The following is a 54,546-nucleotide window of genomic DNA, read 5'->3' as shown; positions in this document are numbered from 1 at the left end:
GGTGCTGGCAGCGCATCCGGCCGTGGCGGAATGCGCGGTCGTCGGCATTCGCGACGCGCTCAAGGGCGAGCAGCCCTGTGGCTTCGTCGTGCTGAAGGCGGGCGCGACCGTGACGCCCGAGCAGGTCGAGAAGGAACTCGTCGCGTTGGTGCGTGAGCGGATCGGGCCGGTGGCGGCGTTCAAGCTGGCGCTGACGGTCGCCCGGCTGCCGAAGACGCGCTCCGGCAAGATCCTCAGGGCGACGATGAAGAAGATCGCCGATGGCGAGGATTATGCGGTGCCGGCGACGATCGAGGATCTCACGGTGCTCGGCGAGATCGGCGTAGCCCTGAAGGGCAGGGGGATCGGGTAGCGGCCGGTCGTCTCGGAGCTAGTAGGCGACCGTCGCGCCGTTCCAGCTCAGCAGGCGCTCCGGCACGTCGAGGCGCATGAGGTCTTCGCCGACCAGCAAGGCGCCGGCATAGCCCGCGGCGCGGACTTCGCGGGCGAGCGCGGTGGTGTCCGCGTTCGGCGGGACCAGATGAGTCAGTGCCAATGCCTTGGCACCGGCACGCGTCGCGAGCCCCGCCACGACAGCCGGCGTCATGTGATAGCTCTCGACCGCGGCGACGGTTTCAGGCGACCGAACGCCCGCGACGACCGGCATCTGGCTGGCAATGAACACCTCGCAGACCAGGAGGTCGCAGCCGTTGGCTTGCATCTCCAGCGAGGGCGTGAGGCGGGTGTCTCCTGAGAAGACGATCCGCGTGCCGCCATGCGACAGGGTCAGGCCGAAAGCAGGCTCGACCGGCCGGTGATCGACCAGGAAAGCCTCGATGGAGAGCTCGCCCAGGCCAGAGACAGGACCTTCGCGCAATTCCTCGAAGATAACCTCAAGCCCCGTTGCGTCGGGGCGCTTTTCGAAGGCGATGCGCAGGGTGCGCTCGCGTTCGAAGGCGGCATATTGGGCGCGGAGATTGGCGAGCGCGGGCGCAGGGGCGAGCACGCGCCAGGGCCTTGCGCGGCCCTGATGCCAGGAGGAGACCACGAGCTGGTAGAAGTCGACCAGGTGGTCGGAATGCTCGTGGGTGACGATTAGGGCGTCGATATCGGCGCCGCGCGTGCCGGCGGCGACCAGCCGTTGGCCGACGCCGGAGCCACAATCGATCAGCAGCTTGCGGCCAGCCGCCTCGACGAGATGCGAGGGGCCGGCGCGGCGCAGGCTGACGGGCGGTGCGCCAGTGCCGAGGAAGGTGAAGGCGAGACCGTCCATTCCCGACATGCGCAGCGTCCGTGGTTGGGAGCTCTTACTCGTCGTCTTCTTCGTCGGCCGGGCGCTTGAGCTGCTTCAGCTTGGCGAAGACGGAATCGACGTCGATCGCAGCTTCCTCCTCGCGCTTCGGCCGGCTCATGTCGGCGAAGGGCTGGCTCTCGCTGGGCTTCGGCTCCGGAGCGGTGGCCTCTTCCACGGTGAGCAGGGTCGAGCCGGCCTCGACCAGCGCGGCGGGACGGTCCTTGGCGGCGCGGCCGACTTCGAAATCGAGATCGATCTGCGAGCACAGGCCGAGGCTGACCGGGTCGATCGGGGTCAGCGTCTGGGCGTTCCAGTGGGTGCGGTCGCGGATCTGCGCGATGGTCGACTTGGTGGTGCCGATCAGGCGGATGACCTGCGCGTCCTTGAGCTCGGGGTGGTTGCGCAGCAGCCAGAGGATGGCGTTCGGCCGGTCCTGGCGCTTGGAAACCGGGGTGTAGCGCGGGCCCTTGGTGCGCTTGATCTCCGGCACCTTCACCTTGCGCTCGGCGAGCTTGAGATGGTGGCTCGGGTTCTTGGCGGCGCGCTCAAGCTCCTCGCGGGTGAGCTGGCCGGAGGTGATCGGGTCGAGGCCCTTGATGCCGGCGGCAACTTCGCCGTCCGCGATGCCGCGCACCTCGAGCGGGTGCAGCTTGCAGAACTCGGCGATCTGCTCGAACGTCAGCGAGGTGTTCTCGACCAGCCAGACCGCGGTGGCCTTGGGCATCAGCGGGGTTTGTGACACGGTACGGTCTCCTCTTCGCCTTCGCGCCGCCGCTCGCAGGGGCTCTTAAGGCAGGGTCGCGGACAATAGCTCTCATGCGCCGACCGGCCTCCCCGGCCGGCCATCCAAATCATCGACGATGAGCAGGATGGCGCGCCTTATAGGCGAGGGCGGGGCAAGTGTCCACGAAAAGCAGCGCTCACACCGTCAGCACGATCTTGCCGATATGGGTGCTGGATTCCATCAGGCGATGGGCCTCGGCCGCCTGCGCCAGCGGGAAGGTGGCGTGGATGAGCGGCTTGCAGCGCCCGGCCTCGAGCAGCGGCCAGACCTTGGCCTGCAATTCGGCGGCGATGGCGGCCTTCTCGACAACGGTGCGCGGCCGCAGCGTCGAACCGGTATGGGTCAGGCGCTTCAGCATCAAGCGGCTGAAATTGACCGTGGCCTTCGGCCCGTTGAGGAAGGCGATCTGGACGATGCGGCCCTGATCGGCGGCCAGTTCGTAGTTGCGGTCGATATAGTCGCCGCCGACCATGTCGAGGATCAGGTCGGTGCCGCGCCCGCCCGTCATGGCCTTCGCCACTGCGACGAAATCCTCCGTCCGGTAGTTGATGGCATGGTCGGCACCGAGCTTCAGGCAGGCGGCGCATTTGTCGTCGGAGCCGGCCGTCGCGATGACGGTCGCACCGAAGGCCTTGGCGAGCTGGATCGCCGTCGTCCCGATGCCCGACGAGCCGCCATGGACAAGGAAGCTCTCGCCGGCCTGCAAGCGACCGCGCTGGAAGACATTGGCCCAGACCGTGAAGAAGGTCTCGGGGATCGCCCCGGCCTCGGTGAGCGTCAGGCCCTTGGGGGCGGGCAGGGCGTTGCGCTCGTCGACCACGGCATATTCGGCATAACCGCCACCGGCGACGAGGGCGCAGACCGTCGAACCGATCGCGAAGCGGCCGGCGCCTTCGCCCTGCGCCACGACCGTGCCGGCGAATTCGAGGCCGGGGATGTCGGAGGCGCCGGGAGGCGGGTTGTAGCCGCCCTGGCGCTGCAGGACGTCCGGCCGATTGACGCCGGCGGCAGCGATGGCGACGAGGATCTGGCCCGGACCGGGCTTCGGGACCGGGCGCGTTTCCGGCCTGAGGACCTCGGGGCCGCCCGGAGCCGCCATGCCGATCGCCGTCATCGTTTCGGGAAGTGCCGTCATGGCGCAGTGTCCTCGTTTGGTGCGTCGCAGCGTGACTGCGTTGGAAACTTAGCTAGCGTGCCCCGCGCAGTTTGAGCAGATGCGAGGCCGCCATGTCGATATTCCCGGAGGATGACCGCCCCAAGCCGAAGAGCGTGCACGAAATCGGACAGGATCTGTCGACGCTGTCGCTTGGCGAGATCGACGAGCGGGTCGCCGCGCTCAAGGCCGAGATCGAGCGCCTGATCGAGACCCGGTCCCGCAAGGACGCCTCGCGCTCTGCTGCGGATGCGTTCTTCCGCAAGCCCGCCTGAAAAAGCGTCAAAAAGAAACGCCCGTTAACAGGGCGTTAATGATTCCAAAGTATGAATCGCATCATCCAGTTTGTCTGGATGTCGAGTGGCTCCTGCCCACTCTGTTTGACGCCTCCCTGTTGACCTTCGAGCCGCCCTTGGCGGCTCTTTTTTTGTCTGCGCGTTCCCCGGACCCGGCGAATCTGGGATGCTCCTGTGGAGCCGCCCGCCTTGTTGTCGCCACAGGGGTTTAGCCTCGTTAAGGTTAACGACACCTTACCGGCGCCGGCGACCGTGATCGGCGCTATCCTTGCGACATCGGTGTCCTGATCCGTGACGCGTTCCAGAGGCGCACGGGCTTGTGCCGATGGGAGACACCGCATGAACGACGCCCAGTTGCTCGACCCGCAGACGGAAGAGGGCGCGATTTCCTTTGCTCGGGGCTTCGTGCGCTCCGACGCCTTCATGCTGCTGTTTCGCGAGGGAATGGGACTGGTCGAGCAGACGGCGGGCTATCTCGACGGAGACGGGCGCAAGGATGCCGCCGCCCTGCCGCGCGAGGCCTCGCTGACCTACGCCACCGAGAGCATGCGCCTGACCACGCGATTGATGCAGGTCGCCTCCTGGCTCCTAGTGCAGCGGGCCGTGGCGGAAGGCGAGCTCACCGCGGAGCAGGCCCGGACCGAGCACAACAAGGTCAAGATCGGCGACCCGATGGCGCCGCCGTCGGAGTCTATCGTGGCGCAATTGCCGGAGCGGCTGCGCGAGCTGATGGCGCATTCGTTCAGGCTGCAGGAGCGTATCCGCCATCTGGAGGGCCAGATGTCGGGCCAGGCGCCTGTGCGCGCGGCCGTCAACCCGGTCCTGGACCAGCTCGCCAGCCTGCAGGCCCGGCTCGGGCTCGCCCACTGATCATTCGGGAGCGCGGCGCCGTCGAGGCGCTGCGCTTCGGATCATGCCAAAACGGAAAAACCCGGCCGCGAGGCCGGGTTTTCTTGTTCGAGATCAAGGACGGCGGCGCCGCAGCGCCGCAGCATCACTTCTTGCCGATCGCGCCCAGGCCGGCGAAGCGCGTGTTGAAGCGCGAGACGCGGCCGCCGCGGTCCAGCATATGCTGGGTGCCGCCGGTCCAGGCCGGGTGGGTCGTGGGGTCGATGTCAAGGTTGAGGGTGTCCCCTTCCTTGCCGTAGGTCGAGCGGGTGGCATATTCGGTGCCATCGGTCATGACGACCTTGATGGCGTGATAGTCGGGATGGATGCCAGCCTTGGCCATGACGAAATCCTCAGAAAGCTTACAAAAACGGGCGCATCGACAAGCAGGCGAGCCTGCCCGGCCCGTCGAAAGAATTCGGATGAGCCTGTCGTGAATTTGGGTGCACATATCGCAGCCGGCGCTCCAGCGCAAGCGCGACGCACTCCCGGGGAAGGGCCCTGCGGCGTTGCGTCGTTTGCCAAGCCCGCCATGATCGGCTTCACGGAGGCGAGATTGAGATTGGTCGAAAGAGCGCGCGCGACGCGTGCGCGAGATGCAGGAGGCCCGCTGCGTGGCCGAAGCTGAGAAGAACGACAGGAAGGCCCGGCCGGATTTCCGTTCGCTGGCGACCTTCTGGCCTTATGCCCGGGCGCAGAAGCGCCGGATCCTGCTCGCGCTCGTCGCGCTGGTCGTCGCCTCGCTGGCGACGCTGGCGCTGCCGCTGGCGGTGCGCCGCGTCATCGATGTCGGCTTCACCGGGGGCGAGCAGCAGCTCGCCAACAGCTATTTCATCCTGCTGATCGGCGTGGTCGGCGTGCTGGCGCTGGCGAGCTCGGCACGCTTCTACCTGGTGATGACGGTGGGCGAGCGCATCGTTGCGTCGCTCCGCGCCGATGTCTTCCGCCATCTGACGCAGCTGGAACCGGCCTTCTTCGATTCGAGCCGGGCCGGCGACCTCGTCTCGCGGCTCACCGCCGACACCACGCAGATCAAGTCGACCTTCGCCTCGACAGCCTCGATCGCGCTGCGCAACGCCATCATGACGCTTGGCGCGCTGGCGATGATGGTGGCGACGAGCCCGCGGCTTTCCGCGATCGTCATCGGAGTCATTCCGCTGATCGTGATCCCGCTGGTCCTGTCCGGCCGCTCGGTCAGGCGCCGCTCGCGGGCGGCGCAGGACCGGCTCGCCGATGCCTCCGCCTTCGCGGCTGAAGCCGTCGGCGCCATCCGCACGATGCAGTCCTTCGGTGCCGCCGGGCAGAGTTCGGCGCGGTTCGAGGCGGCGTCGGACGGGGCCTATGCAGCCTCGCGGGAGGCGACGGCCTCGCGCGCGCTCCTCTCGGGCGTCGCGATCTTCCTGGTCAGCGCCAGCGTGGTCTGCGTGCTCTGGGTCGGGGCGACCGAGGTGTTCGACGGGCGGATGACCGGTGGACGGCTGTCGCAGTTCATCCTCTATGCGGTGCTGGCCGCAAGCTCGCTCGGCCAGCTCTCCGAGGTCTATGGCGATATCAGTGCGGCTGCCGGTGCCTCCAGCCGGCTCGGCGAGATCCTGGCGCTGAAGCCGGCCATCGCCGCGCCGCCACATCCCAAGCCGATGCCGGCTCCCTCGCTCGGCGAGTTCGCCTTCGAGAACGTCTCCTTCAGCTATCCCGGCCGTGTCGGGCCGGCGCTGTCGGACCTGACCTTCTCGGTCCGGCCGGGCGAGCGGATCGCGCTGGTCGGGCCGTCCGGTGCCGGCAAGAGCACGGTGCTGCAACTGGCGCTGCGCTTCTACGATCCGCAGGACGGCCGCGTCGTCGTCGACGGCGTGGCGGGCCCCGAGGCCGATCCGGAGGCCTGGCGCGAGCGCTTCGCGCTGGTGCCGCAGGAGCCGACGGTGTTCGGCGTCTCGGTGCGCGACAACATCGCCTATGGCCGGCCGGGAGCCTCGCAGGAGGAGGTCGAGGCAGCGGCCAAGCTCGCGGCGGCGGACGAGTTCATCCGTGCCTTGCCTGAAGGTTACGAGACGGTCGTCGGCGAGCGCGGGGTGACGCTCTCGGGCGGGCAGCGGCAGCGCCTCGCCATCGCGCGGGCGATCCTGAAGGACGCGCCGATCCTGCTGCTCGACGAGGCGACCTCGGCGCTCGATTCCGAAAGCGAAAAGGCGGTGCAGGATGCGCTCGACCGCCTGATGCAGGGCCGCACCACGCTGGTGGTGGCGCATCGCCTCGCGACCATCCTTTCGGCCGACCGCATCCTCGTGATGGAAGATGGGCGCATCGTCGAGGAGGGCAGCCATGCCGAGCTCAAGGCGCGCGGCGGGCTCTATGCGCGGCTGGCGGCGCTGCAGTTCGGGCTGGAGGCGGCCTGAGCTGGTGGGCTGCTAGGGCCCCACCAGTGCGCGCTGCTGCTCTTCGCTGGGTTGGCCGAAGAAGCGGATGTTGCCGGGCTGGACGAGGACGCCGAGCGCTTCCCTGCCGTCGGACGAGAACAGCGCATAGAACTGGTTGTTGCCGCAGTCGTGCCGCTTGCAGGTGTCGACGCGCTCGAAGGCCTGGCCACCGACGGTGACGATCGTGCTGGGGCCGCCGGGGCCGGTGAGCTTGTCAGCCTTGAGCCAGGATTCGCGCGGGCCGAGCTTGCCGAGCATGCGCGTCCAGGCGTCGCGATAGGTCGGCTGCTTCATCAGGTCGTGGAGATAGCGCCCTCCGTCCTTGGGCGCCTGGGCCGAAGCCGGAGCTGCCAGCAGCAGGGCGACAGCACTCGCGATTGCGAAAGGCAGGCGCCTGACGGACATGTTCAGCGCTCCGTGATCTTGAACTCGATGCGGCGGTTGCGGCGGTGGGCGTCGTCGGTATTGGCGACGTCGAGCGGCTGGTATTCGCCGAAGCCGGTGGCGGCGACGCGGTCGGTCGGCAGGCCGCGCGAGATCAGGTATTCGACGACGGCGATGGCGCGGGCCGAGGAGAGATACCAGTTCGAGGGGAACTGCGCGGACTTGATCGGCCGGTTGTCGGTATGGCCGTCGACGCGCAGGATCCAGGGCAGGTCCGGCGGCATCTCGTTGCCGAGATCGAGCAGGATGGTGGCGAGCTTGTCGAGCTCGACCTTGCCTTCGGGCTTCAGCACGGCCTGGCCGCCGTCGAAGAAGACCTCGGACTGGAAGACGAAACGGTCGCCGACGACGCGAATATCCGGCCGTGTGCCGAGCACCTGCCGCAGCCGCCCGAAGAAGTCCGAGCGGTAGCGCGCCAGCTCCTGCACGCGCTGGGCCAGCGCGACGTTCAGCCGCGAGCCGAGCTCGGAGATGCGGGCCTGCGAATCCTTGTCCTTGGCCTCGGAGGCGGAGAGGGCTTCCTCCAGCGCTGCGAGTTGGCGGCGCATGGCCTGGATCTGCTGGTTGACGAGATCGACCGTCGCCTGGGCCCGGGCGGAGAGCTGCTTTTCCGCATCCAGCGCCTTCTGCGATTCGGCGAGCTGGGCGCCGGCATTGCTGCCGGCTTGCGTGTCGATCAGGCCTTGCAGCCGGCTGCGCTCACCTTGCGTCTGCGCCAGCGTCGACTGCATCAGCTGGAGGCTTTCCTGCGCCTGCCGGTTGGAGGAGCGCTCGAGGGCGAGCAGGTCCGTCAGTTCGGAAATCTGCCTGTTGAGCCGCTCCAGCGCGGTGTCCTTGCCGGTCAATTCCTGCGACAGGAAGAACTGGCCGAGCACGAAGACCGTCAGCAGGAAGACGATGCCGATCAGCATCGTCGAGAGCGCGTCGACGAAGCCGGGCCAGAAATTGACGTCCTCGCGGCGATGGGCGCGGGAGAGGGCCATCCGTCAGATTCCTGCTTTGGCGAGCAGCATCATGGCTCGGTCACCTGGTCGGCGGTGAGGCGGTCGATCAGGCGCTTCAGGTCCTTCTCGCGGGCGGCCTGCGCCTCGACCCAGTCGCGGATCATCTGCTGCTCGGAGCGCATGTGCTGGACGAGGCCCTGGATGCCCTCGGCCAGATTGGAGAGCGCCTGCGTCGCGGCGCGGTTGTTGGAGGCGCCGTCGGCCATGGCGGCGCTGAGCTGCTCGAAACGGTCGGCGAGCGGATTGCCGGCCGCAAGCAAGGCGGCAGGGGCATCGGGCGTGCCGGTGCGGCTGCCGAGCCAGCTCTCGACCTCGTTGCGGAAGCGCCGCTGCGCCTGTCCGACCTGAAGGTCCAGGAAGCCGAGGATCAGCGAGCCGGCGATGCCGAAGAGCGAGGAGGAGAAGGACAGGCCCATGCCCGCGAGCGGGGCGGAAAGCCCAGCCTTGAGCTCGTCGAAGAGCACGCCGGCCTCGGCGCCTGTGCGCAGTGACTTGATGACGGTTCCGACCGAGCCGACCGTGTCGAGCAGGCCCCAGAAGGTGCCGAGCAGGCCGAGGAAGACGAGCAGGCCGCTGAGATAGCGCAGGACCTCGCGCCCGTCGTCGAGCCTGACCGCGATCGATTCGAGGGCCGTGACGGCCTGGGCCGGGGCAAGGGTGCCATGCTCCAGCGCCGGCAGGACGGAGCCCAGCGGGGCGATGACCTGGCCGCGGCGGATATCGGCGGAGACAGGTGCGACGGCGAGATTGGTCGCGGCGCGCGCCTCGCTGTGGATGCGCCAGAGTTCGCGCAGTGCGATCAGGCAGCCGACGAGCAGGGCCCCGAGGATGAGCCCGTTCAGACCGGGATTGGTCATGAAGGCCTGGACCAGCCCGGCCTGCAGGATGAAACCGAGGAAGCCGATCAGGACGAGGAACAGGACCGCGCGGACGACGTAGCGGAGCGGCCTGGAGAAGCGGACCTGCGTCCGCACGGTTGCGGCCGTCGCCGGCTCGGCCGCGAAATCCTCAATCGCCATGCGTCGTCTTCCGTTCGCCTCGGAGTGCGGGGAGGACTGTCGCCTCCCACGCCGCCGGGATCAAGCACGAAAGAGCAACAGTTTCGAGGCTGTTGGCCTCAGGCCGCCGCGGTCTTGAGCGCCTGGCTGAGCGCGCGCTCGCCGGCCTCGTTGCCGCAGATGATGTCCTTGGCGCTCGTCACCGGCTTGCCGTCGAGCGTGCCGAAGGTGCCACCGGCCTCGCGGATCAGCACGGCACCGGCCGCGAAATCCCAGGTGTTGAGGCCGCGCTCCCAATAGGCGTCCATGCGGCCGGCGGCGACATAGGCGATGTCGAGGGCGGCCGAGCCCATGCGGCGGACATTGGCGAAGCGCGGCATCACGGCGGCAAGCTCGCGCAGGAACTGGCCATGGCCGCCCTTGCCGATATGCGGGATGCCGGTGCCGATCAGCATGTCGGCCGGCTCGTTGCGGCCGGAGACGCGCAGGCGACGGTTGTTGACATAGGCGCCCTTGCCCTTCTCGGCCATGAACATCTCGTCCTTGGCGGCATCGTAGATCACGCCGGCGATGAACTGGTTGTCGCGCTCCAGCGCGACCGAGATGTTCCAGTGCGGGATGCCGCGCAGGAAGTTATGGGTGCCGTCGAGCGGGTCGATATGCCAGCGGTTGCTCTCGTCCGTGCCGTGGACGACGCCGCTCTCCTCCATGACGAAACCATAGCCCGGGCGGGCCTTCTCCAGCGCGGCGCGGAGGATTTCCTCGGCCTTGGTGTCGGCCTTGGAGACGAAGTCGCCGGGGCCCTTGGCCAGGACCTGCAGGTTCTCGACCTCGCCGAAATCGCGCTTGAGCGAGCGGGACGCCTTCATCACGGCGTCGGTCATCACGGTCATCAGGGGAGAGCGGATCATCGGAAACCTCTTGCGCGCCGGGGCGCGCGATGAGCCAGCGGCGCAAGCCTTGCGCCCGGCAAGAATTTAGTGAGCCGTCACTTGCGCGGGTCTTACGGCGCCGTCAAGACGGCGGTGCTGATCCGGCCGGCGGCCATGCGGGCGGCGCGGGCCTGCTGCTCGGGCTTGAGGCGCTCGAACATGTCGTCGAGCGCGGGGTCCTTGAGGCCCTGCGAGCGGGCCGCGAGATGCCAGGCCGCCGCCTCGATCGTGTCCGGCGCGATGCCGAGACCGAACTGGTAGAGCTTGGCGAGGCGGTTCTGGGCGATGGGGTTGCCCTCCCAGGCGGCGCGCCGGAACAGGCTGGCGGCGGCGGCCTCGTCCTTCTCCACGCCGGTGCCGTTGAACAGCATGATGGCGTATTCGACCTCGCCGGGGACGTTGCCGGCCGCGGCCGCCTGCTTCATCCAGCGGGCGGCGACCTCCTCGCTCTCCGGCATGCCGCGTCCCTGCTTTGCCAGCACGCCGAGCGCATACATGGCGTCGCCGATCTGGGATTTCGCCGCGATTTCAAGACAGGCGACGGCACGTTTGTCCTCGGCCTCGCGGTTCGCCGCGAGAAGGGCGAGCGCGAGATTGTAGTTGGCGGCGGGGTGGCCGGCGGCAGCCGCCTTCTCGAGCAGCTTGCCGGCGCGGGCGGGGTCGCGCTTGCCGCTCTTCTCGTCGAGAAGCTGCGTCGCCAGCGCGAAAGCCGCGTTGATGTCGCCGCGCGCCTCGGCCCGCTCATACCATTCCGTCGCGACCTTCTGGTCCGGCGCGACCCCGAGGCCCTGGCGATAGAGCTCGCCGACCAGGGTCATCGCGGCGGCATCGCTGCTATCAGCCTCGATGCGCTTCAGCGCCTCCGCCTGGGCGCGACGATAATGTCCGGCCTGATAGGCGCCATAGGCCAGATCCGGCGTGGACGCAGCCTCGGCCGGGCCGGCAAGCAGGGCGCCGGCAAGCAGGGCACCGGCCAGCAAGGCTTGCCCGGCCAGCCGCGTCATCGGGCCGTCTTCCGCGCGGCGCAGGCGCTGATCGCCTGGTTGGCCTGCTCGACCAGGGCGCGGATATCCTGCCCTTCGTCGAAGGCCCAGGCGCCGAGCGCGACGAATTCCGCGCCGGTCTCGATCAGCGCGGGGATGGAGTCGGCATCGGGCGCATAGGCGACGCAGGGCGTCTCGAAGATCTCGGCCCACCAGCCGGCGCGCTCGACCACGGCCGCGAGCGGCGGCAGCGAGCCGTCGGGACGGGGCTCGCCGAACATCACGTAATCGACGCCGGCCTCGCCGGCATCCATCGCGTCATGGCGGGCACGCAAGGCGCCGATGCCGATGATGCGCTCGCTCTTCAGGCTGGAGCGGGCCTCGGAGACTGCGGCAGGGCCGCCGGTGAGATGGACGCCGTCGGCGCCACCGCGCGCCGCGACGAGCGCATTGTCCTCGACGACGAGGGCGACATTATTGGCCTGGACCGGGCCGGCGAGGCGCTTGACGCGCTCGATCCGGCTGCGGTCGTCGCCGGCGCTGAGGCGCAGCAGCACGGCGGCGACATCGCCTCCGGCCATGGCCTGCATCAGGCGAAAGGCCATGGCCTCCGCGTCTGCGACGGGAGGGGTGACGAGCATCAGGCGAGTGGAGGATGATTGTGTGGTCATGATCGGCTGCGCAAACGGCCCGCAGCGAAGTCCAATGTCAAGACCGCAAGGCCGGCAACGAGGCTCCAGAAGGCTGATCCGATGCCGAAAAGCGAAAGGCTGGAGGCGGCGACGGCGAAGGTGACGACGGCGGCGAAGCGCTCCTTGTCGGAAGACATGGCCTGTCCGAGCGCGCCCGTCAGCGAGCCGATCAGCCCGAGGCCGGCCACGGCGACGATCAGCGCCTTGGGCAGGGCCAGCAGCAGGGCGATCAGCAAGCCGGTCGAGGCGGCGACGACGAAATAGAACAGGCCATAGAGCACGCCGGCCTTCCAGCGCTGGGCCGGATCGGGATGGGTGTCGCCGCCGGTGCAGATCGAAGCCGATATCGCGGCCATGTTGGTCATATGCGCGCCGAAGGGCGCGGTCAGGAGCGAGGTCAGGCCGGTGACGAAGAGCGAAGGCGCGGTCGGCGGATTATAGCCGGCGGCGCGCAGCACGGCGAAGCCCGGCAGGTTCTGGGCGGCCATGGTGACGAGATAGAGCGGGACGCCGATTCCGAGCATGGCGGGAATATCGAAGCGCGGCGTGACGAATTCGAGGCCGCTCAGCGTCATGGCTCCGGCAGGCCAGTGGGCGAGGCCGCCAACGAAGCTGATCGCAATGCCGGCGACGAGCGCGGCGATGACGCCGAGGAAGGGATTGAGCAGGCGCGCCACGAGGAAGACGGCGAGCAGCGGCAGCACAACGCCGGGCGAGAGCCGCATCTCGTCGAAGACGGCGGCGACGAAGCGGAAGATGACGCCGGCGAGCATGGCCGCCGCGACCGGCATCGGGATGCGCTCGATCAGCCTGCCGAGCGGGCGGAAGGCGGCGGTCAGCATCATCAGCACGGCCGCGACTAGGAAGGCGCCAACGGCCGAAGCCATGTCGAAGCCGGTCACGGCGGCGATGAGGGCGGCGCCCGGCGTCGACCAGGCGCAGATCATCGGCATGCGGTAGCGCCAGGACAGGAAGAGGCTGGAGGCGCCGGTCGCGAGACAGAGCGCCGCAATCCAGGAGATGGTCTGGCCGGGCGTGGCGCCGAGCGCCTGCGCGGCCTGGAGAATGACGGCGACGGAGGCGGCGAAGCCGACGAAGACCGCGACCAGGGCAGAGAAGACGATCGACATGGTGCGGGAAGCCGGCTGGGACAGAAGCAAGCCAGCGTTGAACCAGAAATCACCTGAGACGGAAAGGGCGGCGGACGCAGGGCCGGGACCAGTCCGAGGGCGGGACTGGCTGGAAGATGGCCTGCCGGTGACGGGCGATGTCATTCGGCTGTCAATGGCCGGGCCTAGCTGCGCATTATTCCAATCCGCAGCGACCGAGGCCGACCATGCGCGACGACGACTACGAATCCACCTTCGGCGCCAGCATGCTGGAGCATGAGGATGCCGAGCCGCGGAATCTAACCGACAATCCGACCATGGGTGAACTGATCTCGCAGCGGTTCTCGCGGCGCGGTCTGCTCAAGGGCGCGCTCGCGGTCTCGGCGATCTCGGCGACGGTCGGCACGCTGGCTTTGGAGACCGCCGCCGAAGCGCAGGCGCAAGGCGCGAAGTCGGCTTTCGCCTTCAAGGAGGTCGAGGTCGGCGTCGATGCCGATCACCACGTCGCCGAGGGCTACGAGGCGCAGGTTCTGCTGCGCTGGGGTGACCCGCTGACGGCTGATGCGCCAGCCTTCGACCCGGCAAAGCAGAGCGCGGAGGCCCAGAGCAAGCAGTTCGGCTACAACAACGACTTCGTCGGCTATGTGCCGATGATGGGCGCGGCCGACCCGTCTGCGCATGGGCTGCTCTTCGTCAATCACGAATACACCAACCCGCATCTGATGTTCCCGGGCGTGGTCGAGATGAAGGACGGCAAGCCTGTCCTGAAGAACGCGACGCCGGAGCGTTTCGCGATCGAGGCGATGGCGCATGGCGCGACGGTCGCGGAAATCCGGAAGACCGGCAGCCAGTGGGCGCTGGTCAAGGATTCCAAGTACAATCGCCGCATCACCGTGGCGACCGAGATGCAGCTCTCGGGGCCGGTCGCCGGCAACGAGCGCGTGCAGACCAAGGCCGATGCCAGCGGCCGCAAGGTGCTGGGCACGCTCAACAACTGCTCGGGCGCGCTGACCCCCTGGGGCACCTTCGTCTCGGGCGAGGAGAACTTCCATGGCTATTTCTCCGGCAAGCTGCCGGAGGGCCATCGCGAGGAGGCGAACTACAAGCGCCTCGCCGTGCCGTCCTCTCCTTACGCCTGGGGCCGCTTCGAGGAGCGCTTCGACCTCGCCAAGGAGCCGAACGAGGCCAATCGCTTCGGCTGGGTGATCGAGGTCGATCCGTTCGATCCGAACTCGGTGCCGAAGAAGCGCACCGCACTCGGCCGCTTCAAGCATGAGGGCGCCGACATGATCGTCGCCAGGGACGGGCGCGTCGTCGCCTATCTCGGCGACGATGAGCGCTTTGATTATGTCTACAAGTTCGTCACGGCCGGCCGCTTCGACCCGAACAACCGCGCAGCCAATCTCGACCTGCTCGATGCCGGCACGCTGTACGTCGCCAAGTTCGCGGCGGATGGCACGCATGAATGGCTGCCGCTGGTCTTCGGGCAGGGCCCGCTCACGGCCGCGAACGGCTTCCAGAGCCAGGCCGACGTGCTGATCGAGGCCCGCCGCGCCGGCGACCTGCTCGGCGCCACCAAGATGGACCGGCCGGAAGACATCACGCCGAACCCGGTGACGGGGCGCGTCTATGTGATGCTGACCAACAATACGAGCCGTAAGGACGAGCAAGTCGACGCCGCCAATCCGCGTGCCAAGAACGCCTTCGGCCATATCATCGAGATCGCCGAGGCCGATGGCGATCACACGGCGACCAGGGGGCGCTGGGAGATCCTGCTGAAATGCGGCGATCCATCCGTCGCGGCGGTCGGCGCGAGCTTTTCGACCGATACGACCAAGAACGGCTGGTTCGGCATGCCCGACAATGCCGTGGTCGATTCCGCCGGGCGGCTCTGGGTCGCGACCGATGGCAACGGCATCGATGTGACCGGGCGTACCGACGGGCTCTGGGCGGTCGATACCGAGGGTGGCGCGCGCCGGACCTCGAAGTTGTTCTACCGCGTGCCGCATGGCGCGGAGATGTGCGGCCCCTGCTTCACGCCGGACGACACCACCGCCTTCGTCGCCGTACAGCATCCGGGTGACGATGGGCCGGACTGGCCCGAATTCGGCCGCCGCTCCTATTACGAAGACCTCTCGACCCGCTGGCCGGATTTCAAGCCGGACATGCCGGTGCGGCCCTCGGTGGTTGCGATCACCAGGAAGGGTGGCGGCAAGATCGGCGTGTGAGGCGGCCTGCCGTCATGGCCGGGCTCGACCCGGCCACCTCCTGACAGCAAAACGCCCGGTCTATGCGACCGGGCGTTTCCGTTTCAAAGCCTGCTCAAATGCAGTGAAGCTCACGCCGCCTTCTTGGCGCCGAAGGTCGGGTCGAGCTCGCCCTTGGCGTAGCGCTTGGCCATCTCGGCCAGCGTGATGACGCGCTTGATCTTCGAGGCCTGGCCGGCGGTGTTGAACTCCTCGAGGCGCTGCTTGCAGAGCTTGGTCATCGCCTCCATGGCGGGCTTCAGATACTTGCGCGGGTCGAACTCGCCGGGGTTCTCTGAGAGGATCTTGCGGATCTGGCCGGTCATCGCCATGCGGTTGTCGGTGTCGATGTTGATCTTGCGCACGCCGTGCTTGATGCCGCGCTGGATCTCCTCGACCGGCACGCCCCAGGTCTGGGGCATCTTGCCGCCATACTGGTTGATGACGTCCTGAAGGTCCTGCGGAACGCTGGACGAGCCATGCATGACGAGATGCGTGTTCGGCAGCAGCTTGTGGATCTCCTCGATGACATGCATCGCTAGGATCGCGCCGTCGGGTTTGCGGGTGAACTTGTAGGCGCCATGCGAGGTGCCCATGGCGATGGCGAGCGCGTCGACCTTGGTCTCGGCGACGAACTTCACGGCTTCGTCGGGATTGGTCAGGAGCTGGTCGTGGCTGAGCTTGCCCTCGAAGCCGTGGCCGTCCTCCTTCTCGCCCTCGCCGGATTCCAGCGAGCCGAGCACGCCGAGTTCGCCCTCGACCGAGATGCCGCCGAGATGGGACATGTCGGTGACGGTCTTGGTCACGCCGACATTGTAGTCCCAGTCGCCCGGCGTCTTGCCGTCGGCCTTGAGCGAGCCGTCCATCATCACCGAGGTGAAGCCGGCCTGGATCGCGGTCATGCAGGTCGCCGGCTCGTTGCCGTGGTCGAGATGCACGCAGACCGGGATATGCGGGTAGATCTCGGTGACGGCGTCCATCATGTGCTTGAGCATGATGTCGTTGGCGTAGCTGCGGGCGCCGCGCGAGGCCTGGATGATGACGGGCGCGTCGGTCGCGTCGGCCGCCGCCATGATCGCCAGCGCCTGCTCCATGTTGTTGATGTTGAAGGCGGGCACGCCGTAGTCGTTCTCGGCGGCATGATCGAGCAACTGGCGAAGCGTGATACGGGCCACGATGGCACTCCCCTTTTGAAAACGGATATGGCGAAAGATGTAGTGCGGACAGGCTCCCGGCGCAAAGCCGGGTGGGTGGAAAGCTTAAAACGCGAGCGGCCGCCCCGTTGTCGGAGCGGCCCGCACGGTCAATGCCCGGATCAGCGCTTCCGCAGGGCCTCGACGCCCGGCAGGGCCTTGCCTTCCATCCATTCGAGGAAGGCGCCACCCGCCGTCGAGACATAGGACAGGTCGTCGATGACGCCGGCATGGTTCATCGCCGCGACGGTGTCGCCGCCACCGGCGACCGCGACGAGATCGCCGGCCTTGACGTGCCTGGCCGCGGCCTTGGCGACGGCGACCGTCGCCGTGTCGAAGGGCGGCAGCTCGAAGGCGCCGAAGGGGCCGTTCCAGACCAGCGTCTTGACCTTCTCCAGCCGCAGCACGACTTCGGCGATCGAGAGCGGGCCGGCATCGAGAATCATCTCGTCGGCGCCGACTTCACCGACCGGCACGACGCGATGGCCGGGATGGGCCTTGAATTCGCGCGCCACCAGCGCGTCGACCGGCAGGAGGATCTCGCAGCCGGCAGCCTTGGCCTTCTCCTCGATCTCGCGGGCCGTGCCGACGAGATCATGCTCGCAGAGCGACTTGCCAACATCGACGCCGCGCGCCGCCAGGAAGGTGTTGGCCATGCCGCCGCCAATGGCGAGGACATCGACCTTTTTGACGAGGTTGCCGAGCAGGTCGAGCTTGGTCGAGACCTTGGCGCCGCCGACGATCGCCATCACCGGGCGGGTGGGGTTGTCGAGGCCGGCGGAGAGGGCTTCGAGCTCGGCTTGCATGGTGCGCCCGGCATAGGCCGGCAGGACATGGGCGAGGCCTTCGGTCGAGGCGTGCGCCCGGTGCGCGGCCGAGAAGGCGTCGTTGACATAGAGGTCGCCATTGGCGGCGAGTGCCCTCACGAAGTCGGGATCGTTCTTCTCGTCGCCGGCGTGGAAGCGGGTGTTCTCCAGCAGCAGGACGTCGCCGTTCTTCGCAGCCGTCAGGGCCTTGGCGACATCATCGCCAATGCAGTCGTCGACGAAGGTGACGGGGCGGCCGAGCGCCTGTGTCAGAGCCGGCACGACCTGCCGCAGGCTGTTCTTGTCGTCGCGGCCCTTCGGCCGGCCGAAATGCGCGAGCAGCACGACCTTGCCGCCCTTGTCGGCGATCTCGCGGATCGTCGGCAGGATGCGGTCGATGCGGGTGGTGTCGCTGACCTTGTCGCCGTCCATGGGAACGTTGAGGTCGACGCGGACAAGCACCCGCTTGCCCGCGAGATCGGCGTCGTCGAGGGTGCGGAAGGCGCTCATCGCGGCAGCAGGCCGCCGAACAGGCCGGGCACGCCGAATTTCAGGACGAGGATGGTGAGCAGCACGGTGAGCACCGCGGTCACGGCGGCGGTGACGAAGAGCGTGCCGGCCCGCGGCGTCGCATCGACGCGCTGGCGCAGGGCGGCGATCTCGTTGCGGATGCCGCCGATGTCGAGCGTGCCCACCGCATTGTCGACCTTGCCGGCCGAGCGCTCCAGCGAGGCTTCCGCACGGGTCAGAACGGCCTCGTAGCGGGCGAATTTCTCCTCGATGCGCGCTGCCTTCTCCTCGATGCGGGAGAGCTGGTCGAGCTTGCGCGGCTCGGTCGCGGCCGGCGCCGGCTCGGCGCGTATCGGAGCCGGGGCCGGAGCGGGAGCAGGGGCAGGGGTCGAAGCGGAGGGGAAGGCCGGGACCGGCGCCAGGTTGGCCGGTGCGGAGGCAGCCTCGGTCTGGGGGGCGGGCGGGGTCGCTACTGTCGGCTCGATCTTGGCCATGCTCGGTCCGTTTCTGCTGCTGTTCAGGGACAAGGCCACGCCCTGACGGAGGAACGTGGCCTTGGTAAGACGGTTCAGAGCAGGGCGCCCATGGCGACGGCGGTGTCGCTCATGCGGTTCGAGAAGCCCCATTCGTTATCGTACCAGGAGAGGACGCGGACGAACTTGTCGTCCATGACCTTGGTCTGGTCGAGGGCGAAGGTCGAGGACGCCGGATCGTGGTTGAAGTCGATCGAGACGTTCGGCTGGTCGGTGACGGCGAGGATGCCCTTGAGCGGGCCGCGCTTCGAGGCCTTGATGATGGCCTCGTTGACCTTCTCGACCGTGGTCTTGCGCTTCGAGATGAACTTGAAGTCGACGACCGAGACGTTCGGGGTGGGAACGCGGATCGAAGTGCCGTCGAGACGGCCCTTCAGATCGGGAATGACCAGGCCGATCGCCTTGGCGGCACCGGTCGAGGTCGGGATCATCGAGAGCGCGGCGGCGCGGCCGCGATAGAGATCCTTGTGCATCGTATCCAGCGTCGGCTGGTCGCCGGTATAGGCATGGATCGTGGTCATGAAGCCCTTGTCGATGCCCATGCTGTCATGCAGCACGCGCACGACCGGCGCGAGGCAGTTCGTGGTGCAGGAGGCGTTCGAGACGACGACGTGGTCCTTGGTCAACTCGTGATGGTTGACGCCGAAGACGACGGTCAGGTCGGCGCCGTCGCAGGGAGCCGAGACCAGCACGCGCTTGGCGCCGGCGGCGAGATGCGCGGCGGCCTTGTCGCGGGTGGTGAAGATGCCGGTGCACTCGAAGGCGATATCGACGCCGAGCGCCTTGTGCGGCAGGTCCTTGGGATCGCGGATCGCGGTGACCTTGATCGGGCCGCGGCCGACATCGATCGTGTCGCCGGAGACGGTCACAGTGCCGGGGAAGCGGCCATGGACGGAGTCGAAGCGGAAGAGATGGGCGTTGGTCTCGACCGGGCCGAGATCGTTGATCGCCACGACCTCGATGTCCTTGCGCTTCGACTCGATGATCGCGCGCAGAACGTTGCGCCCGATGCGGCCGAAACCGTTGATCGCCACCTTGACCGTCATGTCTTCCTCTCCTTCGCCGAGCGTCCGGCGTAAGCCGTCGCTATCCACGCGGGCAATTCGGCCAAAGAATGGCCGAACGCAAGATGTCTTTCGGGAAAATCAGCCCTGCCTGCGGCAAACAGGCGCTCAGGCGTTGTGCTTCTTCATCGCGGCGTCGGCGATCGCCTCCGCCGTGATGCCGAAATGCTTGTAGACCTCCTTGTAGGGGCCGCTGGCGCCGAAGGAGTTCATGCCGATGAAGGTGCCGTCATGGCCGATCACGGCATCCCAGCCGAAGCGGACGCCGGCCTCGACTGCGATCTTGACTGGGGCGGAGCCGATGATCGCGGCCTGCGTGGCCTCGTCCTGCTCAAGGAAGAGTTCGAGCGAGGGCACGGAGACGACGCGGGCGCGGATGCCCTTCTCGGCCAGCAGCTTGCGCGCGGCGACGGCGAGCTCGACCTCGGAGCCCGAGGCGAAGAGCGAGACCTGGGCCTTGCCGCCCTCGGCCGCCAGCAGTTCGTAGGCGCCGGTGGCCGAGCGGTTCTTGGCCGAAGCGTCGGTGCGCAGCTGCGGCAGGTTCTGGCGCGAGAGAGCCAGGACCGTCGGGCCGTCGGTGCGCTCCAGCGCGGCCTGCCAGGCTTCTGCCGTCTCGATCGTGTCGGCCGGGCGGAAGACGCGCATGTTCGGCATGGCGCGCAAGCTGGCGACCTGTTCGACCGGCTGGTGGGTCGGGCCGTCCTCGCCGAGGCCGATCGAGTCGTGGGTCATGACATAGACGACCGGCAGGCTCATCAGCGCGGCAAGCCGCATCGAGGGGCGGGCATAGTCGGCGAAGACCAGGAAGGTGCCGCCGCCGGTGCGGAAGCCGCCATGCAGCGTGATGCCGTTCATCGCGGCGGCCATGCCGTGCTCGCGGATGCCGTAGCGGACATAGCGGCCCCTGGGGGTCTTCGGGGTGAAGTCCTCGGCGGCCTTGGTGCGGGTGTTGTTCGAGGGGGTCAGGTCGGCCGAACCCATCACCAGCTCCGGCATGATCGGGGTGATGGCTTCCAGCGCCAGTTCCGAGGCCTTGCGGGTGGCGACAGCCTGCGGCGCGGCGATCAGCGCCTTCTTATGGGCGAGGATCGCCTTGTCGAGCTTGGCCGGGACGGCATGGGCCAGGCGGCGGTCGAACTCGCCGCGCTTGCGCTCGGAGAGGGTGGCGAAGCGCTCGCTCCAGTCCTTGTGGGCGGCGGCGCCGGCGGCACCGAAGCCGCGCCAGGCCTTGAGCACGTCGGCCGCGACCTCGAAGGCACCGCCGGTGATGCCGAGCGCCTTCTTGGCGGCGGCAAGTTCCTCGGCGCCGAGCGGCTCGCCATGGGCCTTGGAGGTGCCGGCCTTCTTCGGCGCGCCGAAGCCGATCACGGTCTTGCAGGCGATCATGGTCGGCTTGTTCGACTTCCGGGCGCGGTTGATCGCGGCCTCGATCGCCTCAGGATCATGGCCGTCGACGCGCTCGGAGCGCCAGCCGCAGGCCTTGAAGCGCGCCACCTGGTCGACATTGTCGGTGATCGAGAGCGGGCCGTCGATCGAGATGCCGTTATCGTCCCAGAGCACGATCAGCTTGTTGAGTTTCTGATGGCCGGCAAGCGCGATCGCCTCCTGGCTGATGCCCTCCATCAGATCGCCGTCGGACGCCAGCACATAGGTGTGGTGGTCGACGACCTTCTTGCCGAACTCGGCGGCGAGCATGCGCTCGGCCATCGCCATGCCGACGGCGGTGGCGAGACCCTGGCCGAGCGGGCCGGTGGTGGTCTCGACGCCCGAGGTCATGAAGTTCTCGGGATGGCCGGGGGTCTTCGATTCGAGCTGGCGGAAGGCCTTGAGATCGTCGAGCTGCATGCCCGGCGCGCCGGTGAGATAGAGCAGGGCGTAGAGCAGCATCGAGCCGTGGCCGGCGGAAAGCACGAAGCGGTCGCGGTCCGGCCAGCGCGGATCGGCGGCGTCATACTTCATCACGCGGGTAAACAGCACGGCGGCGATGTCGGCGGCGCCCATCGGCAGGCCGGGATGGCCGGACTTGGCCTTCTCGACGCCATCCATCGCCAGGCCGCGGATGGCATTGGCGAGCTTGTCGTGCTGGGCGCGGTCGATGGTGGTCATGATGATCTCACGAGCTTTAAGTCTGGCGGGCTTGAGGCCGATCCGAACCTGCGGGAAAGGCAGGAATGGGGCCGGCGGGCAGGCGATGTCGGCAGGCTTGGAAAAGGACCGGTGGATTAGGCCTTGCGCTCGCCACGAGTCAATTCGCGGAAGCCGGGTTTCAGGGTCGCAGGAGCTGGTTGCCGCAGGTTTTTCGCATGGTTCCGTCCGAACCGGCGCGTTCGCGCTCCCGGATGGGGCCGATTCCTGTTTTCCCGCGTTCTCATGTAAATTCGCTGGACGAATCGTGTGAGCCGGCTTCGATCTGAAAGGAGAACGACGGTGGCGAGCCTGATGCTGGACAATGCGCTGGCGCGCCTGGATACGGCGCTGGGGCAGCTGGAAGCGGCGGCGCGGCGGCGGGTCGAGGCTGAGCGTGGACATGGCAACCTCGAAACCGAACTCGCCCTGATGCAGGACGATCGCGCGCGCCTTGCGGCCGATCTCGACGGCGCCATGGCGCGGCTCGGGCAGGTCGAGACGGCCGCCGCCGATGTCGACCAGCGGCTGGAGCGGGCGATGAACGTCGTCGGCGCCGTGATCGCGCGGGTGGAGGCGCAGCAGCCGCCGGAGCCCGAGGCAAGCTAGAGCGAGGACTGGAGAGGGAATGCCGCAAGTCAACGTCATGATCGCCGGGAAAGCCTACCGCATGGCCTGCGGGGAAGGCGAGGAGGGCCATCTCGAGGGGCTCGCCCGGTTCTTTGACGAGAAGATCGGCGAAATGCGCGAGGCCTTCGGCGAGATCGGCGACATGCGCCTGCACGTCATGGCCGCGCTGATGGTGGCCGACGAGGTCCATGAGCTGAAGCGGCGACTGGCGAAGCTGGAAGCCGACCTCGCGGCGACGCAGGGCAATGCCGGGGCTGCCGACCAGCGGCTCGGCGAGGTCGAGGACCGGGCGGCGGAAGCGCTCGTCGCGGCAGCCGAACGGATCGAAGGCGTGGCGCGCAGCCTGATCCCGACCGCGGTGGGGTGACGGCTCCCGCCCGGAAACAGAAAAGGCCCCGGACGATGTCGTCCGGGGCCTTTTCTTTTCTAACTGCGCAGCAATCAGACGCCAGGCGCGCCGCCGGCGCCGTCCAGCACCGTGACGGAGCGGCGGTTCTGCGACCAGCAGGAGATGTCGTTGCAGACCGCGACCGGGCGCTCCTTGCCGTAGGAAATGGTGCGCATGCGGTTGGCCGCGATGCCGCGCGAGGCGAGGTAGTCGCGCACGGTCTGGCCGCGGCGGGCGCCGAGCGAATAGTTGTACTCGCGGGTGCCGCGCTCGTCGGCATGGCCTTCGACGGTGAAGGTGTAGCGCGGATAGCGCTGGAGCCAGCCGGCCTGCTTGTCGAGGGTGGCGGTCGCGGTCGGGGTCAGGTCGGTGGAGTCGGTCTCGAAGAAGACGCGGTCGCCGACATTGACGACGAAGTCCTGCGCGCTGCCCGGGGTCGCGGCGCCGCCGGCGCCGAAGCCCGAGGCGTCGGCATTCTGGTCCTTGGCGCAGGCGCCGAGCGCGAGCGTGGCGGCGATGGCGGCGGCGAAACGGACGGCACGGCCGCCGGGAAGGAGAGTGGTCAACATGGCTGAACTCCGGGGCAATCGAATTTTGTGGCGCGCACTTCGAGGAGGGCTTCGCGAAGCCTCATCAATGAAGCGTCAACCTAAACGAGACCTTGCCAAATCAGGGCGAAGTGGCGGCATTGCGGCTTATGGTTAACCAAATGTGGCGAAAGGCGTTTGCGAGCCGGGCTGTTGCGTCGGGAGCACAGGAATGCTCCGCAGGACGGCTTGCCTGCCTCATCGACCATGGGTTGGGCCGCAGCGTGACACCACCCGGCAAAAAAAGATCGGAGCTTTCCGGTTGACGAATTCATAGCTGTGTGGTTATGGATAATTCATAGCCATATGGTTATGGAATTCCGATGCCCGGCACGCATGACCTTCTCTTCAGGACGCTTTCCGACCCGACGCGGCGGGGCATTTTCGAGTGCCTGTGCAGCCAGGGCGAACAGACGGTCGCGGCGCTGACCGCACAGGCCGGCGTGTCGCAGCCGGCTGTCTCGAAGCACTTGGCCATGCTGAAGCAGGCCGGGCTGGTGCGGGACCGCCATCAGGGCCGGCAGACGCATTACAGCGCACAGCTCGCGGCGCTCGCGCCTCTCGCCGACTGGACGAACCGCATGGCCGGCTACTGGGAAAGCCGGTTCGACGATCTCGAAGACCTGCTCAAGAGGATGGACCAATGACCGAAACCCGCTCCGTCATCGTCGAGCGCGAGATGCCCCATCCGCCGGAGAAGCTCTGGCGTGCGCTGACGCAGCCGCACCTGATCGCCGAATGGCTGATGAAGAACGACTTCGTGCCCACCGTCGGCCATCGCTTCAATCTGAGTGGCGACTGGGGCGGAGTGCTGGATTGCGAGGTGCTGACCGTCGAGCCCAACCGGTCGCTCTCCTATAGCTGGGACTTCGCGCATGATGACCCGGCCTATGCCCTCAAGAGCGTCGTGACCTTCACGCTGACGCCGTCGTCCAAGGGCACGCATCTGCGCATGGAACAGGTCGGCTTCCGGCCGGAGCAGAAGCAGGCCCTCGGCGGCGCCAAGGCCGGTTGGCAGCAGTTCTTCGCCAAGCTGGAAGAGGTCGTGGCGCGCGCCGGCTGAGGCGGCGCCACTCCTCCTATCCCCTCATAAAAGGAGCTTTCCTTGACCTGGAGCACTGCAATCCGGCAGGGCCATCGCTGGCTGTCGATCATTTTCACGGCCACCGTCCTCGCGAATTTCGCCGCGATGGCGCGCGGCGAGCCGCCGGCCTGGATCGTCTATTCGCCCCTGCTGCCGCTCTTCCTGCTGCTGTTCAGCGGGCTCTACATGTTCATCCTGCCTTACGCCGCGAGATGGCGCGGCCGGCGTCAGGCCTGAGGGCAGGTCAAGTCTCGGGCTGATCGCGAAAAAATTGCGCAAACAGGGCGCAGAATTGCAGCGCATCTTTCGCGCCCTCCGGTCTATCGTGAGGAGATGCGGCCTTGCCTCGGCCCACCTTCCAGTCCTGACCGGAGATCGCGATGGCTCATTCCCTCAATTCCGCTGTTGCGAGCGTGGCGCCGATCCGCGGCCCTAACCAGCCCGACCTCGATTCCGATATCGTCTGGGAGGCGCGCCGCGATCTCGCCGCGACGTTCCGGATGGCGGCGCGCTACGGCTTCGAGGAAGGCATCTGCAACCATTTCTCCGCGCTGGTGCCGGGCTATGACGACCTCTTCATCGTCAATCCCTATGGCTGGGCCTTCCGGGAGCTGACTGCCTCGAAGCTGCTGATCTGCGACTTCCACGGTCAAGTCGTCTCAGGCGAGGGGCAGCCGGAGGCGACCGCCTTCTACATCCACGCCCGGGTCCACAAGAACGTCCCGCGCGCCAAGGTCGCCTTCCACACACATATGCCTTACGCGACGGCGCTTTCGATGACCGAGGGCGATCCGCTGATCTTCGCCGGCCAGACGGCGCTGAAGTTCTACGGCCGCACCGTCGTCGACCGCGACTATAACGGGTTGGCTTTGGACGAGCGCGAGGGCGACCGCATCGCGGCTGCGGTCGGTGATGCCGATATCGTCTTCATGAAGCATCACGGCGTCATGGTGCTCGGGCCGACCATCGCCGAGGCCTGGGACGATCTCTATTATCTGGAGCGGGCCTGCGAGGTGCAGGCGCTGGCGCTGGCGACGGGGCGCGAGGTCAAGCCGGTGAAGCCCGAGATCGCGGAGGCGGCCTATCGCCAGATGCGCGAGGGCGATCCGGAATCGGCGCGGCTGCATCTCGCCTCGATCCGCCGGCAGCTCGACACCGAGGAACCGGTCTATCGCGACTGAGCGGGCCGGTTGGGCTCTAAAAAGCAGAAGCCGCCCGAATTCGTCGGGCGGCTTCGCAGAATCCACAGGTGACGATCGCTTTTCGCCTCAGCGCCCGCCGCTGAGCAGCGGCGACCAGGTCGGGTCGGAGGCGAAGGCCGGGGTCGGCACGGGCACTTCGACGCGGCCGGTGATGTCGACCATATAGAGCTTGCCGCCGGACTGCCCGCCCGGATCGCGGAAGAACATCAGGTACTGGCCGTTCGGCGCCCAGTTCGGGGCCTCGTTGTGGAAGCCCTCGGTCAGGATGCGCTCGCCCGAGCCGTCCGGCCGCATCACGCCGATGGCGAAGCCGCCGCCGCCCTGGCGGGTGAAGGCGATGAGATCGCCGCGCGGCGACCAGGAGGGCTGCGAGTAGCGGCCCTGGCCAAAGGAGATGCGCTGGCCCTCGCCGCCGCCGGCCGGCATCACGTAAAGCTGCTGCTGGCCGCCGCGGTCGCTCTCGAAGACGATGCGCGAGCCGTCAGGCGCATAGGAGGGCGAGGTATCGATCGCTGCCGTCGAGGTCAGGCGCTGGGTCGTGCGCGAGCCGATGTCGATGGCGTAGAGATTGGCGTTGCCGCCCTGCTGCAGCGAGAGTACGACGCGCTGGCCGTTCGGCGCGAAGCGCGGGCTCGAGCTCATGTCGGGGAAGTTGCCGACGATCTGGCGCTGGCCGGTCTCGATGTTGAGCACCTGCACGCGCGGCTGCTCGCCCTGGCGCTGCGACATGAAGGCGACATCTTGCGAGACCGGCGAATAGCGCGGCGTCACCACCGAGACGTCGCCATTGGTCAGGTAGCGCACATTGGCGCCATCTTGGTCCATGATGGCGAGGCGCTTGCGGCGGGTCTCCTTCGGCCCGGATTCGTCGACGAAGACGACGCGGGTATCGAAGAAGCCGCCGAGCCCGGTGATCTTCGAGAAGATCGCGTCTGAGATGATGTGACCGACGCGGCGGTTGTTGCTCGGGTCGGTGAAATATTGCTGGCCGTCGGTCTGGGTGCCGGTGGCGACGTCCCAGAGCCGGAACTCGGCGCGGATGCGGCCGGCCTCGCGGGAGACGCGGCCGGTGACGAGGGCCTGCACGCCGGCGGCCTGCCAGGCCTGGAACTGCGGCGCCGCGTCGAAGGGCGGGTTCTTCTCGGGATGGCGGCTCTTGTCGATGGGGGTGAAGTAGCCGCAGCGCTTCAGGTTGTTGGTGATCACGCCGGAGACGAGCACGCCGCCTTCGCCGCCGAAATCGGCGATGGCGATCGGCATCGGCTGGAAGGCGCCGCCGGTCAGATTGATGATGAGCTCGGCCTTGGCCGCGGTGGGCAGCAGCAGCGCTGCGCCGGCGGTGGCGAGGAGACGGCGGCGGGTGGGCGCAGCCGCGAGACGGGGAAGGGGGGTGCGGTCGATCATCGGGGTCACATGACGTCCCTGGCGTCGAAATTGACGACGACATCACGCCAGTCGTCGTAATAGGAGGCGAATTGAGCCGGGATGCGCAACGGCGCGCAGCGGCGGGTGGCGGTCAGCGCCGAATCGGCGGCGACCCGGAAGAGCGGATCGGCGGACGAATTGATCACGCCGGGCTGGCCGATGAGCGAGCCGTCGGTGTTGAGCTTCATCCGCACGGAAGGCACGACATTGCTGCCGCCACGGGCGTTGGCGAGCGCGATCGGCACGTTCCAGCATTTCAGGAGCTGATCCTGGATGATGCCGATGAGCTGGGCCCTGAGCGAGGGGCTGAGCTTCTGCGAAGACCCGCGCTCGGTGCCGAGCGAGGCCGTGCGGTTGATCTGCGGCGCCGAAGAGCCGGAGGATTGCGCCTTCTCCTTGGACTGGAGCAGCTTGGCGATGTCGGTGGCGTTGAAGTTCTTGGCGATCTCCGCCTCCTTCTTCGCCTTGGCCTCCGCCTCCTGTTTCGCCTTCGCCGCGGCGGCGATCTTCGCCTTCTGCTCGGCCTCCGCCTTTGCCTTGGCGGCCGCCTCCGCCTTTTCCTTCGCAGCCTTGTCGGCTTCCGCCTTGGCGAGCGCCTCGGCCTTGGCCTTGGCATCGGCGGCGCGCTTGGCAGCCTGGGCGTCGGCTTCCGCCTTGGCCTTGGCGGTGGCCTTCGCCTCCTCCTCGGCCTGTTTCGCCTTCGAGGCGAGTTCGGCCTCCTCGGCGAGCTTGGCCTGTTCCTCGCGCTTCTGCTCGGCCTCGCGGGCGGCAGCCGCCTCGCTCTTCTGCGGCGGCTGCTTGGCGGGCTCGGGCGGCTTGGTCTCGGGCTTGGGCTGCTCGGCCGGGCGGGCCGGCGGCGGCGGCGTCGAGGCGTTGTTCTCGGCGGTCTTCAGTTCGACCGGGCGCGAGGGCGGGGCAGGCGTATCGGTCTTGGCCTCGCCGGCTTCCTTGCGCTCGACCATCTCGGACTGGCGCTCGGCACGCGGGGTGGGCTGGGCCTGGACCTTCTCGGCGCTGCGCTCGCCACGCGTCACCTGGTTGAGGGCACTGGGATCGATGACCTCGACGGCGATCGCCTCCTCGTTCTCCGGTAGCGGCGTCGGCGACGAGAACGCCAGCAGCCCCGCGACGAGGAACGTCACGTGGCCGAGCGCCGACACCAGCATGCCAGGTTCGGAGGTCGAAAGCTTCACGCCCTGAACACCCTTACTCTCTCAACCTTCAGCGGCTCGCCGGCTCGGTGACGAGCGCGACCCGCTTGAAGCCGGCGGCGGTGATGGTCGACATCACCGAGGCGACGCGGCCGTAATCGACCAGCTTGTCGCCACGAACATAGACGCGCTCGTCGAAGCCCTGCTTGGCCAGGCCCTGGAGCTTGGCGACGAGATCAGGCTCGAGCGTCGGCTCGTCCTGCAGGAAGATCTGGCCCTTGCTGTCGATGGCGATGGTCAAGGGCTTCTGGTCGACATTGATCGGCTTGGCGCCGGTCTGCGGCAGGTCGAGCGGGACGCCGGTCGCGATCAGCGGGGCTGCGACCATGAAGATGATGAGCAACACCAGCATGACGTCGATGAACGGCGTCATGTTGATCTCGGCGATGGCGCCGTGGCGGCGTCCGCGCCGGCCCCGGCGACCGGAACCCTTTGCGCCTGAAGCGGCTGACATACCCATCGATCAGGCCCTCACGCGGCCATGCGTTCGTCGATCTGCCGCGACAGGATCGCGGAGAACTCGTCGGCGAAGGCTTCGAGACGGCCTTGCGCCTTGGCGACCTCGGCCTGGAGCTTGTTGTAGGCCATCAGCGCGGGAATGGCGGCGAAGAGGCCGATCGCCGTGGCGAAGAGCGCCTCGGCGATGCCGGGCGCGACGACCGCGAGCGAGGAATTCTTGGAGACGGCGATGGCGGTGAACGAGGTCATGATGCCCCAGACCGTGCCGAACAGGCCGATGAAGGGCGCCGCCGAGGCGATGGTCGAGAGCACGAGCAGCTTGGATTCGAGCCGCTCGGTCTCGCGCTGGATGGTGACGTCGAGCACCTTGTCGATGCGCTGGGACAGGCTGGCGACCGAGCGCCCGCCATTCTCGAAGGAGCGCTTCCATTCGCGCATTGCCGCGACGAAGACCGCGGCCATGTCGTTGACCGGCTTGCCGGCGAGGTCGCGATAGAGTTCCTCGAGCGAGCGGCCGGACCAGAACACCTCCTCGAAGGCGTCCATGTCCTTGCGCGTCCTGCGGTAGAGCAGGGTCTTGTCGACGATGATCGACCAGCACCAGACCGAGGCGCCGATCAGGCCCATCATGACCAGCTTGACGACGATGTGGGCGTGCCAGAACAGCGTCCAGAACGACATGTCGATCTGCGGCGCGGCCTGCGCGACGTCGGCGGGGTTCATCCTGTCATCCTTCTCACCCAGGCGGTACGGCCGATGATGGTTGCCTTGCGGCTCCAACCCGGTCCAAGCCCCGCCGCTTGCGTCGCGGGAGCCCCACGCCGCCGCCCGATCCGCGATCCGGGGAAATGCCGTATCCCTCCAATCGCGCGTGAATCCGGCGAAAGATGGGCCGAAACAGGGTTTCCCACGGAACGCATGCTCCAGACCGAGTTAAGCATCCGGCAAGGTTAATGTCGGGTATACGCCCGACCGGGCGGGCATGAGGTTTCGGGAAGCCGGCGGTGTGCACCCAGGCCGCCAGTGCTTTCCGTTCAAAACGCTGCGAAGCGCCAGACGGCGCGCTGGAAGCCTCATGTGAAAACAGAGCGCTTGACAGAAAATTTCAATTTGCAGATCTGTGCATGCCTTCGAGAAGGGAAGGCCAGTCGAAAATCATGAGTTATTTTCCGTATGTGGGCTCCGGGCCCTATTGTTACGCCAACTCATTTTCGATGATGTTTGGGGAAGCGTCGCTATCACCCTCCGTCATTGAGTTCGCGACGGGAAGTCCTTTCGGCATGCAATTGCATGGCGGGGCGATGCCATTCTTCGATCCCTATGGCTGGACTCCGGAAGCGGGTTTCGAGGACGCGCTCGCCGCCATGGGCTGGACTTCCACGGTCATGCGGGGCGGCAGCGAAGATGAGGCGCTAGCCCGACTTGCGGATGGTCTCGCCGCGGGACCGGTCTGGGTCGGCCCGGTCGAAATGGGCCATCTGCGCCATCAGCCAGGGATGCGCGGGGCGATCGGCGCCGATCACTATGTCGTCGCGCTCGCGCTGCGCGACGGCTTGGTCGAGATGCACGACCCGCAGGGCTATCCGCATGCGACGCTACCGCTCGCCGATTTCATGGCGGCGTGGCGCGGCGAGACGGTGGATTACGGCGAAGCCTTCACGATGCGCACGGGATTCCGCCGCGTCGAGATCGTGCCGGAGGAGGAGGCGATCCGGCGGGCGCTTCCAGCGGGCATTCGCTGGCTCGCCATGGACCGCGACCTGCAGCCGCCGGCGGGGACGCTCGGGAACGAAACTGCGGTGCTCGCGCTGGCGGAACGGATCGCTGCCGGCTGCGACGACGACCTCAGGGGCCACCTCATCCACTTCGCGGTGCGGGTCGGCGCGCGCCGGGCTGCCGATGCCGCACGTTGCCTGACGCGGATCGGGCTCGACGCTGCTGCCGGGGTCATGGGGCGCCAGGCACGCTTGATCGGCGCCCTGCAATATCCGCTGGTCGCACGGGATGACGCGACGGCCGCCGCTCACCTGAGGGCGTTGGCGCCGACCTATCGCGAACTGCTTGCGATGCTGGAGCCGGCTGCCGCTTCATAGCTAGGCGATCGGAGAGCCGCGCCACGCTGCATCCAACAGACAATAAAAAAAACCCGCCCCGGTGAGGGGCAGGCCTGTGCTGGTCGAACCGACGGTATCAGGCCGCGTCGGGCTGTGCCGGGGTATTGGCCGGCGGGTTGTTGCGGCGCTCGGTCATGAACTGATCGAACTCGGCCTTGTCGCGGGCCATGCGCAGGCGGCCCAGGAAGTCATGGAACTCGCGCTGCTCGTCCTCGAGCCGACGGATCGTCTCGTCGCGGTATTCGTCGAAGGCGCGGTTGCCGCTGGTGGGGCCGCCGCGGCCGCCCCAACCACCGAAGCCGCCGCCGAAACGACCCTCGCGGCCGGTCATGCGCTCGCGCAGGCGGTCCATCTTGCCCTGAAGGCGGCTCATCCGGTGCTCGTACCGGTCTCCGGCATATCCACAACCCATGCGTCCACTCCAGAAAAGAAAGGCCAGGGTCGCCAGACCCAGGGGCCAGAAGAGGATGAAGCCGAGAACCGCGAAGGCGATCCAGGCTCCCTTTCCATATTCGTCCAGTTTCTCGACGATCGGCATTGCTCCCTCACCATCCATGAACGTGAATGTAAATCACATTTACATAGATGCGCCCGACCCTGCCGCTTGTCAAGAACGCGGCCCGCGAAAATGAATCAGTCCGGCTTCGGAGGGCTGTTGCGGCCGATGCCGAGGCCCTGGAGATAGATCAGCGTGCCGGCCTCCAGCAGGTCGGACGCCGACATCGGCAGCGGGCGGCGACCGCCATCGGCGCGGCCGAACAGGGCAGCGATGCCATGCGACATCGCCCAGACATGCAGCGCCATCATCAGGGCGGGGGGGCGCTTGCCCTGCGGGAGCTGCGCGATCAGGGCCTCCGATGCCTGACGCAGACAGGCAAAGGCGCTGTCGGCGGCGGCCCGCAGCTCGGCACTGGCGTCCAGCGGCACGCCGGCCTCGAACATTGCCGCGTAATAGGCCGGTTCGTCATGGGCGAAGGCGAGATAGGCGCGACCAAGCCGGTGGAAGGCGGTTTCCGGATCGGGCCGGCCCTGGTCCCAGGCGCGCGACAGCGCCGCCTCGAAGGCCTGGAAGCCGCGGGCCGCGACATCGGCCAGGAGTTCGTCGCGGTCGCGGAAATGGCGATAGGGGGCGGCGGGGCTGACGCCGGCCATGCGCGCGGCCTCGGCGAAGGTGAAGCCGTTCGGCCCTTTCTCCCGGATCAGCCCGAGCGCGGCCCGCACCAGCTCCTCCTTGAGGTTGCCATGGTGATAGCCGCGGGGTGTCTCGGGGCGTTCGCGCTTCCAGCTCATGTAAGGAGCGCTAACATGCGGGTGGGGCTGCGTCGACTGTTAGGCGTAACAACACAAGCCCTCATCCTGAGGAGCCGCGTCAGCGGCGTCTCGAAGGATGTTCCAGATGGCCCGGGAGCCTCTTGAAGCATCCTTCGAGACGCGCCTTCGGCGCTCCTCAGGATGAGGGCTCCGGGTGGTTGGCCTTCTCAGTCGTCGAGCATCAACCGTTTGCGCAAACCATCCGGGATGCGCCGGGCCCGGCCACCGCCGACGCAGGCGACCATGACCTGCGCGGAAATCAGCACCTCCTCGCCGCGCAGCACGCGCTGCTCGATGTCCATGGTGGCGCCGCGGGCCGCGATCGATCGGGTCTCGACCGTCAGCAGGTCGTCCATCACGGCGGGCCGCAGGAAATCGATCGTCATCTTGCGGACCGCGAAGCCGAGCGCCGTCTCGCCGTCGAAGAGCTCGCGCTGCTCGACGCCGAGCGCGCGGATCAACTCGGTGCGGCCGCGCTCCATGAAGCGCAGATAGGAGGCGTGATAGACGACGCCGGAAAAATCGGTGTCCTCATAATAAACGCGGATGTCGAGGCGGTGGACCCTGCTCATGCTGCTCCGGACGGATATTGCGCGATTGCTGCTGCCATAACCAACAGATGCGGCTTCGGAAAGGCTGGAACTGCGCCGCTGGAGAAGCGTTGCCCGTTGCGTGACCACAGCAACGGAGACCTATCATGGCGCAATCCAGCAAGGCGACCGCGCGGCTGCTCGACAAGGCCGAACGCGATCTCGTCGCCCATAGCCAGCGTGGTGCGATCGGGGCTCTCCCGGACGATGAATTGCGCGATCTCGCCGCCAAGCTGCGCGAGCGGCGCGACAAGGCGCGCGACGGCGCCCGCCGCCAGAAGCGCGAGATGCGCGGCAAGGCCGAGCCGAAGGGCGCCAAGGCAGCCAGCGACAATACCGGAACCAAGGCCAAGGCCGACGCGCTGACGGCAGCTTTGAAGCGCGTCGGCGCCGAGCGCACACGCCGGGCGGAGAAGGCAAAGGTGCCGAGCCAGCGCAGCCTCGCGCGCAAGGCCCTCGCGCTCAAGCAACGCCAGCGGGTGGCTGAGCGGCCCGCCAACCGCACCGCCGGCAAGGGGATGCGGTCGGTCGAAAATCCGAAGGCGGCGAAGTCCGGCGCGTTGAACGATGCAGGGGCTCGCCCGGCGATGATGCGCTCGAAGATCGCGCGTCAGCCATAGGCCGATACCCAGCCCTGCAGGCGTTCAGCGCTTGCAGGGCTTGTTCATGAAGGAGCCGCAGTCATAGGGCTTCGACAGCTCGTCGCGGACCGAATAGTCCTTGCCTTCGAAGCGGTTGACGATGTCGTCGATGCGCCAGCCGCCGCCTTCCTCGACCATGCGGAAGCGCACTGTGACCGGCTGCTTGAAGCTGCGGAAGGCGGCGCTGACCAGGGCCCGGCCGTTCGCGGGTTTCTCGGTGACCGTGACCTTGAGGTTCTTCACCTCGCCATCCTGGCCGTTGATGAAGGGATCGGCGCCGACATGGCCGATCTCGCCGGCCTCGTCCTGATAGAGATCGTCGCGGGCGAAGAGGGCGGCGAGGCCTTTGCTCATCAGCTTGTCGCGATGCGGCGGGCGCCAGGGCGGCTCGCCCGAGGCGGCCAACGTCTTGACGGTGGCGGCATAAGCGTCCTTCACCGGGCCATCAGGCGTGGTGTCGGCGGCGAATGCATTGCTGGTGGCCAGCAGGCCGAGAGCGAGTGCCGCCGACGAGGCGAGGCGAAGAGCGGGCATGCGCGAACTCCGAAAGCGACTGATCCGATGCGATCAAGCGCGAAGGATGCGATGCCCGCGTCCTTCATATGCGGGACGATGGCCCGGCCTTATTCACCGTCCTCATCGCTGCCGAACAGCCCGAACTGCGCCGTCTCGCGCGAGGGTTCCGGCATGCCGAGATGGCGGAAGGCGTGGGGCGTCAGCAGACGCCCGCGCGGCGTGCGCTGGATGAAGCCCTGCTGGAGCAGGAAGGGCTCGATGATCTCCTCGATGGCGTCGCGCGGCTCGGAGAGCGAGGCGGCGATGGTCTCGATTCCGACCGGGCCGCCGCCGAAATTGATCGCGACGGTGGTAAGATAGCGCCGGTCCATCTGGTCGAGGCCGATGGCGTCGACGTCGAGCAGCGAGAGCGCCTTGTCGGCGACCTTGCGGGTGACGATCGGGTCGCCGTCGACGATGGCGAAGTCGCGGACGCGGCGCAGCAGGCGCCCGGCGATGCGCGGCGTGCCGCGGGAGCGCTTGGCGATCTCGTTGGCGCCGTCGTCCGACATCGGGACGCCGAGCACACGGGCGCCGCGGGCGACGATGCCCTGCAACTCCTCGACCGTATAGAATTGCAGGCGGATCGGGATGCCGAAGCGGTCCCGCAAGGGCGTGGTCAAAAGGCCGGCGCGGGTGGTGGCGCCGACGAGGGTGAACTTGGGCAGGTCGATCTTGACCGAGCGCGCCGCCGGGCCTTCGCCGATGATCAGGTCGAGCTGGTAGTCCTCCATCGCCGGATAGAGAATTTCCTCGACGGCCGGGTTGAGGCGGTGGATCTCGTCGATGAAGAGCACGTCGCGCTCTTCGAGATTGGTGAGCTGGGCGGCGAGGTCGCCGGCCTTGGCGATCACGGGACCGGAGGTCGAGCGGAAATTGACGCCGAGCTCGCGCGCGACGATCTGCGCCAGCGTCGTCTTGCCGAGGCCGGGCGGGCCGACGAAGAGGACGTGGTCGAGCGCGTCGCCACGGCTCTTGGCCGCGTTGATGAAGACCTGGAGATTGGCGCGCGCCGCTGCCTGGCCGGTGAAATCGGACAGCGACAGCGGCCGCAGCGAGGTCTCGCTGTCGTCGTCGCGGCGTTCGGCCGTCATCAGGCCGGAGCGCTTGGGGTCGCTCACAGCGCGATCTCCAGCTCGATGGCGTCGTGGATCGGAATGTCCTTGTACCCTGTCTTGATGATGCCAGGCACGACCGAGCGATAGGCGTCGATCGCTTCCAGATAAAGCCCCGAGAGGCGGAAGCCGCGGCGCTGGTAGAAGGTCATGCCGGGCATGTTGTCATTGGTGAGCATGGCTTTCAGTTTTCCGGCGCCGGCCTTGCGTGCCGCGAAGATCACGGCGTCCAGCATGCGGATGGCGACGCCTTCGCCCGGCTTCAACGAATGGAGTGCGCAGAGATAGGCGCTGTCGCCCCGCACCGTCCAGCTCGCCAGCGCGGCGGTCTTGCCCGAGCTGTCGAACAGGCCGAGCGCATCGATCTCGGCGACGTCGTAGACATGCAGGCCGATCATCATGCTGTGCGAGCCCCAGCTCGCCAGCATGATGCGGCAGAGCTCGGTCTTGTCGGTCACGACGCGCAATTGAAGCTCGTCGGGCGCTTCGCTCACTTCGCCAGTTCCTTCAGGCCCAGCTTGATGAGCTGGGCCGTGCCGGCCCCATCGCCGGCGGCCTTGGCGGCAGCCGCCACGGCAGCCACCGCCTGCGCCTGAGGATAGCCGAGATTGGCGAGCGCCGACACCGCGTCGGCGATCGGCTGCGGCAGCTTCCTGTCCTCCAGCGCGCCCGCGAGCTGCGCCACGCCCGGATCGATATGGCCGAAGGCCGGGGCCTTGTCCTTGAGCTCGGCGCAGAGGCGTTGCGCGAGCTTGGGGCCGACGCCGGGGGCGCGCGCGATCGCGGCCTTGTCGTTGGTGGCGATGGCGGTGGCCAGCCCGCCCGGATCGAGCGTCGAGAGGATGGCGAGCGCGACCTTGGCGCCGACGCCCTGCACGACCTGCATCAGGCGGAACCAGTCGCGCTCATTGTCGGACATGAAGCCGTAGAGGCGGATCGCATCCTCGCGGACATGGGTCTCGATCGAGAGCGCGGCGGCCTCGCCCGGCTGGGGAAGGCGCTGGAGCGTGCGCGCCGAGCACTGCACGACATAGCCGACGCCCTGCACGTCGATGATGACGTGGTCCTCACCATAAGAATCGATCAGGCCCTTGAGCTTGCCGATCATCGATTTTCTCCACGAGTCATCCCGGGCGACCGTAGGGAGACCCGGGATCCATTCCGGAACATGTCTCGGTGAGGTTCCGGAATGGATCCCGGATCTTCGCTTCGCTCCGTCCGGGATGACCCACGCGAGGGAGTGTCGCGAAAAATGTCGCTCGGCAGCATGAGGCTCATGATGCCTTCATCTGCGCGACCAGCGCCTTCATGCCGCGATGCTGGGCGTGGCAGATCGCTACGGCGAGCGCGTCCGCCGCGTCGGCCGATGAGGTCTCGGCCTTCGGCAGGAGCACGCGAATCATCGCCTGGACCTGCTTCTTGTCGGCATGGCCGACGCCGACCACGGTCTTCTTGACGAGGTTGGCCGCGTATTCCGCGACATCGAGTCCGGCGAGCGCCGGCACGACCAGTGCGATGCCGCGGGCCTGGCCGAGCTTCAGCGCCGATTGCGGGTCGCGGTTGATGAAAGTCTCCTCGACGGCCGCCTCGTGCGGGCGATGCGCGGCGAGGACCTTGTTCAGGCCCTCGTGCAATTGCCGCAGGCGCTGGCCGAGCGGCAGCGCGCCGTCGCTCTCGACGCAGCCGCAGGCGACGAAGGAGAGCTTGCTGCCTTCAGAGACGACGATGCCCCAGCCGGTCTTCCGGAGGCCGGGGTCGATGCCGAGGATGCGAATCGGGGGTGCCATGTCGGGTTCAACCTAGCGGATGTTTCGGATTTGTCCCGCGCCGAGACAGGCCGCGCGATGGGGCTGGATGAATTCCCCTGATCGATGACATCAAAAAGGAAAGTTGTTCTTGCCGCCCGCCCGTGGGCATGGTTCGCCGCATCTTTCTTCCTCAGCCGGTGCCATGTCCTTCAACCTGTCTTCCTTCATGCCGGGCCTCACCGCCGATGGCATCGCCGTCCTGCTGGCTGCAACGCTGCTCGGCGGGCTGGTGCGTGGCTTCACCGGCTTCGGCTTCGCGATGGTGTTCATGCCGCTGGCCTCGATGATCCTCGGGCCGGTCGCGGCGCTCGGCCTGATCTGGTTCATCGATCTGCCCTTCGCGCTGCCGATCGCGGCGCGCAGCGCCAAGACGGCGGAATGGCGCGAAATCCTGCCGCTGCTGCTGACCGCGACGCTCGCTCTGCCGGCCGGAATCTGGCTGCTGATCTGGCTCGACCGCGAGACGATGCGCTGGGTGCTCGCTCTGCTCGTGCTCAGTGCGGTGGGCCTGATGGCCTCGGGCTGGCGCTATCACGGGCGGCCGACGATCCCGCTCTCGCTCGGGGTGGGCGCCCTGTCGGGGCTGTTCAACGGCATGGCCTCGATCGGCGGCATGCCGCTCGCGGTGTTCTGGCTCGGCGCGCAGCGCAACGACCGGCACAAGACGCGGGCCAACATGCAGGCCTTCTTCGGCGTCTCGACGCTGATCAGCGGCACGGTCCTGTGGTGGAAGGGCATCCTGACCGGTGGGGCCTTGATGATGGCGGTGCCGCTCTTCGCGATCTACGGCGTCGGGCTCTGGGCCGGCACGCATGGCTTCCGGCTGGCTTCGGAGCAAACGTTCCGGCGCGGCGCCTATCTGGTGATCTTCCTGAGCGCGCTGATCAGCCTGCCGCTCTGGGACGCGGTGATCGGGCGGTGATCAAGGCCGTCATGCTCGGGCTTGACCCGAGCATCTCGTCGCAGGGAGGCTCGGAAGCCTCATCCGGCCAGAGATTCTCGGGTCTGCGCTTCGCTACGCCCGAGAATGACGCGCTCTGAAATCACGCGCTGAGCTTGGCCATGATGTCGTCGGCGATCTCGAAATTGGCGAAGACGTTCTGGACGTCGTCGTCGTTGTCGAGCGCTTCCATCAAACGCATCATCGAGGCGGCTTTTTCCTCGTCGAGCGGGGCCGTCGTCGTCGGGCGCCAGACCGGCTTGGCCGAGGCGGGCGCGCCGAGTGCTGCCTCAAGCGCCTTGGAGACTTCGTTCAGGGCGTCGAAGGCGCAGAGGATGGTGTGGCCGTTCTCGTCCGAGATCACGTCGTCGGCCCCGGCCTCGATCGCGGCTTCCATCACCGTGTCGGCATCGCCGGCCTCCGGCGGATAGCTGATCTCGCCGACGCGGTTGAACATGAAGGAGACCGAGTTGCTCTCGCCCAGCGCGCCGCCCGACTTGGTGAAGTAGGAGCGCACGGCGGAAGCGGTGCGGTTGCGATTGTCGGTCAGCGCCTCGACGATGACGGCGGTGCCGCCGGGGCCGTAGCCCTCGTAACGGACCTCGTCGTAGTTGTCGCCCTCGCCGCCGGCGGCCTTGTTGATGGCGCGCTGGATGTTGTCCTTCGGCATGTTCTCGGCGCGCGCGGCAAGCACCGCCATGCGCAGGCGCGGGTTCATGTTGATGTCGGGCATGCCCATCTTGGCGGCGACGGTGATTTCGCGGGCCAGTTTCGAGAACAGTTTCGAGCGCACGGCATCCTGCTTGCCCTTGCGATGCATGATGTTCTTGAACTGTGAATGGCCGGCCATGGGAGCTCGTTACCTTCGAAGGTTGCGGCGGAAAGCGCTGGAAGCCGGCCTTATAGGCGCCGGCTCCGCCCGCGTGCAAGCGCTGCGCGCGCCGGAAAGCGTCAGGAAATCCAGGCGTCCGGCACGGCCTGGCTGAGATGCGGGCCGACGCGAACGGCCCAGACCGCTTTCGCCAGGCCGGTGGCATCGTCGATATCGACCGCGACGCCCGAGAGCGTGCCTTCGCCCGTCGCCGGCTCGAGGCGGGCGCCCGGCACCTTCTGCAGGAAGCGGCGGATCGGCTCGTCCTTCTGCATGCCGAGCACGGAATCATAGTCGCCGCACATGCCGGCATCGGACTGATAGGCGGTGCCGCCGGGCAGGATGCGGGTATCCGAGGTCGGTGCATGGGTATGGGTGCCGACAACGAGGCTGGCGCGGCCGTCGAGGAAATAGGCCATGGCCTGCTTCTCGCTGGTCGCCTCGGCATGGACGTCGACGATCACGGCATCGGCGATTTCGCCGAGCGGGCAGGCGGAGAGCTCGCGCTCCATCGCGGCGAAGGGGTCGTCGAGCGGGTCCATGAACAGCCGGCCCATGACGTTGACGACCAGGACGCGGGCGCCGTTGCGGGCCTCGATCACGGTGGCGCCGCGACCGGGCGTGCCGGGCGGATAATTCGCCGGGCGGATCAGCCGGTCCTGCCGGGTGATGAAGACGAGCGCCTCGCGCTGGTCCCAGGAATGATTGCCGAGCGTGACGACATCGGCGCCGGCGGCGAGGATCTCGTCGCAGATCGCCTCGGTGATGCCGAAGCCGCCGGCCGAGTTCTCGCCGTTGATGACGACGCAGTCGAGCTTCCAGGCTTCGCGCAGCGCGGGCAGCCGCTCCTGGACCGCAATCCGGCCGGGGCGGCCGACGATGTCACCGAGGAAGAGAAGACGCATGGAACCGACCTGAAAACTGCGAAGGCTTTCTCCCTCGCGCGAAGGCGCGAGGGAATCAACCGCAGCAGAAGAACTTCCACGCGAAGGCGGGCGGGAATCAGCCGCAGCGAAGGGTTTCGCGCTCCGTCACGATCCAGTCGAGGCGCCGGTCATGCGGCTCGTCGGGCACCGCGTCGATCTCCTGCGCGCCATATCCGATGCCGATGCTGACGGTTGGGCCGAGTTCGGAGAGCGCCCGATCGTAATAGCCCTTGCCGTAGCCGATGCGGTAGCCGCGCCGGTCGAAGGCGGCGAGCGGCACGAGCAGGATCGCGGGCTTCAGCTCCGGCTGGTCGGGGGCGGGGACGAGCGTGCCGAAGCCGCCGGGCACGATCGGCTCGTAGGGCGCCCAGCGCCGGAAGATCATGTGCCTGTCGACGATGGCGGGCAGGCAGAGCGGCAGGCCGCGCTCATGCAGGGCTTCGAGGATCGGACGGGGATCGGCTTCCGAGCGCATCGGCCAATAGGCCGAAACCGGGCCGGCACTTCCCCTCCAGACCGGAAGATTCAGAACCTGCGCGGCGATCTCGACGTCCCATTCGAGCCGATTGTCGAGGTCGAGCGCGTCGCGGCGCGCCAGCGCCTCCGTGCGGAGGGCGGCCTTGCGCGGGGAGGGCGGAGCGTGCGTGCCGGGCGTCATCGTCATGAAGGTTGCGGAGCCACCTTGGCCGTGGAGTTTTGAATCCCGGGACACCTACAGAGTAGGTGGGCGCCGTGTGTCCGGTTCCAAGGGATCCGGACAGGGACAGCTCCCTAGGGAGTCGTATGGGCCCGGGGAATGCTGTCTCGCACGCACCAGGCAGCCCCGCTCCGCTTATTTAGGGAAGCTGCCGGCAAAGCGCCAGTGGTACTTTATGCGTTTGCGCATGGCGCGCCCTCCGGCTGGGCCGAACGTGAAAAGCGTTCATATTTTGGCCGTGGTGAGCTGATGGTATAGAGACAGCGCGCGACATGTACGGAAACCGGTTTCAGCGATGCTTCGTTCTCTCCTAGCCCGCCATCTCTCCCGCCCGGGACTGGCCGCGTTGGCGTTGTCCGCCGTGCTTGCCGGTGGCGCCGTGCCGGCCTCGGCACAGGATGCCGCCGATCTGCTGGTCCGCACGACGCGCCTCGAGAACCAGTTGCGCCAGATGTCCGGCCAGATCGAGCAGCTCCAGTTCGAGAATCGGCGCTTGTCCGAGCAGCTCCGCAAATTCCAGGAAGACGTCGATTTCCGCCTGAACGAAAAGGGCGGTGGCGGGCGTCCGAATTCGGCTGCGCCCGGACCGACAGGGGCGCCTCCCGCAGGCGCCGCGCCGCAGCGGCATCGCCGCAGCGATGCCTTCGACCCGGCGACGCAGCAGGGCGCGGCCGGCGCGCCGCAGCAACTCGGCGGCGGCGGCGCGATCGCCGGCATCATCGAGGACGACTATGCCGGCGGCCCGGCGACCGGGCAGCCGCTCGATCTCCAGGGCGTCGGTCGCCCGGTGCCGCAAGGCGGGATGCCGCAGGACAGGCCGCGTGGCGCGAGCGTCGCTGCCGCGAGCGGCCCGCAAAGTGCCAAGGAAGCTTACGATCTCGCCTTCGCCTCGCTCCGGCGCAAGGAATACGAGCAGGCCGAAATGGGTTTCCGCCAGTTCCTGCAGAGCTACCCGCGTGACCGGCAGGCGGTCGACGCAACCTATTGGCTTGGCGAGAGCTATCTGCAGCGCCAGCGCTATCGCGAGGCGGCCGAGCAGTTCCTGAAGATCTCCCGGGAATCGCCGAAGGCCGCCAAGGCGCCGGACAGCCTGCTCAAGCTCGGGATGTCGCTCAACGGGCTCGGCGCCAAGGAACAGGCCTGCGCCACCTATGCGAAGGTCGGCGTCGATTACCCTTCGGCCTCCAACGCCGTGCGCCAGGGCGTCGCACGCGAGCGCCGTCGCTCCGGCTGCGCTTGAGCGCGGCTGCCGACGTAAGCGCATTCGCGCCGGTCTCGCTCGCCGAGGCCGGCGCTGCTTTTGAAGGGCTGTCGCGTGAGGCGGCCCTCCTCGTTGCCGTCTCCGGCGGCCCCGATTCGATCGCGCTGCTGGCGCTTCTCGCCGCCTGGGTACAGTCCTCGGGCCGGCCGCCGCTCCATGCTGCGACGGTCGATCACGGATTGCGCCCGGAATCGGCGGAAGAGGCGGCTACTGTCGCGGCATTCTGCGGGACGCTCGGCATCGGCCATGCCACCCTGCGCTGGGAGGGGCTGAAGCCAACCAGCGGCCTGCAGGCCGAGGCGCGGCGCGCCCGCTATGCCCTGCTGGCGAACGAGGCGAGGCGGCTCGGCGGCGCGACGCTGGTCACGGCCCATACGCTTGACGATCAGGCCGAGACGATGCTGATGCGCCTCGCCCATGGCTCCGGACCTTCGGGGCTCGCCGGGATGCGGGGGCGCAGCGCGGTCAACGGCGTTCCCCTTGTCCGGCCGCTGCTCGGCATCCCGAAGGCACGGCTCGTCGCGACGGCGGATGCGCGGGGGCTGCCTTTCGTGCGCGATCCCAGCAATGCCGACCGACGCTTCGAGCGGGTTCGCTGGCGGGAGACGATGCCGGTTCTGGCGGAACAGGGGCTGACGGCGGAGCGCCTGGGGCGACTGGCGGAACGGATGGCGCGGCTGGACGAAGCTGCCGCGCAGCGGGCTCGCGATGTGCTGGCAGAGGCGATGCTGCCGGACGAAGGCGCGGACAACGGGCTGCGCCTGCGCTTTTCCAGGTTGGCCGCCGAGCCGGAGGAAATCCTGCTGCGGGTCCTGGCGCTGGCGCTGGATGTGATTGCGCCGGGTGGCGACGGCCATGGCCGGCTGGAACGGCTGGAGGCCTGCGGGGCGGCTCTGATGGATGCGGCGCGCGCCGGCCTCGCATTGCGGCGGACCTTGTCCGGCTGCGTTCTCTCGCTTGGCCGCGACGGTGTGCTGACGCTGCAACTGGAGCCGCCGCGGCGACGCGGCGTTCACCCTTCGGCGTCATAGTGCCGCCACGTCATTGCTTTCCCTTGGCAAGGGCGTGTGCGACACCTAAATTGGTAGTCGGGAAACTCTAGGCCTCATCCGGTTCTTCCGGGAGGCCCGATCGGACTGGGAATGAATCCGAATTTTCGTAATTTCGCCCTCTGGGTGGTGATCTTTCTCCTGGTCCTGGCGCTGGTCACCCTGTTCCAGAGTCCGAGCCAGCGCGCCAGCACCAATGAAATCCCTTACAGCCAGCTGATCAACGAGGCCGAGGCCGGACGCGTGTCGAACGTCGTCGTCGCCGGCCAGGAGATTTCCGGCGCCTTCTCGGATGGCCGCAGCTTCGTGAGCTACGCGCCTTATCACGACCCGAACCTCCTGAGGACCATGGCCCAGAAGGGCGTTCAGGTCTCGGCCAAGGCGCCGTCGGAAGGCACGCCCTGGTTCATGGCGCTGCTGGTCAACTCGCTGCCCTTCGTCATCTTCATCGGCCTGTGGATCTTCATGTCCCGCCAGATGCAGAACGGCGCCGGCAGGGCGATGGGCTTCGGCAAGTCCAAGGCCAAGCTCCTGACCGAGGCCCATGGCCGCGTCACCTTCGAGGATGTCGCGGGCATCGACGAGGCCAAGGAAGACCTTCAGGAGATCGTCGAGTTCCTGCGCGATCCCCAGAAGTTCCAGCGGCTGGGCGGGCGCATCCCGCGCGGCGTGCTGCTCGTCGGCCCTCCCGGTACGGGCAAGACCCTGACGGCGCGTGCCGTCGCGGGTGAAGCCAATGTGCCGTTCTTCACCATCTCGGGTTCCGACTTCGTCGAGATGTTCGTCGGCGTCGGCGCGAGCCGTGTCCGCGACATGTTCGAGCAGGCCAAGAAGAACTCGCCTTGCATCATCTTCATCGACGAGATCGACGCGGTCGGCCGCCATCGCGGCGCCGGCCTCGGCGGCGGCAACGACGAGCGCGAGCAGACGCTGAACCAGCTCCTCGTCGAGATGGACGGCTTCGAGCCGAATGAGGGCGTCATCATCATCGCCGCGACGAACCGTCCGGACGTGCTCGACCCCGCGCTGCTGCGGCCGGGCCGTTTCGACAGGCAGATCGTCGTGCCGAACCCGGACGTCGCCGGCCGCGAGAAGATCCTGCGCGTGCATGTCCGGAAGGTGCCGATGGCGCCGGATGTCGACCTCAAGATCCTGGCCCGCGGCACGCCCGGCTTCTCGGGCGCCGACCTGATGAACCTCGTCAACGAGGCGGCGCTGCTGGCAGCGCGGCGCGGCAAGCGCATGGTCACGCATGGCGAGTTCGAGGACGCCAAGGACAAGGTCATGATGGGCGCCGAGCGCAAATCCATGGCGATGTCCGAGGAAGAGAAGAAGCTGACCGCCTATCACGAGGCCGGTCACGCCATCGTCGGCCTCTATGTCCCGGCCGGCATCCCCGTCCACAAGGCGACGATCATCCCGCGCGGCCGTGCGCTCGGCATGGTCAAGTTCCTGCCGGAGGGCGACCGCTACTCGATGAAGTTCAAGGAGTTCACCTCGCAGCTCGCGGTCGCCATGGGCGGGCGCGTGGCGGAGGAAATGACCTTCGGACGCGAGAACGTCACCTCGGGCGCCACCGGCGACATCCAGCAGGCGACCAAGATGGCCAAGGCCATGGTCACGCAGATGGGCTACTCGTCCGAGCTCGGCATGGTCGCCTATGGCGACAATCAGGAAGAGGTCTTCCTGGGTATGTCGATGGGGCGCAGCCAGTCGGTCTCCGAGTCGACGGCGCAGAAGATCGACGCCGAGGTCAAGCGCCTCGTCGACGAGGGCTATGCCGACGCCAAGACCATCCTCACCGATCATCACGAGGAGTTCGTCGCGGTGGCCGAGGCGCTGCTCGAATTCGAGACGCTGACCGGCGAGGAAATCCGCGACCTGATCGCCGGCAAGCGCCCCGTGCGCGATGCCGACGACACGCCGCATGCTCCGCGCGGCTCGGCCGTCCCGAGCGCGGGCAAGGGCCGCAAGCGCGGCGAACCGGATGCCGGCCTGGAGCCGCAGCCGCAGGCCTGAGGCGAATCGAGTGGACTACGAAAGGGCGGCCGAGAGGCCGCCCTTTTCGTTTGCCCGGGCGCGATGTCACGCTCCGTCATAATTTGTGAGAAGGCGGAAAGGTTTTTTGGCTATAGAACGCCGGAAACGAGCGCGATGCGCTCCATGGAACCGAATCACGATGACGCGCAAATATTTCGGAACGGACGGCATTCGCGGGCGGGCGAACGGCGTCATCACGCCGGACCTCGCTCTGAAGGTCGGCCAGGCGACGGGCCTCGCCTTCCGCCGCGGCGAACATCGCCACCGCGTCGTGATCGGCAAGGATACCCGCCTCTCCGGCTACATGATCGAATACGCCATGGTTGCAGGCTTCACCTCGGTCGGCATGGACGTGATGCTGCTCGGCCCGATACCGACGCCGGCGGTCGCCATGCTGGCACGGTCGATGCGCGCCGATCTCGGCGTGATGATCTCCGCCTCGCACAACGCCTATGAGGACAACGGCATCAAGCTGTTCGGCCCCGATGGCTACAAGCTCAACGACGAGGTCGAGCGCGAGATCGAGGCGCTGATCGATGGCGACCTGACGCCGCGCCTTTCCGCCTCGCCGAAGCTCGGCCGGGCCAAGCGCATCGACAGCGCCGATGCGCGCTATGTCGAGTTCGCCAAGCGCACCATGCCGCGCAACATGAGCCTCGAGGGGCTGCGCATCGTGCTCGATTGCGCCAATGGCGCCGGCTACAAGGTGGCGCCGGAAGCACTCTGGGAGCTGGGTGCCGAGGTCATCGTCATCGGCAACGAGCCCGACGGCTTCAACATCAACCATGATGTCGGTTCGACCCATCCCGCGACGCTGGTGGCGAAGGTCAGGGAATTGCGCGCCGATGTCGGCATCGCGCTCGACGGCGATGCCGACCGGGTGCTGGTGGTCGACGAGCAGGGGCACATCGTCGATGGCGACCAATTGATGGCCGTGATCGCGCGCTCCTGGCTGGAGGACGGCCGACTCTCGGCGCCGGGCATCGTCGCGACGATCATGTCCAATCTCGGACTGGAGCGGTATCTCGCGGGCCTGGGCCTGTCGCTGGCCCGGACCGCGGTCGGCGATCGCTATGTGCTGGAGCACATGCGCAACCACGGCTTCAATCTCGGCGGCGAGCAGTCGGGCCATATCATCCTCTCGGATTTCGGCACGACCGGCGACGGTCTCGTCGCGGCGCTGCAACTGCTCGCCGTGGTCAAGCGGATGGACAAGCCGGTCTCGGAAGTCTGCCACTGCTTCGAGCCGTTGCCGCAGATCCTCAAGAATGTCCGCTACAAGAAGGGCCGTCCGCTGGAGGAGAAGCAGGTGGTCAGCGCGATCGAGGCGGCGAAGCTGCTGCTCGGCGAGAGCGGCCGCCTGGTGATCCGCCCCTCCGGCACCGAGCCGGTGATCCGCGTCATGGCCGAGGGCGACGACCGCGACCTGGTCGAGCGTGCTGTCGACGATGTCGTCGAGGCGGTGACCAAGGCTGCGGCCTGATAAAGGGCACGTCATGCTCGGGCTTGAGCCCTGAGCATCTCCTGCCGGAGGAGGCTCCGGTGCTTTCTCGTCATGAGATTCCCGGGTCTGCGCTTCGCTTCGCCCGAGAATGACGGATAGGCCTCACACCACCGAGGTCAGCCCGCCATCGACCATCAGCAGGTGGCCGTTGACGTAGTCGCTCGCCGCCGAGGACAGGAAGATCGCGGCGCCGGCCAGCTCCTTCGTCTCGCCCCAGCGCCCGGCCGGCGTGCGGCTGCAGACCCAGTTCGAGAAGGCCTCGTCGGCGATCAGCGCGGCGTTGATCTCGGTGGCGAAATAGCCGGGGCCGATGGCGTTGGCCTGGATATTGTGCTTGCCGAGCTCGGCGGCGAGGCCCCGCGTCATCATCTTCACCGCGCCCTTGGACGCCGTGTAGGGGATGATGGTGGCGCGGCCGAGCTCGCTCATCACCGAGCCGATGCTGATGATCTTGCCGCGCTTGCGCGGCACCATGCGCTTCGTCACGGCCTGGGTGACGTAGAACACCGAATGCAGGTTGGTATTGATCACGTCGTGCCAGCCCTCGACCGGGAATTCGGTGATCGGCGCGCGCTTCTGCATGCCGGCGTTGTTGATGAGGATATCGATCGGGCCGATCTCGGCCTCGATCATGGCGACGCCGGCCTCGACCGCCTTCTGGTCGGTGACGTCGAAGGGCGCGATCGAGGCCTTGCGGCCAGCGGCGATCAGCGCCTGCTGCGCCCGTTCGAGCTTCGCCTTGTCGCGCCCGTTCAGCACGACATGGGCGCCGGCATCCGAGAGCCCCTCGGCCAGCGCGAGGCCGATGCCCTGGCCCGAGCCGGTGACGAGGGCGATCTTGCCGGCGAGACTGAACAGCGACAGCGACATGGCGTATCCTCGCAAAATGCCGGATGCGGCGATTTCGGTTTGCGCCCGGGGCGCCGCTTTGGGTAAGCAGGTTTCAATCGATTAGACAATGGTGCCGCGCGCCGTCGCGCGGTGAATTCGGGAGCGTGCCATGCGTGCCGTCGTCATTCATGCCGAGAAGGATCTGCGGGTCGAGCCGACGACCGCTCCGGAGCTCGGGCCGCGCGACGTGCGCGTGCGGATCGAGGCCGGCGGCATCTGCGGCTCGGACCTGCATTACTACCTGCATGGCGGCTTCGGCACGATCCGCGTGCGCGAGCCGATGATCCTCGGCCATGAGATCGCCGGCAGGGTCGAGGCGATCGGCGGCGAGGTCTCGCGGGTGAAGCCGGGTGATCGCGTCGCGGTCAATCCGAGCCGCGCCTGCGGCCATTGCCGCTATTGCCAGATGGGTCTGCAGCAGCACTGCACGGACATGCTGTTCTACGGCTCGGCGATGCGCTTCCCGCATGTGCAGGGCGGCTTCCGCGATGTGCTGGTGGTCGAGGAGCGGCAGGCGGTGAAGGTGGCGCCGCGCGTCACCGCTGCGGAAGCGGCGTTCGCCGAGCCGCTTTCGGTCTGCCTTCATGCCGCCAAGCGGGCCGGGCCGCTGCTCGGCAAGCGCGTGCTGGTGACGGGTGCCGGGCCCATCGGCGCGCTGACCATCCTGGCCGCCAAGGCGGCGGGCGCCTCCGAGATCGTCGCGACCGACGTTGTCGACGGGCCGCTGCCGGTGGCGCGCAAGATGGGGGCGACCGCGACGGTCAATGTCGCGGCCGAGCCCGAGCGGCTCAAGGCCGAGTACGGCGCGGAGAAGGGCGCCTTCGACGTGATGTTCGAGGCCTCCGGCAACCAGCATGCGCTGACGGGAGCCTTCGACGTGGTCAGGTCGGGCGGTGTCATCGTCCAGATCGGCGTCGGCGGTCAGTTCACGCTGCCGATGAACGTCGTCGTCGCCAAGGAATTCGACTTGCGCGGTTCCTTCCGCTTCCACGAGGAATTCGACTGGGCGGTGGCGATGATCGGCTCGGGCTCGATCGACCTGTCGCCGCTGCTGACCGCATCGATCCCGGTCGACCGGGCGGTCGAGGCGTTCGACCTCGCCGCCGACAAGTCGAAGGCGATCAAGGTTCAGCTCGACTTCGCCTGATGACCGGTTTCAACCGTTGCTGCGCCGGCGGAGCGAGACCTCTTTCGGCGGGCTGATGGCGAAGCCGTTGCGGCCGTTGCGCTTGGCGACATAGAGCGCTTCGTCGGCGTGGCGCGTGGCGTCGGTCAAGGTATCCTGTGGCTCCAGCAGGGTCGCGCCGATGCTGGTGCTGACCGTGACGGAGGCACCGTTGCCGAGGGTGACGGGGCGCTCCGCAGCCGCCGTGACGATCGCCGCGGCGATGGCTGACAAGGCGTCGCGATCGACATTGTCCAAGAGCAGGATGAATTCGTCGCCGCCCCAGCGCGCGCAGATGTCGCGGTCGCGCAGCAGCGCGGTCATCCGCTGGGCGAGCTCGGCGATCACCTCGTCCCCGCTCTGGTGGCCATGGCTATCGTTGAGCGGCTTGAGATTGTCGAGATCGACCAGCAGCAGCCCCGCCTGATGCCCGGTCCGCCCGGCGCGGCTACGGCTCTTTTCGAAGGCCTGCTCGAAGCCACGCCGGTTGAGGGCGCCGGTCAGCGGATCGGCATGGGCCAACCGTTCGAGCTGTTCGGTGCGCTCGCGCACGGCTTCCTCGAGCCGCGCGGTGTTCTCCTCGACGCTGCGGGCCATCGTGCCGAAGGCCTGCGACAGCCGGCCGATCTCGTCGCGACCGGCATCGATCGCGACGGCGCGGAACTCGCGAGCGCGGACATGACTGGCCGCATGTTCGACGCGCGCCAGCCGGTCGAGCACGGCGCGCTTGAACAGAAGGGTCATCAGGGCCGCCGCCGCCAGCAGGACCGCCCCGAACAGCAGGCCGAGCGGCAGGAACAGCCTGCGGTCGATGATGCGGTCGATATCCATCACCGTGACGTTGAACCAGCCGAGCCGGTCGAGATAGCCGACGCCGACCAGCACGCGCTTGCCGCCGACATGCATGAAGCGCGACTGCACGAGATCGTCGCCGGCTCCGACGCGGGCGATCATCTCGCCGAGCAGGCTGCGATCGGGATCGTTGTCGACGAGCTGGTAGATCGTCTTCTTGGACGCGATGTCCTTGGTCAGGCTGTGGAAGTCGACGAGGTTCGCGTCGCGATGCGCCTGCACGGCGCCGCTGCGATCGACGAACATGCTCTGGACGCCGGTCTGCGGGATGTCGACGACCTCGCGGATGAACTGCGTCAGGTCGAGCCCGGTGCCGATGATGCCCAGCACACGGCTGTCCTTGCGGATGACGCAGTTGATCCAGACCTTGGTGACGCGGAGATTGTCGTCGTTGTCGACATTGAGGTGGCAGCCGGATCCCAAAGCTGCGGTCTTGTAGTACCAGCCGTCGCGCGGATTGCCAGCCGAGAGCGTATAGCGCTTGCGATCGTGCTCGTAGCTGTTGTCCCTGTCGTTGAAGTAATAGTTGCCCGATCCGGCGATGACGGTGAAGTAGCTGCGGTCCCGGAAGGACTGGCGGTAATGCTCCAGTTCGGCCAGGCCGCGCTCGGCCTTCACCGGGTCTGCCTCGTTCTCGGCCCAGTCGACGATCGCGGGCGAGCGGGCGACGGTTTCGGCCAGCGAGACCTCGCGCATCAGCGCTTCCAGCCCGCGATAGCGATCGAACAGGATTTGCTTTTCGGCGACGAGCGTGCCGAGCTTCACCACGGTCGCGTCGACGAGCCACAGGAAGGCCACGCCGGCGGGAAGCGCGATCGCGACCAGGATGGCGAGCGTCCAGCCCATGACCCGGGTCTTCAGGCTGTACGTGCGGGGCAGACCGGCCTCGGCCTGGCTCATCGGATCGACTTCCTTGCGGGATTGCGCAGGGTAGGGGCCGATCCGTTGCGTAAGCTTTAAGAAGACAGCCTTCAGAACAACCCTTCGATCCGCCCCTGCGTATCGATATGGATGCGCTCGGCCGCCGGCTCGCGCGGCAGGCCGGGCATGGTCATGATGTCCCCGCAGATCGCGACGACGAAGCCGGCGCCAGCCGAAAGCCGGAGCTCGCGTAGCGGAACGGTGTGACCGGAGGGCGCGCCGCGCAAAGTCGGATCGGCCGAGAAGGAATACTGGGTCTTGGCGACGCAGACCGGCAGGTCGCCGAAGCCGGCCTCCTCCAGCTCGGCGAAGCGGGCCTGGAGCTTGGCATCGATGGCGACGCCGCCGGCGCCATAGATCTCGCGCGCGATCGTCTCCAGCTTCTGCCGCAGCGGCATGGCATCGGGATAGAGCGGGGCGAAATCGGCCTCGCCCTCGTCGGCGAGCGCGGCGACCTTGCGGGCGAGCTCCTCCGTGCCGGCGCCACCCTCGGCCCAGTGCCGGCAGATCACCGCCTCGACGCCGAGATGGTTGCGGCAATAGTTGCGGATCAATTCATGCTCGGCGGCGGTGTCGCTGGTGAAGTTGTTGATCGCCACGATCGGCGGCACGCCGAACTTCCTGAGATTGTTGACATGGCGCGTGAGGTTGGAAAGCCCTGCCTCCAGTGCCTTCAGGTCCTCGCGGCCGAGCGCGTCCTTGGCGAGGCCGCCATGCATCTTGAGGGCGCGGACGGTGGCGACGACAACGGCAGCGGCGGGCTTTAAGCCCGCCTTGCGGCATTTGATGTCGAAGAACTTCTCGGCGCCGAGATCGGCGCCGAAGCCGGCTTCCGTCACCACGTAATCGGCGAGCTTCAGTGCGGCCTTCGTCGCGATCACCGAGTTGCAGCCATGGGCGATATTGGCGAAGGGGCCGCCATGAACGAAGGCGGGCGTGCCCTCCAGCGTCTGCACGAGGTTCGGCATCAGCGCGTCCTTGAGCAGCACGCTCATCGCGCCGGTCGCCTTGATGTCGGCGGCGGTGACGAGGCGCTTGTCGCGCGTGCGGCCGATGACGATGCGGCCGAGGCGGGCTTCGAGGTCGGCCGCGTCGCGCGCGAGGCAGAAGATCGCCATCACCTCGGAGGCGACGGTGATGTCGAAGCCGTCCTCGCGCGGGAAGCCGTTGCTGGCGCCGCCGAGCGAGGAGACGATGGAGCGCAGCGCCCGGTCGTTCATGTCCATCACGCGCCGCCAGGCAATGTGGCGGGTGTCGAGGCCAAGCCCGTTGCCCCAGTAGACATGGTTGTCGATCATCGCCGCCAGCAGGTTATGCGCGCTGGTGATCGCGTGGAAATCCCCGGTGAAATGCAGGTTGATCTGCTCCATCGGAACGACCTGGGCATAGCCGCCGCCGGCGGCGCCGCCCTTCATGCCGAAGCTCGGGCCGAGCGAGGGCTCGCGCAGCGCGATCATCGCGCGCTTGCCGATGCGGGAGAGCCCGTCGCCGAGGCCGACCGTGGTCGTGGTCTTGCCTTCGCCGGCGGGCGTCGGGCTGATCGCGGTGACGAGGATCAGCTTGCCGTCGGGTTTCGCCTGGAAGCCGGGGATCGCTTGCGTGTCGATCTTGGCGATGTACTTGCCGTAGGGGTTCAGCGCCTCGGAGGGGATGCCCGCCTTTGCGGCGATCGTGGCGATGGGCTGCAGCGTGGCTACGCGCGCGATCTCGATATCGGTCGGCATTCGTCCTCTCGGAGGCTAGTCCTGCCCGCGTCTCCCGAGCGCGGACCGCGCGGACACTGGCGCGAAAACCTCGCCGCCGCCAGCGCTATTGCCGGCGGGGCGGCCATGATGCACAGGCGGCGCGGGGCTGGCTTAGCCAGCCAGATGGGCGTTCTGCGGGAACAGGAATTTCCGGGCCTCGGCATCGAAATCAGCCTTGAAGGCGAACTGGTCCTTGAGGGCGACGGCGCGCTGCGCGGCGGGGCGGGCCGAAATCTCGTCGAGATGGCGCTTCACATGCGGGAACAGCTCCGGCCATGTCTCGCCCACGGCGAAGGAGAGCCGCGTCGCCCAGCCCCAGATCGACATATCGACCAGCGTGTAGCGGTCGCCCAGCATGTAGCGGCGGCCAGCGAGCAGGTCGTTGACGATGCCCCAGTGCCGCTCGGCCTCGCGGGCGTAGCGGTTGATGGCATAGGGCAGCTTCTCCGGCGCGAAGCGGCTGAAATGCACCGCCTGGCCGCAATAGGGGCCGATGCCGGTCGCGACGAACATCAGCCAGGACAGCATCTCGCCGCGCGCCTTCGGCGTGTCCTCGGGCAGGAACTGGCCGGTCTTCTCGGCGAGGTAGAGCAGAATCGCGTTGGAATCGAAGACAGTGACGTCGCCATCGGTCAGGGCCGGGGTCTTGGCATTGGGGTTGATCGCGAGGAAGTCCGGCTTGAATTGCTCGCCCTTACGGGTATCGACCGGCACCATCTCGTAGGGCAGGCCGGCCTCCTCCAGGAACAGCGCGATCTTCGCCGGGTTCGGCGAGGGGTGGTAGTAGAGCTTGATCATCGGGGTCTCCACGCGCGGCGCGTCAGGCCTGTCTCAGTCCGGCGACATAGGAGACGAGATCGGTCAGCGCGGCAATGGTCGCATCGGCCTGGAAGCCGAGCTGCTCCGGCTGCATCCGGAGCGCCTTGAACATCAGCGTGGGGTCGATCGTCGCAGCGGCAGCAAGCTCGCCGCGCAGCCGGCCGGCCGGCACGCGCTCGATACGAGCGACATGGAAGCCATGCGCCTTGGCGCCGGCGATGTAGAAGCCGTTCGAGGAGACGAACAGGATCTCGTCGCGGGCGAGGCCAAGCCGCTTCTCGACATGGGTATAGCCGCGCGGATCGGGCTTGTAGACGCCGATCTCGTCGACGCTGATCACGGTTTCCAGGAGGTCGGTGATGCCGGCATGGGCGACGAGCCGCTTGAGCATGTCCGGGCTGCCGTTCGAGTAGATGGCGAGGCGGTAGGAGGCGAGGCCTTCGAGTGCGGTGCGGGCCTCGGGATAGAGGGACAGCGCATCATAGGCTGCCGCGATCCTGGCCACGAGCTCGGGCGACGCGGCGAGGCCGAGCGTTCTCAGCGTGAAATCGAGCGAGTCGCGGGTGACGGTCCAGAAATCCTCGTAGCGGTCCATCAGGGCGCGCAGCCAGGTGTATTCGAGCTGCTTCAATCGCCAGACCTGCGTGATCGTCGCGCCATGGCCGGGAAAGGCGGCGTCGGTGACGGCCGCGACCGACTGGACGTCGAAGAGCGTGCCATAGGCATCGAAAACCAGCGCCTTGATCGACATGCGTCTCCTCCGTTGCGGCTTCGTCGCGTTCCCAACCTTCATAACACTCGCATCGGCCGTGTGGCGCATGGTATCCGCACAAGCACCTTTCACCGTTCCAGACAGGTCAAGCCGATGCCGCCTCGCCCCGTGATGCTGATGATCCTCGATGGCTGGGGCTGGCGCGATGAGAGCCAGAACAACGCCGTCAGACTGGCGAACACGCCGAATTTCGACCGGCTCTGGGCGGCGGGACCGCATGCCTTCCTGCACACATCGGGGCTCGATGTCGGGCTGCCGCCCGGGCAGATGGGCAATTCCGAGGTCGGCCATCTCAATCTCGGCGCCGGCCGGGTGGTGATGCAGGACCTGCCGCGCATCAACCAGGCGATCGCCGATGGCTCGATCGCCGGGGCTCTCGAAGCGACTGGCCTCGTCGCCGGGTTGAAGGCGAGCGGCGGCGCCTGCCATCTTCTCGGCCTCGTCTCGCCGGGCGGTGTCCATGCCCACCAGGATCATGCGGTGGCGCTCGCCCGCATCCTGACCGCGCAGGGCGTCACCGTGCATGTCCATGTCTTCACCGACGGGCGCGATACGCCGCCGCAATCGGCGGCGGAGTACGTGAAAGCCTTCGCCGCCGCGCTACCGGCGGGCGCGGCCATCGCCAGTGTTTCCGGCCGCTATTACGCGATGGATCGCGACAACCGCTGGGAGCGGGTCGAGAAGGCCTGGCGGGCGATGGTGCTGGGGGAGGGCGAGCGCTTCGCCGATGCGCAGGCCGCGATCGCCGCGGCTTACGCCGAGAACGTCACCGACGAATTCATCTTGCCCGCTGCGATCGGCGCTTATGCCGGGATGAAGGACGGCGACGGGCTGCTCAGCTTCAATTTCCGCTCGGACCGCATCCGCGAGATCCTCGCCGCCGTGCTGGAACCGGATTTCGCCGGCTTCACCCGCTCGCGGCGGCCAGTGCTGGTCAAGGCGGTCAGCATGACCTCCTACAGCGCCGAACTCGACAAGATCATGCCGATGCTGTTCGCAGCCCAGACGCTGGCCAACGGCCTTGGCGAGACCGTCGCCAAGGCCGGGCGCAAGCAGGTCCGCATGGCCGAGACCGAGAAATATCCGCACGTCACCTATTTCTTCAACGGTGGCGAGGAGACGCCCTATGCCGGCGAGGACCGGGTGATGGTGCCCTCACCCAAGGTCGCGACCTATGACCTGCAGCCGGAGATGTCGGCGCCGGAACTGACGCGCAAAGCAGTCGAGGCGATCGATTCAGGCCGTTACGATCTCGTCGTGCTCAACTTCGCCAATCCCGACATGGTCGGTCATACCGGCGTGCTCGCCGCGGCGATCAAGGCGGTCGAGACGGTCGATGCGGGGCTCGGCGCCATTGCCGAGGCCATCGGGCGGCAGGGTGGCGCGATGCTCGTCACGGCCGACCATGGCAATGCCGAGCTGATGGTCGATCCGGTGACGGGCAAGCCACATACGGCCCATACCACCAACCCGGTGCCGCTGATGCTGGTCGGCGGGCAGGCCAAGGGGCTCGCCGACGGACGTCTC

Annotated in this window: 57 protein-coding genes and 1 other RNA gene (2 of these 58 cut by a window edge); 20 read left to right on the top strand and 38 right to left on the bottom strand. The window is 67.6% G+C overall.

Features of this window, described 5'->3' with window-relative positions; all coding sequences use genetic code 11:
* Positions 1-352 carry the final stretch of a propionyl-CoA synthetase gene (locus tag FHT98_RS06220; RefSeq protein WP_142113133.1) on the top strand. It extends 1,583 nt beyond the left edge of the window, so only the last 352 of its 1,935 coding nucleotides appear in the window; its start codon lies off the left edge, out of view; its stop codon occupies positions 350-352.
* 18 nt (positions 353-370) lie between these two features.
* Here the strand turns inward: FHT98_RS06220 and FHT98_RS06215 are convergent, their stop codons facing one another.
* From FHT98_RS06215 to FHT98_RS06205, 3 genes are all read right to left on the bottom strand, one after another.
* Positions 371-1,261, bottom strand: coding sequence for an MBL fold metallo-hydrolase (locus FHT98_RS06215; RefSeq protein ID WP_210244338.1), 891 nt, complete (start codon positions 1,259-1,261; stop codon positions 371-373).
* A 25-nt stretch (positions 1,262-1,286) separates the two neighbouring features.
* Positions 1,287-2,015, bottom strand: coding sequence for a DUF1013 domain-containing protein (locus tag FHT98_RS06210; protein ID WP_091857026.1), 729 nt, complete (start codon positions 2,013-2,015; stop codon positions 1,287-1,289).
* A 178-nt stretch (positions 2,016-2,193) separates the two neighbouring features.
* Positions 2,194-3,192 carry an NAD(P)H-quinone oxidoreductase gene (locus FHT98_RS06205; protein WP_142113131.1) on the bottom strand — a complete coding sequence of 333 codons (999 nt, stop codon included), beginning with the start codon at positions 3,190-3,192 and terminating at the stop codon, positions 2,194-2,196.
* 92 nt (positions 3,193-3,284) lie between these two features.
* Here FHT98_RS06205 and FHT98_RS06200 point away from each other — a divergent pair, with 92 nt between their 5' ends.
* Both FHT98_RS06200 and rcdA read left to right on the top strand, forming a co-directional pair.
* Positions 3,285-3,485: a DUF1192 domain-containing protein gene (locus FHT98_RS06200; RefSeq protein WP_061969879.1), complete on the top strand. Its 201-nt coding sequence runs from the start codon at positions 3,285-3,287 to the stop codon at positions 3,483-3,485.
* A 360-nt stretch (positions 3,486-3,845) separates the two neighbouring features.
* Positions 3,846-4,376 (top strand): protease adaptor protein RcdA, encoded by a 531-nt coding sequence (gene rcdA / locus FHT98_RS06195; RefSeq protein WP_091857028.1) that lies wholly within the window; start codon positions 3,846-3,848, stop codon positions 4,374-4,376.
* Positions 4,377-4,500: 124 nt separating this feature from the next.
* Here rcdA and rpmE read toward each other — a convergent pair whose 3' ends face one another.
* Positions 4,501-4,737 (bottom strand): 50S ribosomal protein L31, encoded by a 237-nt coding sequence (rpmE, locus tag FHT98_RS06190; RefSeq protein ID WP_061969875.1) that lies wholly within the window; start codon positions 4,735-4,737, stop codon positions 4,501-4,503.
* A 253-nt stretch (positions 4,738-4,990) separates the two neighbouring features.
* On the opposite strand from rpmE, the gene FHT98_RS06185 reads away from it, so the two are divergent.
* Positions 4,991-6,787, top strand: a complete 1,797-nt coding sequence (locus FHT98_RS06185) for an ABC transporter transmembrane domain-containing protein (RefSeq protein ID WP_091857029.1) — start codon at positions 4,991-4,993, stop codon at positions 6,785-6,787.
* A 12-nt stretch (positions 6,788-6,799) separates the two neighbouring features.
* Here FHT98_RS06185 and FHT98_RS06180 read toward each other — a convergent pair whose 3' ends face one another.
* The 7 genes from FHT98_RS06180 to FHT98_RS06150 all read right to left on the bottom strand — a co-directional run bounded on the left by FHT98_RS06180 (position 6,800) and on the right by FHT98_RS06150 (position 12,991).
* On the bottom strand, positions 6,800-7,213 hold the full coding sequence (locus tag FHT98_RS06180; RefSeq protein ID WP_142113129.1) for an Ivy family c-type lysozyme inhibitor: 414 nt from the start codon (positions 7,211-7,213) through the stop codon (positions 6,800-6,802).
* 2 nt (positions 7,214-7,215) lie between these two features.
* Positions 7,216-8,235, bottom strand: coding sequence for a peptidoglycan -binding protein (locus FHT98_RS06175; RefSeq protein WP_091857031.1), 1,020 nt, complete (start codon positions 8,233-8,235; stop codon positions 7,216-7,218).
* Between the two features lie 29 nt (positions 8,236-8,264).
* Complete coding sequence (locus FHT98_RS06170) at positions 8,265-9,275, bottom strand: flagellar motor protein MotA (RefSeq protein ID WP_248309155.1); 1,011 nt, start codon at positions 9,273-9,275, stop codon at positions 8,265-8,267.
* Positions 9,276-9,373: 98 nt separating this feature from the next.
* On the bottom strand, positions 9,374-10,165 hold the full coding sequence (locus FHT98_RS06165; RefSeq protein ID WP_061969866.1) for an inositol monophosphatase family protein: 792 nt from the start codon (positions 10,163-10,165) through the stop codon (positions 9,374-9,376).
* Positions 10,166-10,257: 92 nt separating this feature from the next.
* Positions 10,258-11,190 (bottom strand): tetratricopeptide repeat protein, encoded by a 933-nt coding sequence (locus FHT98_RS06160; RefSeq protein ID WP_142113127.1) that lies wholly within the window; start codon positions 11,188-11,190, stop codon positions 10,258-10,260.
* Positions 11,187-11,840 (bottom strand): thiamine phosphate synthase, encoded by a 654-nt coding sequence (locus tag FHT98_RS06155; protein WP_082617572.1) that lies wholly within the window; start codon positions 11,838-11,840, stop codon positions 11,187-11,189. The genes FHT98_RS06160 and FHT98_RS06155 overlap by 4 nt, the downstream gene beginning before the upstream one ends.
* Positions 11,837-12,991 (bottom strand): benzoate/H(+) symporter BenE family transporter, encoded by a 1,155-nt coding sequence (locus FHT98_RS06150; RefSeq protein WP_142113125.1) that lies wholly within the window; start codon positions 12,989-12,991, stop codon positions 11,837-11,839. Before FHT98_RS06150 ends, FHT98_RS06155 begins: the two co-directional genes overlap by 4 nt.
* Before the next feature lie 206 nt (positions 12,992-13,197).
* Between FHT98_RS06150 and FHT98_RS06145 the strand changes: the two genes are divergently transcribed.
* A complete protein-coding gene (locus tag FHT98_RS06145) occupies positions 13,198-15,198 on the top strand; it encodes a PhoX family protein (protein WP_142113123.1) in 2,001 nt (666 codons plus the stop codon).
* Positions 15,199-15,308: 110 nt separating this feature from the next.
* Here FHT98_RS06145 and fba read toward each other — a convergent pair whose 3' ends face one another.
* The 5 genes from fba to tkt form a co-directional block, all read right to left on the bottom strand.
* On the bottom strand, positions 15,309-16,391 hold the full coding sequence (gene fba / locus FHT98_RS06140) for a class II fructose-bisphosphate aldolase (protein WP_061969859.1): 1,083 nt from the start codon (positions 16,389-16,391) through the stop codon (positions 15,309-15,311).
* Between the two features lie 140 nt (positions 16,392-16,531).
* Positions 16,532-17,725 (bottom strand): phosphoglycerate kinase, encoded by a 1,194-nt coding sequence (locus FHT98_RS06135; RefSeq protein WP_142113121.1) that lies wholly within the window; start codon positions 17,723-17,725, stop codon positions 16,532-16,534.
* Entirely contained in the window at positions 17,722-18,219 is a 498-nt protein-coding gene (locus FHT98_RS06130) for a hypothetical protein (protein WP_142113118.1), read from the bottom strand. The genes FHT98_RS06135 and FHT98_RS06130 overlap by 4 nt, the downstream gene beginning before the upstream one ends.
* Positions 18,220-18,293: 74 nt before the next feature.
* Positions 18,294-19,304, bottom strand: a complete 1,011-nt coding sequence (gap, locus tag FHT98_RS06125) for a type I glyceraldehyde-3-phosphate dehydrogenase (RefSeq protein WP_061970293.1) — start codon at positions 19,302-19,304, stop codon at positions 18,294-18,296.
* Between the two features lie 126 nt (positions 19,305-19,430).
* Positions 19,431-21,428 (bottom strand): transketolase, encoded by a 1,998-nt coding sequence (tkt, locus tag FHT98_RS06120; RefSeq protein WP_142113116.1) that lies wholly within the window; start codon positions 21,426-21,428, stop codon positions 19,431-19,433.
* A 321-nt stretch (positions 21,429-21,749) separates the two neighbouring features.
* On the opposite strand from tkt, the gene FHT98_RS06115 reads away from it, so the two are divergent.
* A complete protein-coding gene (locus tag FHT98_RS06115) occupies positions 21,750-22,055 on the top strand; it encodes a DUF4164 family protein (protein WP_320409881.1) in 306 nt (101 codons plus the stop codon).
* A 19-nt stretch (positions 22,056-22,074) separates the two neighbouring features.
* A complete protein-coding gene (locus FHT98_RS06110) occupies positions 22,075-22,443 on the top strand; it encodes a cell division protein ZapA (RefSeq protein ID WP_061969853.1) in 369 nt (122 codons plus the stop codon).
* Between the two features lie 74 nt (positions 22,444-22,517).
* Here the strand turns inward: FHT98_RS06110 and pal are convergent, their stop codons facing one another.
* Positions 22,518-23,033, bottom strand: a complete 516-nt coding sequence (pal, locus tag FHT98_RS06105; RefSeq protein ID WP_061969851.1) for a peptidoglycan-associated lipoprotein Pal — start codon at positions 23,031-23,033, stop codon at positions 22,518-22,520.
* A 341-nt stretch (positions 23,034-23,374) separates the two neighbouring features.
* Here pal and FHT98_RS06100 point away from each other — a divergent pair, with 341 nt between their 5' ends.
* The 4 genes from FHT98_RS06100 to FHT98_RS06085 all read left to right on the top strand — a co-directional run bounded on the left by FHT98_RS06100 (position 23,375) and on the right by FHT98_RS06085 (position 25,316).
* The gene (locus tag FHT98_RS06100) at positions 23,375-23,698 is read left to right on the top strand and encodes an ArsR/SmtB family transcription factor (RefSeq protein WP_091857040.1); all 324 of its coding nucleotides are present in this window, start codon (positions 23,375-23,377) and stop codon (positions 23,696-23,698) included.
* A complete protein-coding gene (locus FHT98_RS06095; RefSeq protein WP_142113114.1) occupies positions 23,695-24,114 on the top strand; it encodes an SRPBCC family protein in 420 nt (139 codons plus the stop codon). The genes FHT98_RS06100 and FHT98_RS06095 overlap by 4 nt, the downstream gene beginning before the upstream one ends.
* A 42-nt stretch (positions 24,115-24,156) precedes the next feature.
* Entirely contained in the window at positions 24,157-24,372 is a 216-nt protein-coding gene (locus FHT98_RS06090; protein WP_142113111.1) for a hypothetical protein, read from the top strand.
* Between the two features lie 143 nt (positions 24,373-24,515).
* Positions 24,516-25,316 (top strand): aldolase, encoded by an 801-nt coding sequence (locus FHT98_RS06085; protein WP_061969843.1) that lies wholly within the window; start codon positions 24,516-24,518, stop codon positions 25,314-25,316.
* An 87-nt stretch (positions 25,317-25,403) separates the two neighbouring features.
* On the opposite strand, the gene tolB is transcribed toward FHT98_RS06085, so the two are convergent.
* The 4 genes from tolB to tolQ are packed head-to-tail and all read right to left on the bottom strand — an operon-like array spanning position 25,404 to position 29,155.
* Positions 25,404-26,741, bottom strand: a complete 1,338-nt coding sequence (gene tolB / locus FHT98_RS06080) for a Tol-Pal system beta propeller repeat protein TolB (RefSeq protein WP_091857043.1) — start codon at positions 26,739-26,741, stop codon at positions 25,404-25,406.
* Positions 26,742-26,746: 5 nt separating this feature from the next.
* Complete coding sequence (tolA, locus tag FHT98_RS06075; RefSeq protein WP_185745080.1) at positions 26,747-27,955, bottom strand: cell envelope integrity protein TolA; 1,209 nt, start codon at positions 27,953-27,955, stop codon at positions 26,747-26,749.
* Between the two features lie 28 nt (positions 27,956-27,983).
* On the bottom strand, positions 27,984-28,433 hold the full coding sequence (locus FHT98_RS06070) for an ExbD/TolR family protein (protein ID WP_061969840.1): 450 nt from the start codon (positions 28,431-28,433) through the stop codon (positions 27,984-27,986).
* 11 nt (positions 28,434-28,444) lie between these two features.
* The gene (gene tolQ / locus FHT98_RS06065; RefSeq protein WP_061969839.1) at positions 28,445-29,155 is read right to left on the bottom strand and encodes a protein TolQ; all 711 of its coding nucleotides are present in this window, start codon (positions 29,153-29,155) and stop codon (positions 28,445-28,447) included.
* Between the two features lie 434 nt (positions 29,156-29,589).
* Here tolQ and FHT98_RS06060 point away from each other — a divergent pair, with 434 nt between their 5' ends.
* Complete coding sequence (locus tag FHT98_RS06060; protein WP_142115688.1) at positions 29,590-30,525, top strand: hypothetical protein; 936 nt, start codon at positions 29,590-29,592, stop codon at positions 30,523-30,525.
* Between the two features lie 97 nt (positions 30,526-30,622).
* On the opposite strand, the gene FHT98_RS06055 is transcribed toward FHT98_RS06060, so the two are convergent.
* The 3 genes from FHT98_RS06055 to ybgC form a co-directional block, all read right to left on the bottom strand.
* Positions 30,623-31,084, bottom strand: a complete 462-nt coding sequence (locus FHT98_RS06055) for a DUF2852 domain-containing protein (RefSeq protein ID WP_061969832.1) — start codon at positions 31,082-31,084, stop codon at positions 30,623-30,625.
* 95 nt (positions 31,085-31,179) lie between these two features.
* Entirely contained in the window at positions 31,180-31,836 is a 657-nt protein-coding gene (locus FHT98_RS06050; RefSeq protein WP_142113109.1) for a TetR/AcrR family transcriptional regulator, read from the bottom strand.
* A gap of 188 nt (positions 31,837-32,024) precedes the next feature.
* Positions 32,025-32,429, bottom strand: a complete 405-nt coding sequence (gene ybgC, locus FHT98_RS06045) for a tol-pal system-associated acyl-CoA thioesterase (RefSeq protein WP_061969828.1) — start codon at positions 32,427-32,429, stop codon at positions 32,025-32,027.
* A 125-nt stretch (positions 32,430-32,554) separates the two neighbouring features.
* Between ybgC and FHT98_RS06040 the strand changes: the two genes are divergently transcribed.
* Complete coding sequence (locus tag FHT98_RS06040) at positions 32,555-33,067, top strand: hypothetical protein (protein ID WP_091857048.1); 513 nt, start codon at positions 32,555-32,557, stop codon at positions 33,065-33,067.
* 24 nt (positions 33,068-33,091) lie between these two features.
* Here the strand turns inward: FHT98_RS06040 and FHT98_RS06035 are convergent, their stop codons facing one another.
* The 5 genes from FHT98_RS06035 to ruvC form a co-directional block, all read right to left on the bottom strand.
* Entirely contained in the window at positions 33,092-33,622 is a 531-nt protein-coding gene (locus FHT98_RS06035; RefSeq protein WP_142113107.1) for a DUF3828 domain-containing protein, read from the bottom strand.
* A gap of 89 nt (positions 33,623-33,711) precedes the next feature.
* The gene (gene ruvB / locus FHT98_RS06030; protein WP_113587912.1) at positions 33,712-34,737 is read right to left on the bottom strand and encodes a Holliday junction branch migration DNA helicase RuvB; all 1,026 of its coding nucleotides are present in this window, start codon (positions 34,735-34,737) and stop codon (positions 33,712-33,714) included.
* A 23-nt stretch (positions 34,738-34,760) separates the two neighbouring features.
* On the bottom strand, positions 34,761-35,252 hold the full coding sequence (locus FHT98_RS06025) for an N-acetyltransferase (protein ID WP_091857050.1): 492 nt from the start codon (positions 35,250-35,252) through the stop codon (positions 34,761-34,763).
* Positions 35,249-35,866 (bottom strand): Holliday junction branch migration protein RuvA, encoded by a 618-nt coding sequence (gene ruvA / locus FHT98_RS06020; RefSeq protein ID WP_091857051.1) that lies wholly within the window; start codon positions 35,864-35,866, stop codon positions 35,249-35,251. The genes FHT98_RS06025 and ruvA overlap by 4 nt, the downstream gene beginning before the upstream one ends.
* Positions 35,867-36,032: 166 nt before the next feature.
* The gene (gene ruvC, locus FHT98_RS06015; protein ID WP_061969820.1) at positions 36,033-36,545 is read right to left on the bottom strand and encodes a crossover junction endodeoxyribonuclease RuvC; all 513 of its coding nucleotides are present in this window, start codon (positions 36,543-36,545) and stop codon (positions 36,033-36,035) included.
* 163 nt (positions 36,546-36,708) lie between these two features.
* On the opposite strand from ruvC, the gene FHT98_RS06010 reads away from it, so the two are divergent.
* Positions 36,709-37,488 (top strand): sulfite exporter TauE/SafE family protein, encoded by a 780-nt coding sequence (locus FHT98_RS06010; protein ID WP_061969819.1) that lies wholly within the window; start codon positions 36,709-36,711, stop codon positions 37,486-37,488.
* 121 nt (positions 37,489-37,609) lie between these two features.
* Here the strand turns inward: FHT98_RS06010 and FHT98_RS06005 are convergent, their stop codons facing one another.
* From FHT98_RS06005 to ssrS, 4 genes are all read right to left on the bottom strand, one after another.
* Positions 37,610-38,356: a YebC/PmpR family DNA-binding transcriptional regulator gene (locus tag FHT98_RS06005; protein ID WP_061969818.1), complete on the bottom strand. Its 747-nt coding sequence runs from the start codon at positions 38,354-38,356 to the stop codon at positions 37,610-37,612.
* 101 nt (positions 38,357-38,457) lie between these two features.
* Entirely contained in the window at positions 38,458-39,282 is an 825-nt protein-coding gene (locus FHT98_RS06000; RefSeq protein WP_061969817.1) for a TIGR00282 family metallophosphoesterase, read from the bottom strand.
* Between the two features lie 97 nt (positions 39,283-39,379).
* Positions 39,380-39,967, bottom strand: a complete 588-nt coding sequence (locus tag FHT98_RS05995; protein WP_061970286.1) for a 5-formyltetrahydrofolate cyclo-ligase — start codon at positions 39,965-39,967, stop codon at positions 39,380-39,382.
* A 6-nt stretch (positions 39,968-39,973) separates the two neighbouring features.
* Positions 39,974-40,130: non-coding RNA, 6S RNA (gene ssrS / locus FHT98_RS05990), on the bottom strand.
* 165 nt (positions 40,131-40,295) lie between these two features.
* Between ssrS and ybgF the strand changes: the two genes are divergently transcribed.
* The 4 genes from ybgF to glmM all read left to right on the top strand — a co-directional run bounded on the left by ybgF (position 40,296) and on the right by glmM (position 45,833).
* Positions 40,296-41,240 (top strand): tol-pal system protein YbgF, encoded by a 945-nt coding sequence (ybgF, locus tag FHT98_RS05985; RefSeq protein WP_142113105.1) that lies wholly within the window; start codon positions 40,296-40,298, stop codon positions 41,238-41,240.
* Positions 41,237-42,292 (top strand): tRNA lysidine(34) synthetase TilS, encoded by a 1,056-nt coding sequence (gene tilS / locus FHT98_RS05980; protein WP_142113103.1) that lies wholly within the window; start codon positions 41,237-41,239, stop codon positions 42,290-42,292. The genes ybgF and tilS overlap by 4 nt, the downstream gene beginning before the upstream one ends.
* Before the next feature lie 111 nt (positions 42,293-42,403).
* Positions 42,404-44,329: an ATP-dependent zinc metalloprotease FtsH gene (gene ftsH, locus FHT98_RS05975; protein ID WP_142113102.1), complete on the top strand. Its 1,926-nt coding sequence runs from the start codon at positions 42,404-42,406 to the stop codon at positions 44,327-44,329.
* Positions 44,330-44,489: 160 nt separating this feature from the next.
* Positions 44,490-45,833, top strand: a complete 1,344-nt coding sequence (gene glmM / locus FHT98_RS05970) for a phosphoglucosamine mutase (protein WP_061969809.1) — start codon at positions 44,490-44,492, stop codon at positions 45,831-45,833.
* Between the two features lie 123 nt (positions 45,834-45,956).
* On the opposite strand, the gene FHT98_RS05965 is transcribed toward glmM, so the two are convergent.
* A complete protein-coding gene (locus tag FHT98_RS05965) occupies positions 45,957-46,724 on the bottom strand; it encodes an SDR family oxidoreductase (protein ID WP_142113099.1) in 768 nt (255 codons plus the stop codon).
* Between the two features lie 130 nt (positions 46,725-46,854).
* On the opposite strand from FHT98_RS05965, the gene FHT98_RS05960 reads away from it, so the two are divergent.
* The gene (locus FHT98_RS05960) at positions 46,855-47,892 is read left to right on the top strand and encodes an L-idonate 5-dehydrogenase (protein WP_061969807.1); all 1,038 of its coding nucleotides are present in this window, start codon (positions 46,855-46,857) and stop codon (positions 47,890-47,892) included.
* Between the two features lie 9 nt (positions 47,893-47,901).
* On the opposite strand, the gene FHT98_RS05955 is transcribed toward FHT98_RS05960, so the two are convergent.
* The 4 genes from FHT98_RS05955 to FHT98_RS05940 form a co-directional block, all read right to left on the bottom strand.
* Positions 47,902-49,662, bottom strand: coding sequence for a sensor domain-containing diguanylate cyclase (locus FHT98_RS05955; protein ID WP_142113097.1), 1,761 nt, complete (start codon positions 49,660-49,662; stop codon positions 47,902-47,904).
* 71 nt (positions 49,663-49,733) lie between these two features.
* Positions 49,734-51,407, bottom strand: coding sequence for a formate--tetrahydrofolate ligase (locus FHT98_RS05950; protein WP_142113094.1), 1,674 nt, complete (start codon positions 51,405-51,407; stop codon positions 49,734-49,736).
* 132 nt (positions 51,408-51,539) lie between these two features.
* Positions 51,540-52,226 carry a glutathione S-transferase family protein gene (locus tag FHT98_RS05945; RefSeq protein WP_142113093.1) on the bottom strand — a complete coding sequence of 229 codons (687 nt, stop codon included), beginning with the start codon at positions 52,224-52,226 and terminating at the stop codon, positions 51,540-51,542.
* A gap of 22 nt (positions 52,227-52,248) precedes the next feature.
* Positions 52,249-52,998: a haloacid dehalogenase type II gene (locus tag FHT98_RS05940; RefSeq protein ID WP_142113090.1), complete on the bottom strand. Its 750-nt coding sequence runs from the start codon at positions 52,996-52,998 to the stop codon at positions 52,249-52,251.
* Positions 52,999-53,112: 114 nt separating this feature from the next.
* Here FHT98_RS05940 and gpmI point away from each other — a divergent pair, with 114 nt between their 5' ends.
* Positions 53,113-54,546, top strand: partial view of a 2,3-bisphosphoglycerate-independent phosphoglycerate mutase gene (gene gpmI / locus FHT98_RS05935; RefSeq protein WP_142113088.1) — the 5' portion only. Its footprint extends 81 nt past the window's final position; only the first 1,434 of its 1,515 coding nucleotides appear in the window; its start codon is at positions 53,113-53,115; its stop codon lies off the right edge, out of view.

Source organism: Allobosea sp. AK1 (genome assembly GCF_006714945.1).
Taxonomy (GTDB): domain Bacteria; phylum Pseudomonadota; class Alphaproteobacteria; order Rhizobiales; family Beijerinckiaceae; genus Allobosea; species Allobosea robiniae.
Note: the sequence above shows the minus strand (reverse complement) of the source record. Positions and strands in the feature narration are given on the sequence as shown.

Coding starts and splice junctions, on each gene's coding strand:
- FHT98_RS06200 (WP_061969879.1), top strand. CDS start 3,285: ATGTCGATATTCCCGGAGGATGACCGCCCCAAGCCGAAGAGCGTGCAC.
- FHT98_RS06005 (WP_061969818.1), bottom strand. CDS start 38,356: ATGGCCGGCCATTCACAGTTCAAGAACATCATGCATCGCAAGGGCAAG.
- FHT98_RS05955 (WP_142113097.1), bottom strand. CDS start 49,662: ATGAGCCAGGCCGAGGCCGGTCTGCCCCGCACGTACAGCCTGAAGACC.
- FHT98_RS06170 (WP_248309155.1), bottom strand. CDS start 9,275: ATGGCGATTGAGGATTTCGCGGCCGAGCCGGCGACGGCCGCAACCGTG.
- ybgF (WP_142113105.1), top strand. CDS start 40,296: ATGCTTCGTTCTCTCCTAGCCCGCCATCTCTCCCGCCCGGGACTGGCC.
- FHT98_RS05945 (WP_142113093.1), bottom strand. CDS start 52,226: ATGATCAAGCTCTACTACCACCCCTCGCCGAACCCGGCGAAGATCGCG.
- FHT98_RS06150 (WP_142113125.1), bottom strand. CDS start 12,991: ATGTCGATCGTCTTCTCTGCCCTGGTCGCGGTCTTCGTCGGCTTCGCC.
- gap (WP_061970293.1), bottom strand. CDS start 19,304: ATGACGGTCAAGGTGGCGATCAACGGTTTCGGCCGCATCGGGCGCAAC.
- FHT98_RS06165 (WP_061969866.1), bottom strand. CDS start 10,165: ATGATCCGCTCTCCCCTGATGACCGTGATGACCGACGCCGTGATGAAG.
- tolQ (WP_061969839.1), bottom strand. CDS start 29,155: ATGAACCCCGCCGACGTCGCGCAGGCCGCGCCGCAGATCGACATGTCG.
- FHT98_RS06155 (WP_082617572.1), bottom strand. CDS start 11,840: ATGACCACACAATCATCCTCCACTCGCCTGATGCTCGTCACCCCTCCC.
- FHT98_RS06205 (WP_142113131.1), bottom strand. CDS start 3,192: ATGACGGCACTTCCCGAAACGATGACGGCGATCGGCATGGCGGCTCCG.
- ybgC (WP_061969828.1), bottom strand. CDS start 32,429: ATGAGCAGGGTCCACCGCCTCGACATCCGCGTTTATTATGAGGACACC.
- ruvA (WP_091857051.1), bottom strand. CDS start 35,866: ATGATCGGCAAGCTCAAGGGCCTGATCGATTCTTATGGTGAGGACCAC.
- FHT98_RS06100 (WP_091857040.1), top strand. CDS start 23,375: ATGCCCGGCACGCATGACCTTCTCTTCAGGACGCTTTCCGACCCGACG.
- FHT98_RS05940 (WP_142113090.1), bottom strand. CDS start 52,998: ATGTCGATCAAGGCGCTGGTTTTCGATGCCTATGGCACGCTCTTCGAC.
- glmM (WP_061969809.1), top strand. CDS start 44,490: ATGACGCGCAAATATTTCGGAACGGACGGCATTCGCGGGCGGGCGAAC.
- FHT98_RS05965 (WP_142113099.1), bottom strand. CDS start 46,724: ATGTCGCTGTCGCTGTTCAGTCTCGCCGGCAAGATCGCCCTCGTCACC.
- FHT98_RS06095 (WP_142113114.1), top strand. CDS start 23,695: ATGACCGAAACCCGCTCCGTCATCGTCGAGCGCGAGATGCCCCATCCG.
- rcdA (WP_091857028.1), top strand. CDS start 3,846: ATGAACGACGCCCAGTTGCTCGACCCGCAGACGGAAGAGGGCGCGATT.
- rpmE (WP_061969875.1), bottom strand. CDS start 4,737: ATGGCCAAGGCTGGCATCCATCCCGACTATCACGCCATCAAGGTCGTC.
- ruvB (WP_113587912.1), bottom strand. CDS start 34,737: ATGACGGCCGAACGCCGCGACGACGACAGCGAGACCTCGCTGCGGCCG.
- FHT98_RS06160 (WP_142113127.1), bottom strand. CDS start 11,190: ATGACGCGGCTGGCCGGGCAAGCCTTGCTGGCCGGTGCCCTGCTTGCC.
- FHT98_RS06185 (WP_091857029.1), top strand. CDS start 4,991: ATGCAGGAGGCCCGCTGCGTGGCCGAAGCTGAGAAGAACGACAGGAAG.
- FHT98_RS06180 (WP_142113129.1), bottom strand. CDS start 7,213: ATGTCCGTCAGGCGCCTGCCTTTCGCAATCGCGAGTGCTGTCGCCCTG.
- FHT98_RS06055 (WP_061969832.1), bottom strand. CDS start 31,084: ATGCCGATCGTCGAGAAACTGGACGAATATGGAAAGGGAGCCTGGATC.
- FHT98_RS06215 (WP_210244338.1), bottom strand. CDS start 1,261: ATGTCGGGAATGGACGGTCTCGCCTTCACCTTCCTCGGCACTGGCGCA.
- FHT98_RS06040 (WP_091857048.1), top strand. CDS start 32,555: ATGGCGCAATCCAGCAAGGCGACCGCGCGGCTGCTCGACAAGGCCGAA.
- FHT98_RS06050 (WP_142113109.1), bottom strand. CDS start 31,836: ATGAGCTGGAAGCGCGAACGCCCCGAGACACCCCGCGGCTATCACCAT.
- FHT98_RS06070 (WP_061969840.1), bottom strand. CDS start 28,433: ATGGGTATGTCAGCCGCTTCAGGCGCAAAGGGTTCCGGTCGCCGGGGC.
- FHT98_RS06175 (WP_091857031.1), bottom strand. CDS start 8,235: ATGGCCCTCTCCCGCGCCCATCGCCGCGAGGACGTCAATTTCTGGCCC.
- FHT98_RS06000 (WP_061969817.1), bottom strand. CDS start 39,282: ATGCGTCTTCTCTTCCTCGGTGACATCGTCGGCCGCCCCGGCCGGATT.
- ruvC (WP_061969820.1), bottom strand. CDS start 36,545: ATGGCACCCCCGATTCGCATCCTCGGCATCGACCCCGGCCTCCGGAAG.
- FHT98_RS06060 (WP_142115688.1), top strand. CDS start 29,590: ATGAGTTATTTTCCGTATGTGGGCTCCGGGCCCTATTGTTACGCCAAC.
- FHT98_RS05995 (WP_061970286.1), bottom strand. CDS start 39,967: ATGACGATGACGCCCGGCACGCACGCTCCGCCCTCCCCGCGCAAGGCC.
- FHT98_RS06145 (WP_142113123.1), top strand. CDS start 13,198: ATGCGCGACGACGACTACGAATCCACCTTCGGCGCCAGCATGCTGGAG.
- FHT98_RS06010 (WP_061969819.1), top strand. CDS start 36,709: ATGTCCTTCAACCTGTCTTCCTTCATGCCGGGCCTCACCGCCGATGGC.
- tkt (WP_142113116.1), bottom strand. CDS start 21,428: ATGACCACCATCGACCGCGCCCAGCACGACAAGCTCGCCAATGCCATC.
- FHT98_RS06110 (WP_061969853.1), top strand. CDS start 22,075: ATGCCGCAAGTCAACGTCATGATCGCCGGGAAAGCCTACCGCATGGCC.
- FHT98_RS05950 (WP_142113094.1), bottom strand. CDS start 51,407: ATGCCGACCGATATCGAGATCGCGCGCGTAGCCACGCTGCAGCCCATC.
- pal (WP_061969851.1), bottom strand. CDS start 23,033: ATGTTGACCACTCTCCTTCCCGGCGGCCGTGCCGTCCGTTTCGCCGCC.
- FHT98_RS06035 (WP_142113107.1), bottom strand. CDS start 33,622: ATGCCCGCTCTTCGCCTCGCCTCGTCGGCGGCACTCGCTCTCGGCCTG.
- tolB (WP_091857043.1), bottom strand. CDS start 26,741: ATGATCGACCGCACCCCCCTTCCCCGTCTCGCGGCTGCGCCCACCCGC.
- FHT98_RS06130 (WP_142113118.1), bottom strand. CDS start 18,219: ATGGCCAAGATCGAGCCGACAGTAGCGACCCCGCCCGCCCCCCAGACC.
- FHT98_RS05960 (WP_061969807.1), top strand. CDS start 46,855: ATGCGTGCCGTCGTCATTCATGCCGAGAAGGATCTGCGGGTCGAGCCG.
- ftsH (WP_142113102.1), top strand. CDS start 42,404: ATGAATCCGAATTTTCGTAATTTCGCCCTCTGGGTGGTGATCTTTCTC.
- FHT98_RS06135 (WP_142113121.1), bottom strand. CDS start 17,725: ATGAGCGCCTTCCGCACCCTCGACGACGCCGATCTCGCGGGCAAGCGG.
- FHT98_RS06085 (WP_061969843.1), top strand. CDS start 24,516: ATGGCTCATTCCCTCAATTCCGCTGTTGCGAGCGTGGCGCCGATCCGC.